Origin of the sequence: Streptomyces sp. NPDC048197 (genome assembly GCF_043202395.1) — a bacterium.
GTDB classification, from domain to species: domain Bacteria; phylum Actinomycetota; class Actinomycetes; order Streptomycetales; family Streptomycetaceae; genus Streptomyces; species Streptomyces siderophoricus.
Genome location: NZ_JBIDAJ010000031.1, coordinates 1 through 55,588 on the forward strand (window position 1 = coordinate 1; position 55,588 = coordinate 55,588).

The following is a 55,588-nucleotide window of genomic DNA, read 5'->3' on the forward strand; positions in this document are numbered from 1 at the left end:
ACTCCCTCTCGGGCTTCCTCCGGGCGCTTCCCTTCGGTCTTGCGTTTCCGACTCTATCAGATCCTTGCGGCTCCGATTTTCGCCGGTGCGTTTCGGCCTTTCGGCTTCTTCGCGGTTCCAACCTTACCAGATCCGTTTCCGTCTCCGGCGCCCTGTTGGAGCGGGCTCGGCCGTTCGGCTTTCGCTTTTCGGCCTTTCCGACTCTATCAGATCTTGTTCGTTCCGTTTACCGGTCCGAATTCGTTTCCGATTCCCCGTCGGAGGGGGGTGCCTTTTGGCTTTTCCGACTTTATCAGAAGCGTTTCGGGCGAAATAAATCGACCCGGAGCTTCCGGTAAGTGGTCGGTTGCGCTTCGTCGAATTCAGGATTCTGGGCGAAGCGGAGAAGAGACTAGCCGTCGCTGATGAACTTGTCCAGTTCGTTGCAACCGTTCGAATCTACCTCCCCCGGCTGCTCGTGTCAACGGTTGCCGGGGCGAAGAGGAGATTAGCAGGTCAGCGGGGCTGTGCGCACATCAGGCGGCGGTGGGGAGGGTGGCGTCGCGGTCGGCGGAGTCGACGTCTCCGGTGGCGCCGGCACGTACCGCGCGGCCGCCCAGCACCTGCACGTAGAGCAGGAATGCCAGCTCCGTGGCGGTGCCGATGCCGATGCGTGCCCAGGTGGGCAGGCCGGAGGGGGTGACGAAGGCTTCGAGTGCGCCGGAGACGAAGAGGACGGCGGCGAGTCCTATGGCCACGCCGAGGGCCGAGCGGCCTTCCTGGGCGAGGGCGGTACGGCGGGTGCGGGGGCCTGGATCGATGAGGGTCCAGCCGAGGCGGAGACCGATGCCGGCGGCGATGAAGACGGCGGTCAGCTCCAGGAGGCCGTGCGGAAGGATCAGGCCCAGGAAGGTGTCGAGGCGGCCCGCCGAGGACATCAGGCCGATGCCGACGCCGAGGTTGAGCATGTTCTGGAAGAGGATCCAGAGGACGGGGAGCCCGAAAAACGCGCCGAGTACCAGGCACATGGCCACGGCCTGGGCGTTGTTCGTCCATACCTGCGCGGCGAAAGAGGCGGCGGGGTGGCTGGAGTAGTACGTCTCGTACTCACCGCCGGGGCGGGTCATGGCGCGGAGGTCGTCGGGGGCGCCGATGGCCGCCTGGACCTCGGGGTGGGCGGCTATCCACCAGCCCAGGAGGGCGGCCACCACGGTGGAGAGGACCGCGGTGGGGATCCACCAGTGGCGCAGACGGTAGACCGCGGCCGGAAAAGCAGTGGTGAAGAAGCGCGCGGTGTCCCGCCAGGAGGCTTTGCGGGCGCCGGTGACCGTACTGCGGGCGCGGGCCACCAGGGAGGTCAGGCGGGTGGTCAGCGCGGGGTCGGGGGCGCTGGAGAGGAGGAGGGAGAGATGGGTGGTGGTGCGCTGATAGAGGGCGACCAGTTCGTCGGCCTCGGCACCGGTGAGGCGGCGCTTGCGGTGCAGGAGTGCGTCGAGGCGGTCCCATTCGGCGCGGTGTGCCGCGACGAAGACATCGAGGTCCATATGGGGTTCGCTCCTCGTAGCGCCGGGGTGGGTGAGTGCGGAGTCAGCTTGGCAGACTGGCCGGGCCCGGCGTGGTGCGGGCGGGGTTTCGGGGAGCGAGAGGGAGTGGGCGCGGCGTGAGTGAGCTCGTCACGGGTGAAGCGGTGGTGCTGGGGCTGCGGCCGGCAAGGCTGCCGAGCCGGGGGCTGGCGATCGCGGTCGATGTGGCCGTGGGCTGGAGCGTCTACATCGCGGTGACGATGCTGCTGGTCAGCGCGACGTCGTCGATGGACAGTGCGGCGGTGGCTGCCGTGTCGGTGGCGACGTTCCTGTTGGTGCAGGTCGGGATTCCGATCGTGATCGAGACGCTGAGCCACGGGCGCTCGCTGGGCAAGGTGATCTGCGGGCTGCGGGTCGTACGGGAGGACGGCGGGCCGATCCGGTTCCGGCACGCGCTGGTGCGGGGTGCCATGGGGGCCATCGAGATCGTGCTGACCATGGGGGTGGTGGCGGCGATCGCCTCACTGGTGTCCGCGCGGGGACGCCGGGTGGGGGACGTGTTCGCCGGGACGCTGGTCATACGGGAGCGGATGCCGGCGGCCGAGGTGGGGACGGCGCTGCCGCCGCCTCCTGCGTGGCTGGTGGCGGAGCTCGGGGCGCTGGATCTGTCGCGGGTGCCGGACGCGTGGTGGCTGACCGTGCGGCAGTACCTGGCGCGGATGGGACAGCTGGACGCGCAGGTCGGGGCGGCGATGGCGGGGCGGCTGGCGGAGGATCTGCGGGGGTTCACCGGGGTACCGGTGCCGGCCGGGGCGCATCCGGCGGCGTACCTGGCGGCGGTGGTCGGGGAGCGGCAGGGGCGGGAGTCGCGGCGGGCGTTCGGAACGGCGGCAGCGAGTCATGGGGCGGTCGGTACGAACGGTGAGGGTGCGGCGGCGTACGCGGCGGGGGCGGGGGCCTCGGTGTCGTATGCCTCCCCGTCCTCGGCGTTGGATGCCTCGCCGTATGTCGCGTCCCAGGGGGCGTCGTACGCCTCGCCGTATGCGCCGTCGGCGGCTCCGGGTCGGGCTTCGGCGGGGGCTTCTTGGTCGTTGCCGTCCTCGCCGTCGTCTCCCCCTCCCTCTTCGGCGCCCTCTTCCGCTCCTTCTTCTCCCTCTTCCGCTCCTTCTTCGCCGGCGCCTTCGGGGGCGGCTCCTTCGGCGGCCGGGGGGTCGGCTTCCTCGGCCGAGTCGCGGCCGCCGCGTACGGGGTTCGCGCCGCCGGTGTGAGAGGCGGGGGCGGCGGCCGGCTCAGGTGAAGGTGGACGGCGGGGAGTCGAGGGATTCGAGTTCGATGCCGGGGGCGGAGAGGACCACGTCGCCGGTGAGGTGAACGGAGTGCTGTTCGCCGGTCTCCAGGTCGTTGACCTGGTACTCGTCCGCGATGAGGGGGGCGTTGTCAGTGGCGTGTGGTGTGCTGTTGAGCAGGGCCCAGGACTGATCGAGGGTGCGGGGGGCGAGGACGGGGGGTGTGAAGGCGACGAGGCGGGCGCGGACGGCACCGGCGCCGAGGGCCGGGCGCAGCAGCCGGGCGGTCGCGATGAGGAATGCGGGGGACGCGCCGGTGAAGGCGTGGGCGCGGACGTTGCCTTCGGTGGCGTGGGTGCCGGTCGGGTCGGTGCGTACCCAGGTGACGCCGTCCAGGGCGGCGCCTCGGACCTGCCAGGCGGAGGCGTGGAGTTCGAGTCGGATAGGGCGGCCGAGGTCGTCGAGGGTGAGGTCGACGGAGCCGATGTGGTCGCCGGAGGGGTTGGTGATCTGGGAGACGTAACGCCAGCCGGAGGGGCCGGTGGCGCAGTGGAAGTGTTCTTCGCCGAGGGGGGTGTGATCGTGCGGGTCGTGGAGGGAGTAGTGGCCGCGGGGCATGAGGGGTGCAGTCCTTCGAGCGGCGACGGTTCGGTGCGTCGGGGGCGGTGCGGTACGGGGCCGGTACGGGCCAGGCCCCCGCCGTGAGTGGCGAGGGCCTGGATCAACCGGCTGCTGGAGCGTGGTGCTCGGTATCAGTAGCGGTAGTGGTCGGACTTGTACGGGCCCTCGACCGGGACGCCGATGTAGGCGGCCTGCTCCGGACGGAGCTCGGTGAGCTTGACGCCCAGCGAGTCGAGGTGGAGACGGGCGACCTTCTCGTCCAGGTGCTTGGGCAGGACGTAGACGTCGGTCGGGTACTGCTCCGGCTTGGTGAACAGCTCGATCTGGGCCAGCGTCTGGTCCGCGAAGGAGTTGGACATCACGAAGGACGGGTGACCGGTGGCGTTGCCCAGGTTCAGCAGGCGGCCCTCGGACAGCACGATCAGGACCTTGCCGTCGGGGTGGGTCCAGGTGTGGACCTGCGGCTTGACCTCGTCCTTGACGATGCCGGGGAGCTCCGCCAGGCCGGCCATGTCGATCTCGTTGTCGAAGTGGCCGATGTTGCCGACGATCGCCTGGTGCTTCATCCGCGCCATGTCGGACGCCAGGATGATGTCCTTGTTGCCGGTCGTGGTGACGAAGATGTCGGCCGTCTCGACGACCTCGTCGAGGGTGGTGACCTGGTAGCCGTCCATGGCGGCCTGCAGGGCGCAGATCGGGTCGATCTCTGTGATGATCACGCGGGCGCCCTGGCCGCGCAGGGACTCGGCGCAGCCCTTGCCGACGTCGCCGTAACCGCAGACCACGGCGGTCTTGCCGCCGATGAGGACGTCGGTGGCGCGGTTGATGCCGTCGATGAGGGAGTGCCGGCAGCCGTACTTGTTGTCGAACTTCGACTTGGTGACGGCGTCGTTCACGTTGATCGCGGGGAAGAGGAGCTCGCCGTCGCGCTGCATCTCGTAGAGACGGTGCACGCCGGTGGTGGTCTCCTCGGTGACGCCGCGGATCTCCGAGGCCAGCTTGGTCCACTTCTGCGGGTTCTCGGCGAGGGTGCGGGTGAGCAGCTCCAGGATGGCGCGGTGCTCGTCGCTCTCGGCGGTCTCGACGGCGGGGACCTTGCCGGCCTTCTCGTACTCGACGCCCTTGTGGACGAGGAGGGTGGCGTCGCCGCCGTCGTCCAGGATCATGTTCGGGCCGCCGGTGGGCGAGTTCGGCCAGGTCAGCGCCTGCTCCGTGCACCACCAGTACTCGTCGAGGGTCTCGCCCTTCCAGGCGAAGACCGGGACGCCCTGGGGGTTGTCCGGGGTGCCGTCGGGGCCGACCGCGATGGCGGCCGCGGCGTGGTCCTGGGTGGAGAAGATGTTGCAGGACGCCCAGCGGACCTCGGCGCCGAGGGCGACCAGGGTCTCGATCAGGACGGCGGTCTGCACGGTCATGTGCAGCGAGCCGGTGACCCGGGCGCCGGCCAGCGGCTGCGCGGCGGCGTACTCCTTGCGGATCGCCATCAGACCGGGCATCTCGTGCTCGGCGAGGGTGATTTCCTTACGGCCGAAGGCGGCGAGGGACAGGTCGGCGACCTTGAAGTCCTGGCCGGTGGCTGCTGTCGTCATGCGGGCTGCTCCTAGAAGCGTCGCGTGGTTTCGGGCTGGGCAGTCTGCGGCGCGGGCTGGGGTTCGTCAGCGGTGGCTGACAGAAGGAGCGTACGCAGAGGCCGACTCGCCTCTCCGGACACACCTGTCCCCTGGCCGCAGCGCAGTCCGTCGGAGGCCCTCTCTCCCTCGGCCGGTCCGCGGGGCGGGCCGACCGACCGCCATCAGCAGCGACGTCTGGCACTGGTCACGAATCTACACCGATCGGCCCAGTGAACCCCAGCCCGGAGGGGAGCCGGGAGGGCTGGTTCCGTGCGGTACCGGCCAGGAGGGGGGCGGGTGACCGGTGGGTGGGGCGGGGGCTGCGGGTGGGCGTGGGGGCGCTGGGGGCCGGGGGCCAAGGGGGGACTCAGGGTTGCGGGGGGCCGGCGGTGGGCTGGTGGCGGTCCGGCGGGGTGGGGCGGCTGGGCGGGGCGGCAGAGGTCGAGGGGAGGTGGAGGTTGAGGGGAGGTGGAGGTTCACGGGAGGCGGAGGGAGAGGGGGTGCGAGCGGGTGCGTAGGCGTGTGCAGGAGGCTCGCGACGGGGTGCGTAGGCGTGTGCAAGAAGGGTTGTGAGGGGGGTGGGGAGGCGTCTGCAAGCAGGGTTGTGAGGAGTGTGGAGGGGGCTGCGGGAAGGTGCGTGACGGGGGACGGAAGGTGGGGCGGGAGGGGTTTGCGGCGGCGGGGTCGTCGTGCAGGATGCCTGGAGCGCGCGCCCCAGAACGTCTGGATGACCGCGCATGTTCGTGAGGAGAACCACGTGACCACGAGTCCAGCTGATCCCCCCGAGGGTGCGGGGACGGACGGGCAGGGGCTGAAGCTGCTCGCAGTGACGGCCTGCCCTACCGGGATCGCCCACACGTATATGGCCGCCGAGAAACTGACCCAGGCGGCCCGGTCGCTCGGTCATCAGATCAAGGTGGAGACCCAAGGTTCCATCGGGGCTGAGAACGTACTGTCTGACAACGATGTCAGAGACGCGGACGGGATCATCATCGCGGCGGACAAGGACGTCGACCGCAGCCGGTTCGCCGGCAAGAGGGTGCTGGCGGTCGGGGTGGCCGAGGGGATCCATCACCCCGAGCAGCTGATCGAGCGGGTGCGGAGCGCGCCGGTGTACGGGGGCGGGGACGGCGATGGTGCCCGTACCGGTGCCGGTGCCGGGGACCGTGCGGCGGCACGTACGGCGACGGCGTCGGGGAGCGGCGGCAAGGAACGCAGCGTCGCGTACAAGGCGCTGATGAACGGGGTCAGCTACATGATCCCGTTCGTGGTGGTCGGCGGGCTGCTGATCGCGATATCGCTGGCGCTGGGCGGGCATCCGCAGGCGGACGGCGGTCTGGTGATCCCGGACGGCTCGTTCTGGAAGCACGTCAATGACGTCGGCGTCATCGGTTTCACGCTGATGGTGCCGATCCTGTCCGGCTACATCGCCTATGCGATCGGCGACCGGCCGGCGCTGGTGCCGGGCATGATCGGCGGCTGGATCGCCAATACGGGTGCGCTGTACGACTCCAAGGCGGGCGCGGGTTTCATCGGCGCGATCGTCACCGGTTTCCTGGCCGGCTATCTGGTGCAGTGGATCAAGAAGGTCAGGGTCCCGAAGTTCGTCCAGCCGATCATGCCGATCATCGTGATCCCGATCGTGGCAACCACGGCGCTCGGGCTGTTCTTCATCTACGTGATCGGCAAGCCCATCGCCTGGGTGTTCACGCACCTCACGGGGTGGCTCGGTGGGATGACCGGGTCGAGTGCGATCCTGCTCGGCACGATCCTCGGGCTGATGATCGCGTTCGACATGGGTGGTCCGGTCAACAAGACCGCGTTCCTGTTCGGCGCGGGACTGATCGCGTCCGGCAACCAGACGGTGATGGGCATGTGTGCGGCGGCCATTCCGGTCATGCCGTTGGGGCAGGGGCTGGCCACGCTGATCCGCCGTCGGCTGTACTCCGAGCAGGAGCGTGAGACCGGCATGGCGGCGCTGTTCATGGGGCTCTTCGGGATCTCGGAGGGTGCGATTCCGTTCGCCGCGGCCCGGCCCGCCCAGGTCATTCCGGCGAACATGCTCGGTGGCGCGGTGGCCGGTGCGGTCGCGGGGATGACCGGGGTGACGGATGCGGTGCCGCACGGCGGGCCGATCGTGGCGGTGCTGGGGGCGGTCGGCGGGGTCCCGGCGTTCTTCCTCGCCGTGGTGATCGGGGCGGTGGTCACGGCTCTGACGACGGTGACGCTGGTCGATCTTTCGGAACGGCGGAAGGGCGGGGCGGCCGTAACGGCGAGCCCCGCTTCGGAGAGGCACGCTTCAGAGGGCCGAGCTTCGGAGACTGGGGGCGGGTCGGGCGAGCCGGGCGTGGCGGAAGAGGCGGCCAGGGTGGACGAGGTGGCTGCGGTGGACGAGCTGGTCGCGGTCGGTGGGGCCGGGGTGGCTGAGGTGGCTGAGGTGACCAACGGGACTGGTGTGTCTGGCATGGCTGGCGGGACCGGTGAGACATCTGCTGCCGCGCCCGTCGGGGCTGCTGAGTCTCCTGTTGCGGGTGCTGCTGGGGGGTCGTCGGAGGCGGCGGGTCCGGCGGGTCCGGAGGTGCTTTCGGGGTATCTCACCGAGGAGACCGTCAAGACGGAACTCACCGCCGACAACAAGGAAGCGGCGATCCGTGAGATGGCGGAACTGGTGGCGGGCACCGGCCGTGTGACGGATGTGGCCGAGCTGGTGCGGGTGGCGCTGGTCCGGGAGGCGCAGGGCACCACCGGGCTCGGTGAGGAGATCGCCGTTCCGCACGCCAAGACGGACGCGGTGAGGGCGCCGGTCGTCGGGTTCGCGCGGTCCGCCGAGGGGATCGACTGGGGTTCGCTGGACGGCACGCCGGCCCGGCTGGTTTTCCTGATCGCGGTACCGGAGGCGGCGGCCGGGGACGAGCATCTGCGGATCCTGGCGCTGCTGTCGCGGAAGTTGATGGACGCGGACTTCCGGGCGCGGCTGCAGGAGGCGGCGGACACGGAGGCGCTGCTGGGCGTTCTCGGAGAGATCCAGTAAGGGATCGGGCGACCCAGCCCAGGGCTCGGGAGATCCCGTAAGGGTCCGGAGGGGCGGGGTGGGGAGATTCCCTGGGGCGGGGTCGAACAGATCCCGTAAGGGGTGCGCGGGCCCCCTCGAGGCCGTCAACGCGGCGGCGACCGGGCGGCATTCCCATGGGTGGGCCCCCGCACTCCGACGGAGTGCGGGGGCCCATGCGTTATGAAGTTTCCGGCGGCGCCTGGGGGTCAGTGGCCGCCCGGTGTCTTCGTCGGGTCGGGGCCCTTGGCGGCGGTGGCCTCGTGGTAGATGTCCGGTTCGAGGTAGATGACGCGGGCGATCGGGACGGCCTCGCGGATGCGGGCCTCGGCGGCGTTGATGGCGTCGGCGATCTGGACGGCGGTGTCGTCGTGCTGGACCGCGATCTTGGCGGCGACCAGCAGTTCCTCGGGGCCGAGGTGGAGCGTACGCATGTGGATCACGCGGGTGACGACGTCGCCGTCGACGACCGCGGCGCGGATCATGGCGACCTGCTCGGGACCGGCCGCCTCGCCGAGCAGCAGCGACTTGGTCTCGGCGGCCAGGACGAGCGCGATCAGCACCAGCAGCGTGCCGATGCACATGGTGCCGATGCCGTCCCAGATGCCGTTGCCGGTGAGGAGGGTGAGGCCGACGCCGCCCAGGGCGAGCACCAGGCCGACCAGGGCGCCGAAGTCCTCCAGCAGCACCACGGGCAGCTCGGGGGCCTTGGCGCGGCGGACGAACTGGGCCCAGGTCTGCTTGCCGCGCAGCTCGTTGGACTCCTTTATGGCCGTACGGAAGGAGAAGCCCTCGGCGATCACGGCGAAGACCAGGACGCCGATCGGCCAGTACCAGGCCTCCAGCGGGTGCGGTTCGTGGATCTTCTCGTAGCCCTCGTAGAGGGCGAAGACGCCGCCGATGGTGAACAGGACGATGGAGACCAGGAAGCCGTAGATGTAGCGCTCCCGGCCGTAGCCGAAGGGGTGTTCCTCGGTGGCCGCGCGCTTCGCCTTCTTGCCGCCGAGCAGCAGCAGGCCCTGGTTGCCGGAGTCCGCGATGGAGTGCACGCCTTCGGCCAGCATCGAGGACGAGCCGCTGAAGGCGAAGGCCACGAACTTCGCTGCGGCGATCGCCAGGTTGGCGCCCAGCGCCGCAACGATCGCCTTTGTCCCGCCTGATGCGCTCATAAGTGCCGCATGTCCCTTCCGTCGACGGGGCTCGCCGCTTTACCGCCCCTTTAATGCTGTGCGGCGGTCATTGTTGCAGCCCGGCGTCCGGCGGACGCGAGGAGGCCACCTGGCGGACGGCCTCCGCGTGCGGTTCCGGACGGACCCCGGGTTCGGTTCCGGGAGGTAGTCCGTGCGCCCCCGGGCGGACTCGCCGTACGGGCGCCGTCGCGCTGTGCCACCACCGGGACGCCGGGGGGACGGCCCGAGTCCGGGGCCACCGTTCCGGCCGCCGCCCACTACGGGCGCACGATCGCCCCCCGCGTCTGCTGCCCTACGCCACCACCGTCGCCCGGAAGAGCGTGCCCTCGCCGGTGAGGGTGAGGGGCTCGCCGGCCGGTACGAAGGCGGACTGGCCGGGGGCCAGGGTCAGTTCGGCCGGTCCGTCGGCCGGTGCGGCGGCCGGTTGGCCGGCCGGGTCGGCGTGGAGGTGGACGGTGCCCGCGGTGCACAGCAGGATCTGCGGCGTGGCGGAGGCGAGCGGGTGCGGGGCGGCGCCGGGGGCGAGGACGAAGCGGGAGAGCCGGAACTCGTCGACCGGGGTGTCGTAGACCTCTTCGCCGCCGATGTCCTCGGGGCGCAGGACGCCCGCGTCGCCGGCTTCGAAGCGGACCACCCGCAGGAGTTCGGGGACGTCGACGTGCTTGGGGGTCAGCCCGCAGCGCAGCACGTTGTCGGAGTTGGCCATCAGCTCGACGCCGAGGCCGCTGATGTAGGCGTGCGGGATGCCGGCGCCGAGGAAGAGGGCCTCGCCGGGCTGGAGCCGGACGTGGTTGAGGAGCATGGCGGCGAGCACGCCGGGGTCGCCGGGGTAGTGGTGGGCAAGGCCGGCGTAGGCGGCGTAGGCGTCGGCGTGCGGTCCGCCCTTGGCGGCGAGTTGGCCGGCGGCGACGGCGGTGCGTTCGACGGTGCCGGCGATGGCGTGGTGTTCGGCGCTGAGGACGGCGGTGAGGACCTCGCGCAGCGCGTCCGCCTCCGGGCTGGCGCGCAGGATGTCGACGTACGGCGTGAGGTCGTCGACGCCGAGGTCTTCGAGGAGGTCGGCGGTCCGGGCGGGGTGCCGGAAGCCGCACAGGCCCTCGAAGGGGGTGAGGGCGCAGATCAGCTCGGGCTTGTGGTTGGCGTCCTTGTAGTTGCGGTGGGGGGCGTCGAGCGGCACGCCGCGCCGCTCCTCCTCGGCGAAGCCCTCGCGGGCCTGGGCCAGGTCGGGGTGGACCTGGAGGGAGAGCGGTGAGCCGGCGGCGAGCAGCTTGAGCAGGAAGGGCAGCCGGGGGCCGAAGGCGCGGACGGCGCCGGGGCCGAGTTCGGCCTCGGGGTCGGCCTCGATGATCTCGGCGAGGGAGCGGGGGCCGGTGCCGCGGTCGAGGCGGGAGGGGGCGCCGGGGTGGGCGCCCATCCACATCTCGGCCTGGGGTTCGCCGGTGGGTGCGGTGCCGAGGAGCTCCGGGATGGCGGTGGTGGAGCCCCAGGCGTAGGGGCGCACGGTATTGGCGAGGCGGTCCATGGGTGCTGCTTCCTGAGGTCGTCCGGGGCGGCGGGCGGGCTCGCGGGGTGCGGCTCGCGGGCCCGCGGGTGCGGGCCGGCCGGTCCGTGCGTGCGGGCCGGCCGTCAAAGATCACTCGGTGCCGGCGAGCGCCAGGTAAACGGCGCCGAAATCTGCGATGGCGAGTAGTTCCGCGGCCATCTCCAGGTCGCTGCCGGGGCCGGGCTGGAGTTCGGTGAGGGCGGTGTCGCGTTCCTCGGCGAGGGACTGGGCGGCGCGGGTGGCGGACAGCGCGCCGGGCTCCTGGTCCCGCAGCAGCACGACGCGGGCGTGCAGGGTGGTCGCGGTGGGCTGTTCGACGCGGTCGCGGAAGAAGTCGTCCGGGTCGGTGCCGGGGGCGAGGGCGCCGGCGAGCAGGGTGCGGTGGGTGGTGAGCGCCTCGGGGAGTTCGGCGGCGAGGGCGGGGCGGCCGGCGAGGCCGGCGAGTTCGGTGGCGAAGTGCCGGCCGACGGCGTGCGCGAGGGTGCCCTCGGTCCAGATGAGCGGGAGCGCGTCGGCGAGGTGGGCGGCGAGGGCCTTGCCGGGGTTGGAGTAGGTGGGGATGGCCGGGCCGCAGCGTTCGGCGAGGTGGTCGAGGCGGTCGGCGAGCTTGCCGAGGGCGTCCTGCGGGGCGCTGATCAGGCCGATCCGGTCGGCGAGCGAGAGCAGCGGGATGAGGACGGACCAGAGGGTGCCGGGGGCGGCCGGCGGGGCGCCCTCGACGTCGAACTCGGCGTCGTAGGCGGTGGTGGCGAGCGGTACGGCGAGGCCGCGGGCCTGGATGACGGCTTCGGCGAGCGGGCCGCCGGCGGGGGTGACGGCGACGACGGCGCAGCCGCGGCGGTAGGCCTGTTCGACGAGTTCGGCGAGGCCGGGGTCGGCGGCGTCCGGGCCGGCGAGGAGCAGCAGGTCGAGCGGGCCGGCCCAGCCGGGCAAAGTCCAGCGCAGCGCCCCGGGCAGCGGGGCGACGCCGGTGGGCTGGATGAGGCTGACCGGGCAGCTGCCGCCGCTGAGGGCGCGCAGCAGGTCGGCGACGCCGGCCGCGGCGGGGCCGGGGCCGGCGACGAGGACGGCGCGCGGCCGGCCGTCGGGGGTCAGTTCGGGGATGCCGGATTCGGCGGCGCTGCGGGCGGCGGTGCGGGCCCGGGCGCCGGATTCGGCGACGCCGCGCAGCAGGCCGAAGCGGTCGGCGCCGGCCAGTGCGTCAGGGGTGTCGAGGAGGGACTCGTCGAGCATGGTGGGCGCGGCCTCCGATCGCCGGTACGGGCGGGTTGTGCCGGGCGGTGCCGGGCCCGCGGACCCGGCGGGCCCGGGTCAGGCGGGGCGGCGTGCTTCGTCGACGAGGAGTACGGGGATGCCGTCCCGGACGGGGTACGCGAGGCCGCAGTCGCCGGAGGTGCAGATCAGCTCGGCCGGTTCGGACGCGGTCCGGTCCTCCAGGGGGGCGTGGCACGCCGGGCAGGCGAGGATCTGGATCAAGCTGGCGTCGACCGGCATGGGCGCTGCTCCTTCGGGTGGTTGCGGCGTGGCCAGCGTACCGCCGGTGGGGCGGGGGCGGCCTGCTCGGCGGGGTGTGGCGGGACGGGCGGGGCGGGTGCCCCGCCCGTGGGAGGGTCAGCCTCGGATGATCGCCAGGGCCTCGTCGCGGACCCGGGCGACGGTGTCGGCGTCGCGGGCCTCGGCGTTCAGGCGCAGCAGCGGCTCGGTGTTGGAGGGCCGGACGTTGAACCACCAGTCGTCGGCGGTGACGGTCAGGCCGTCCAGTTCGTCGAGGGTGATGCCCTCGCGGCCCTCGTAGGCCGCCTTGATCGCGGCGAGCCGGCCGGTCTGGTCGTCGACGGTGCTGTTGATCTCGCCGGAGGCGGCGTAGCGGTCGTACTCGGCGACCAGCTGCGACAGCGGGCGGTCCTGGCCCCCGAGGGCGGCGAGGACGTGCAGGGCGGCGAGCATGCCGGTGTCGGCGTTCCAGAAGTCGCGGAAGTAGTAGTGCGCGGAGTGCTCGCCGCCGAAGACGGCGCCGGTCCTGGCCATCTCCTCCTTGATGAACGAGTGCCCGACGCGGGTGCGTACCGGGGCGCCGCCGTTCTCCTTGACGACCTCGGGGACGGACCAGGAGGTGATGCAGTTGTGGATGACGGTGGAGCCGGGGTGCTTGGCCAGCTCGCGGGCGGCGACCAGGGCGGTGATCGCGGACGGGGAGACCGGGTCGCCGTTCTCGTCGACGACGAAGCAGCGGTCGGCGTCGCCGTCGAAGGCGATACCGAGGTCGGCGCCGGTCTCGCGGACCCGGGCCTGGAGGTCAACGATGTTCTTCGGGTCGAGCGGGTTGGCCTCGTGGTTGGGGAAGGAGCCGTCCAACTCGAAGTACAGGGCGTCGAGTTCGAGCGGCAGGCCGGCGAAGACGGTGGGGACGGTGTGGCCGCCCATGCCGTTGCCGGCGTCCACGACGACCTTCAGGGGGCGGATCGCGGTGAGGTCGACCAGGCTGCGCAGGTGGGCTCCGTAGTCGGCGAGCACGTCGCGTTCGCCGATGGTGCCGGGGGTGGCGGCCGGCTCGGGGGCGCCTTCGCCGGACCAGCGCTCGACCAGGGCGCGGATGTCGGCGAGGCCGGTGTCCTGGCCGACGGGGGCGGCGCCGGCCCGGCACATCTTGATGCCGTTGTACCGGGCCGGGTTGTGCGAGGCGGTGAACATGGCGCCGGGCAGGCCGAGGGAGCCGCTGGCGAAGTACAGCTCGTCGGTGGAGCACAGGCCGATCAGGGTGACGTCCGCGCCGCGGGCCGCGGCCCCGCGCGCGAAGGCCGTGGCCAGGCCCGGCGAGGAGGGCCGCATGTCGTGCCCGATCACGATCGCGTCCGCGCCGGTGACCTCGACGAAGGCCGCGCCGAACAGCTCGGAGAGCGGTTCGTTCCACTGGGTGGGGACGACACCGCGTACGTCGTACGCCTTGACGATGTGCGACAGGTCAGTCACGAGCGGGTCCTCCTGGGGTGTGTTCGGGACACCCCAAACCTACCGGGGGCCGCTTTGCGGTGCCTCCGCACGTACCCGTCTCTCCCGCCGCGGGGCTCGCTCGCCGTTGTGCTTTGCGGCGCCCCGTACGTAGCTGTCTGCGGCGCCGCGGGGCTTGCTCGCCGTTGCGCGCTTTGCGGCGCCCCGCACGTACCCGTCTGCTGCGCCGCGGGTGTTGTTCGCCGTTGCGCCTGCGGCGGGCTGGGTTGGTGTCGGGTGCGGTGACGGGCCTCCGGGGCCGGTGTTTGGGACTGCTGCGCCTTACGTCCCAAACACCGGCCCCTCCGGCCCGTCCCCTCCCGTTGGGGGTGGGGATTGGGGTGGGTGGGGGTGGGCGTTGGGGCTGCAAGGGGTTTTGGGGACCCGTAGGGGACGGTCGAACAGAACCCGTAAGGGTCGCGAGGGCCCCCTGCGGGGCCACAACTCGACGCGCCGGGCCAGGTATTCCCGAGACCTCACTACGCCAGGTGCGTCCTCCACGACGCACGCCCCCACGCACCCGCACACTCCCCCAACGGGAGGGGACGGGCCGGAGGTGCCTTGTTCGTGGACGTAAAGCGACAGCAGTCCACGAACAAGGCCCCGGAGGCCCGTCACCGCACCCACAACGAACCTAGCCCGCCGCAGGCGCAACGGCGAGACGACCCGCGCCGCCGCAGACAGCTACGTGCGGGGCGCCGCAAAGCGCAACGGCGAGCAAGCCCCGCGGCGCAAGAGACGGGTACGTGGGAGGCGCCGCAAAGCGCAACGACGAGCAACCCCGACGGCGGGACAGCCAAGTACGTGGGCGGAAAACCAAGCGCAGCGACCCGCGGCTACGTGGGCGTGGGCCGCGCAGCGGAACCCCGTTCGGCAAGGCGCGGGGCGCACAGGATGCGCTTTCGGCGGACGCGGCGGCCCTCTATCGCCGCGACCGCCAGACGGGCGGCCTCCTTGGCGATTTCGCCGAGGCCCCAGTCGACGGTGGTCAGCGGTGGGGTGAGGACGCGGGAGACCGGGTGGTCGTCGAAGCCGACGACGGACAGGTCCCGGCCGACGGTCAGTCCGGCCTCGGCGGCGGCCGCGTAGACGCCGTAGGCGATGGAGTCGGAGAAGCAGAAGACCGCGGCGGGCGGCGGGAGCGCGCCGGCCGGGCGGCGGCCGTCGGGGGTGTTGGTGAGCACCCGCCGGGCCACCGCGGTCGCCTCGCCCAGCTCCTGGGGGCAGGGCAGGACCTGGACGTCGATGCCGAGGCGGTCGGCGGCCTCGCGGACGTAGACGTCGGCGGGGCGATCGGGGGTGGAGGGGCCGGTGGGGGTGAGGACGGTGACCTGGCGGTGGCCCAGGCCGCGGAGGTAGTCCAGGACCGCGTCGATGCCGGCGCGGTTGTCGAAGAGCACCTCGCCCGCCGTACGGGCCCGGCTCAGCGCGTCGCCGATGGAGACCACCGGCACCCCCTCGGCGATCGCCGCCCAGCCCTCGGCCGAGGGGTCGACCGGCGAGACCAGCAGACCGTCCACCCGCTGGTCGCGCAATTGCTTGGCGAGGACCAGTTCCCGCTCGGGGTCGCCGCCGGCGTCGAGGATCAGCGCATAGCGGTCGCCGGCCAGCAGTTCGCGCCCTATGGCGGCCATCAGCTGCTGCTGCCAGAGGTCCTGGAGGTCGCCGGCGAGCACCCCGACGGTGCTTGTGCGGCCGCTGGCGAGGGCGCGGGCGATCGGGTCGGCCTCGTAACCGAGTTCGGCGGCGGCCTTGCGCACCCGCTCCTCGGTCTCCTTGGAGACGTGCTTGCCGCGCAGTGCGTAGGAGACGGCTGCGGTGGAGAGTCCGGTGGCCTCGGCCACCTCGCGGAGGGTGGTGCGTTTGTTGGGCCTGGCCATGCCGGAAGCCTACCCAAGGCGGGCGGGTCGGCCGGGCCCCAACGCCGCACGCCCGGACGGGCCCGCAGCCCCACGCCCGGACGAGCCTGCGGCCCGGGGCTCCACGCCCGGACCAGCCTGCGGCCCGGGGCTCCACGCCCGGACCAGCCTGTGGCCCGGGGGCCCACGCCCGGACGGGCCCCGCCGCCCCACGCTCCGACCGCGCCCACGCCCACGCCCGACGGCAACCACGCCCCGACGGCAGCCACGCCCTGACCGCAACCACGCCCTGACGGCGCCCGCTGCCCGCTCGTGGAGCGGTGGGGACCCGCAGTGCTCCGGTCTCCCGTCTCCGGTCTCCCGTCTCCCGTCTCCGGTCTCCCGTCTCCCGTCTCCGGTCTCCCGGCTCCCGGCCTCCGTGCTCCCGGCCTCCATGCTCCGGCTCCCCACTCCCGGCTCCCGGCCTCCGTGGCTCCCGGCTCCGGGCTGCGGCTCCCGGCTGCCCCGGCCCCGGGCTCCGGCCCCGGGCTCCAAGGCGACGCCCTTGACACCCCCGGCGGTTAAGCGCTTCACTTAACCGCATCAGTTAACCGGTTAAGTGAAGCGGTTGAGGAGGCTCCGGCCACCGTGCCCACCGATGTCCATCAGCATCTCTGGCCGCCCGCGTTCGTGGCGCTGCTGCGGGAGCGCGGTGTGCCGCCGCGGCTGGACGGCTGGACGCTGGAGCTGCCCGGTGAGCCGCCTTATCCCGTCGATCCGGCCGATCACGACATCGCGGCCCGGGTCCGGCTCGCCCGGGCGGACGGGCTGGACCGGGCGCTGGTCTCGCTCTCGAGTCCGCTCGGCATCGAATACCTGCCGCCCGAGGAGGCCGCACCGCTGCTCGCCGCGTTCCACGACGGGGCGCTGGCGCTGCCCGCCCCCTTCGGCGTCTGGGCCTCGGTCCGCCTCGCCGTGCCCGAACCGGACACCGAGGGGCTCCGCCGCGAGCTGCGGCGCGGCTGTGTGGGCCTCCAGCTGCCCGCCACCGCCCTGCTCGACGCCGCCGGCTGGGCCCGCTGCGCGCCGCTGCTGGACGTCCTCGTCGCGCTGGACAAGCCGCTGTTCGTGCATCCCGGCGCGGCCCCGCCCGCCGAGGGTGCGGCGCCCGCCTGGTGGCCCGCGCTGGTCCCGTACGTCCAGCAGATGCACGCCTCCTGGTTCGCGTTCCGGGCCTTCGGCCGGCCGCGCCACCCGGGGCTGCGGGTCTGCTTCGCGGCGCTGGCGGGTCTGGCGCCGCTGCACGGGGAGCGGCTGGTGGCCCGGGGCGGTGGCGGAGAGCGGGGCCGGGTGGATCCCGGCGCGTTCTACGAGACGTCCTCGTACGGGACCCGGGCGGTGGACGCGCTGGTACGGGCCGTCGGCATCGACGTCGTCGTCAGCGGCAGCGACCGCCCCTACGCCCAACCCGTCGCCCGCCACCACCCTCCAGGGGAAGCGCTGCGCGCTGCACCCCTCGAGGCAACCCCCGACCTCGGTGCCGAGGCCGCCGTGCATGCCCTGCGCACCGTCAATCCGGCCCGTCTGCTGGGCCCGTCGAAAGGAGTCCGACCATGACGCACGCCGCCTCCCGGACCGAGGCCGCCGTCGCTGCCGCCGGTCCGGCCGTGGATGCCGGGCAGCCGTTCGCCGCGCTGCCCGGGCGTAACCTCGGCAAGCGTGAACTGCGGACGCTGGTCGATGAGTTGGCGGACCGTCCGGACCTGTGGCGCGGGCAGGTCGCGTTCTCCGACACCGAGCGGCACTACGCGTCGCTGTATCGCGACGAGTTCGTCGACGTCTGGCTGTTGTGCTGGACCCGGCAGAACGACACCGGCTGGCACGACCATGACCTCTCCTCCGGTGCCGTCCGGGTCGTGCAGGGGGTGCTGACCGAGTCCAATCCGCGGATCGGCGGGGAGCATGTGGCCACCGCCGTCGGCGCCGGGTCGTCGTTCTGCTTCGGCCCGGACCACATCCACCGGCTCACCGGGGCGACCGATGACGCGGTGTCGGTGCACGCCTATTCGCCGCCGTTGTGGCGGCTGGGCCAGTACGACATCACCGAGGACGGGTTGATGCGCCGGGTCTCGGTGTCGTACGCGGACGAGCTGCGGCCGATGGGCGACCCGGCATCGTCGTCCGACCCGGCGTCGCCGGCCGACCCGGGGTCGCCGGCCGACCCGGGGGCGCCGGCCGCGTAAGCCGTCGGCCGGCCCGACCGTTCCCACCAGTTCCGTCACCGCGAGTTCAGCGTTTTCCGCTCCCGCCTATTGACCTTCCATTCATCGACCCGGATCCTGCATGAATCCATACAGGCAACGACCCGGGGCGGATGCATGGCAGGTGTGGTGGAGCGGCACTCGATCGACGTGGTCCCCGACGACGAACGGCACGGCAGCCCGGTCAGTCAGTTCACGCTCTGGCTGGGCGCGAACCTCCAGATCACCGCCGTGGTCACCGGCGCGCTGGCGGTCGTCTTCGGGGCGAACGCCTTCTGGGCGGTGATCGGGCTGCTGCTCGGCAACCTCCTCGGCGGGGCGGTGATGGCGCTGCACTCCGCCCAGGGCCCGCGGCTGGGCCTGCCACAGATGATCACCTCACGGGCCCAGTTCGGGGTGCGCGGGGCGGTGGTCCCGCTGGCGCTGGTCATCGTGATGTACATCGGGTTCTTCGCCAGCGGCAGCGTGCTGGCCGGGCAGGCGGTCGGTGAGTTGACGCACCTGGGCGAGACGCCGGGGATCGTGCTGTTCGCGGCGGTCACCGCGCTCGCCGCGGCCGTCGGCTACCGCCTCGTCCACGCCCTGGGGCGGATCGCCGGCCTGGTGTGCGCGCTGGCCTTCGTCTATCTGGGCGTCCGGCTCCTGCAGCGCGCCGACCTGGGCACGCTGCTGCACGACCACCGCTTCGGGCTGCCGGTGTTCCTGCTCGCCGTCTCGCTCTCGGCCTCCTGGCAGCTGGCGTTCGGCCCGTACGTCGCCGACTACTCGCGCTATCTGCCCCGGCACACCTCGGCCCGCGCCACGTTCTGGTGGACGCTGTCCGGTTCGGTGCTCGGCGCGCAGTGGTCGATGACCTTCGGTGCGCTGGCCGCCGCCGCGGCGCCGGACGCGTTCGTCGGACACGAGGTGGGTTATGTCGTCGGCCTGGGCGGCGCCGGACTGATCGCCTCGTTCCTGTACTTCGTCATCGCGCTCGGCAAGCTGACCATCAACGTCCTCAACACCTATGGGGGCTTCATGTCGCTGGTCACCAGCGTCAGCGGGTTCCGGGGGCAGCGGGTGCTGTCGCCGCGCGGCCGGGCCGGGTACATCGCCGGGATCATGCTGGCCGGGACGGCCGTCGCCCTGCTGGGCAAGGACTCGTTCCTGACGTCCTTCAAGGACTTCCTGCTGTTCCTGCTGACCTTCTTCACGCCCTGGTCGGCGATCAACCTGACCGACTACTACCTGATCTCCAAGGAGCGCTACGACATCGCCGCGCTCAGCGACCCGGCCGGCCGTTACGGCGCCTGGAACGCCCGGGCGCTGACCGTCTACGTCCTCGGCGTCCTCTCCCAACTCCCCTTCCTCGCCACGCACTTCTACACCGGCCCGCTGGTCGCCCCGCTCGGTGGCGCCGACGTCTCCTGGCTCGTCGGCCTCGCCGTACCGGCCGTCCTGTACGGGCTGGTCGCCCGCCGCGGCGCCGCAGCCGTTCCGCACCCCGAAGCGGCACCGGGCGGGCAGGGGCGGCAGAGCCCGGCCGGATCCGGGGGTTAGCCCTACCGTGCCGCCATCCAGCGGTCCGTACGCTCGCACCATGGCGACACACGACCCCGATCTGCGCAAGGAACTCGACGCGACGCTCCAGACGCGCAAGGAGCTCGGGCCCGAGTACGAGGCGGAGCTGGTGGAGTCCTTCCTGGAGAAGCTGGACCACACCGTCGACCGCAGGGTGCGGCGGCAGCTCGCCGAGCAGCAGGTCCAGGTGGCGCGCGGCGGCCGCCCGCCGCGCCCCGAGGGCGTCGGACGCGGCTTCTGGGAGCGGTTCGGGGTAGCCGCCCTCTCCCTGGTGCTGGCCGTCCCGCTGACCGCGATCGGCGTGGTCAACGCCGGGATCCCGGGCCTGATCGTGTGCTGGGCCGGCATCGTCGGCGTCAACGCCGTGCACAGCGTCGGCGTGCGGAAGCTGCTTCTGGGCGAGCGCGGGGAGCAGCGTGACGGGGAGTGGGACCGAGCCCGGTGAGGGAGTTGTGGCGGGGACCGCCGCACCCCGGACGGGCCGGGGGCGGGACGACGGCGGTCCCCGCCAGGGACGCGATCCGGGTCAGGGCCGGCCGTCGCGTCCGGGTGGCGATCTGGGAGGTCCGGGAGCCGCTCCGGAGGTCCGTATCGCCGTGCACATCAATGTGCCGGACGAGTGTTAAGCGCGTGCTGCCAGCACATGACGCATACGTACACCTTGCGCCGACGGAGCGTTTCCTGACGGCGACTTGACGCCGCGACGGGTACGGCGTGACGCGGCGGCCGCCCTCGGGGACGGCCGCCGCGGGCGGTGCTACTTGCCGGCCTCGCGGGCCAGGAAGGCCAGCAGGTCCTGCCGGCTGACCACGCCCTTCGGCTTGCCCTCGACGAGGACGATCGCCGCGTCGGCGCTCTCCAGGACGGCCATCAGGTCGGAGACCGACTCACCGGAGCCGACCTGCGGAAGCGGCGGGCACATGTGCTTCTCCAGCGGGTCGGTCAGCGACGCCCGCTGGGTGAACAGCGCGTCCAGCAGCTCCCGTTCGACGACGGAGCCGACGACCTCGGCGGCCATCACGTCCGGGTGGCCGGCGCCCGGCTTGACGATCGGCATCTGCGAGACGCCGTACTCGCGCAGCACGTCGATCGCCTCGCCGACGGTCTCCTCCGGGTGCATGTGGACCAGCGAGGGCAGCGCGCCCTCCTTGTGCTCCAGGACGTCGACGACCCGGGCGGCGGTGCCGCCCTCCTCCAGGAAGCCGTAGTCGGCCATCCACTCGTCGTTGAAGATCTTGGAGAGGTAGCCGCGGCCGCTGTCCGGCAGCAGGACGACGACCACGTCGTCCGGTCCGAGCCGGGAGGCGACCTCCAGCGCGGCGACCACGGCCATGCCGCAGGAGCCGCCGACCAGCAGGCCCTCCTCCTTGGCCAGCCGCCGGGTCATCTGGAAGGCGTCCTTGTCCGACACCGCGACGATCTCGTCGGCGACCGTGCGGTCGTACGCGGTCGGCCAGAAGTCCTCGCCGACGCCCTCGATCAGGTACGGGCGCCCGGAGCCGCCGCTGTACACCGAGCCCTCCGGGTCGGCACCGATGACCTTGACCCGGCCCTCGCTGGCGTCCTTGAGGTAGCGGCCGGTGCCGCTGATCGTGCCGCCGGTGCCGACGCCCGCCACGAAGTGCGTGAGCCGGCCGTCCGTCTGGGCCCACAGCTCCGGACCGGTGGTCTCGTAGTGGGAGCGCGGGTTGTTCGGGTTGCTGTACTGGTCGGGCTTCCAGGCGCCCGGCGTCTCGCGCACCAGCCGGTCCGAGACGTTGTAGTACGAGTCCGGGTGCTCGGGGTCCACCGCGGTCGGGCAGACCACGACCTCGGCGCCGTACGCCCGGAGCACGTTGATCTTGTCCGTGGACACCTTGTCCGGGCAGACGAAGATGCACTTGTAACCCTTTTGCTGGGCCACGATCGCCAGGCCCACCCCGGTGTTCCCGGAGGTCGGCTCGACGATCGTGCCGCCCGGCTGCAGCTCACCCGACTGCTCGGCGGCCTCGATCATCCGCACGGCGATCCGGTCCTTCACCGAACCGCCGGGGTTGAAGTACTCGACCTTCGCCAGGACGGTGGCCTGGATGCCCTTGGTCACGTTGTTGAGCCGCACGAGCGGGGTGTTGCCGACGAGCTCAATCATCGAATCGTAAAACTGCACGGTGGTCTCCGCGGTCGGGGGCACGCTCTCCTGCGCCCGTGCCGCCAGCCTATTGCCCGGGTGGCGCGGAGGGAGGACGCGTTGCGTTCCGTGCGGGAACGGGCAACACCCTGTTGTAGGAGTTCTTGTCGATTCAAGAGCGCGCCGGCCCCGGGTCCGGCGCGCCCCGCACTGCACGGGGAGGTGCCCGGCCCATGCCGATGACGATGTCCAGGGCGAGGGTGGCACGGCGGATCGCGACCGCCGCCGCGGTCGGCGGCGGCGGCGTCGGGCTGCTCGGCGTCGCCACCGTCGGTGTGCTGCTGACCGAGGTCCGGCTGGCCCGCCGCACGGTCGGCGGCTCCAGCGACATCCCGCCGTGCGCGGACGGCCGCTACGGCGCCGCCTTCGCCCACCGCACCGACCGCCCGCCGCTCCGCCTGGGCTTCCTCGGCGACTCCACCGCCGCCGGCCAGGGCGTGCACCGCGTCTCGCAGACCCCGGGCGCGCTGCTCGCCTCCGGCCTCGCCGCGGTCGCCGAACTCCCCGTGGACTTCCGCAACGTGGCGCTGCCCGGGGCGCAGTCGGACGATCTGGCGCGCCAGGTGGAGCTGATGCTCGCGGACGGCGCGCAGACCCCCGACGTCTGCGTGATCATGATCGGGGCGAACGACGTCACCCACCGGATGCCGCCCGCGCAGTCGGTCCGCCACCTTGCGGAGGCGGTCCGGCGGCTGCGTGCCGCGGGCTGCGAGGTGGTGGTGGGCACCTGCCCGGATCTGGGCACGATCGAGCCGGTCTACCAGCCGTTGCGGTGGGTGGCCCGGCGGCTCTCCCGGCAGCTCGCGGCCGCGCAGACGATCGGGGCGGTCGAGAGCGGCGGCCGTACGGTCTCGCTGGGCGACCTGCTGGGCCCCGAGTTCGAGGCGCATCCGCGGGAGCTGTTCGGGCCGGACAACTACCACCCGTCGGCGGAGGGGTACGCCACCGCCGCGATGGCCGTGCTGCCGACGCTGTGCGCCGCGCTGGGCCTGTGGCCGGACGAGGAGCGGCCGGAGCCCGCCCGGGGCGAGGGCATCCTGCCGGTCGAGCAGGCGGCCGCCGAGGCGGCTTCCGAGGGCGGTACGGAGGTCACCGCCTCCCGCGCGCCCTGGGCGCTGCTCAAGCACCGTCGGCGGCGCCAGCTGCCGGACGCGGAGGAGTCGGCGGACCGGCCGTCGGTGCCGCGCTGAGGGGCCCGCAGTTCGCCGAACGGGCAGGGGGCCGCGGGGAATACCCGGCGGCCCCTTGCCGTTCCATAAGCGCTCGCTTAGAAAAGAGGTCCGCATCACAACCCGCACCCCGTGACCTCAGCAGTACGTGCAGGTAACTTCCCTCACAGTCCAGCACCTTCTCCCGCCCGTCGCCCGACCACCGCCCCTCAACGAGGCGCAGGGCGCCACTTGATTTCCTGGAGCCGTGATGCCCGAAGCCGTGATCGTCTCAGCCGCCCGCTCCCCGATCGGCCGCGCCTTCAAGGGCTCGCTGAAGGACCTGCGCCCGGACGACCTGACCGCGAAGATCATCGAGACCGCCCTGGCCAAGGTCCCCGAGCTGGACCCCAAGGACATCGACGACCTGATGCTGGGCTGCGGCCTCCCCGGTGGCGAGCAGGGCCACAACCTCGGCCGCATCGTGGCCGTCCAGATGGGGATGGACCACCTCCCGGGCTGCACCGTCACCCGTTACTGTTCCTCGTCGCTCCAGACGACGCGGATGGCGCTGCACGCCATCAAGGCCGGCGAGGGCGACGTCTTCATCTCGGCCGGCGTGGAGACGGTCTCGCGCAGCGTGAAGGGCACCTCCGACGGCCTGCCCGACACCCACAACCCGCTCTTCGCCGACGCCGAGGCCCGTACGGCCGCGCGCGCCGAGCAGGAGGGCGCCGACTGGCACGACCCGCGCGAGGACGGCCTGGTCCCGGACGCGTACATCGCGATGGGCCAGACCGCGGAGAACCTCGCCCGCCTCAAGGGCGTCACCCGCCAGGACATGGACGAGTTCGGCGTCCGGTCGCAGAACCTCGCCGAGAAGGCGATCAAGGACGGCTTCTGGGAGCGGGAGATCACCCCGGTGACGCTGCCCGACGGCACGGTCGTCTCGCAGGACGACGGCCCGCGCGCCGGCGTCACGCTGGAGGGCGTGCAGGGCCTCAAGCCGGTCTTCCGCCCCGACGGCCTGGTGACGGCCGGCAACTGCTGCCCGCTCAACGACGGTGCCGCGGCGCTGGTCATCATGTCCGACACCAAGGCCCGCGAGCTGGGCCTGACTCCGCTCGCCCGGATCGTCTCCACCGGCGTCTCGGGCCTGTCCCCCGAGATCATGGGCTACGGCCCGGTCGAGGCCAGCAAGCAGGCGCTCCGCCGCGCCGGCCTCACGATCTCCGACATCGACCTGGTCGAGATCAACGAGGCGTTCGCCGCCCAGGTGATCCCGTCCTACCGCGACCTGGACATCCCGCTGGACAAGCTGAACGTCAACGGCGGCGCGATCGCCGTCGGCCACCCCTTCGGCATGACCGGCGCCCGCATCACCACCACGCTCATCAACTCCCTCCAGTGGCACGACAAGCAGTTCGGCCTGGAGACCATGTGCGTGGGCGGCGGCCAGGGCATGGCGATGGTCATCGAGCGGCTGAGCTGAGCTGCAGCGAAGCGGAAGCGAAGTTCAGCGCGACCATGAGCACGTGCGGCTGAGCTGAGCTGTAGCGAAGCGGAAGCGAAGTTCAGCGCGACCACGGGCACGTGCGGCTGAGCTGACGAGTTGACCTGAGGGTCTCCTCGGAAGTCCTTGAGGGTGTGTGCGAGGCGGAACGGACCAACTCCCGCCCCGCGCACACCCTTCGCTGTTGTACGGACACGGGCGGCGACGGCGCGTGACCTGCCTCACTCGTTAACAAGATCGCGACCCAATCTCCCCCAGGATTGTGATGAACGTCCTGGGGGAGAAGCGTCGTTGCAGGTCAGCATGGGTTCACCGCACCACAGGAGGCCCATGGGCCCTAGCATTTCGGGACATAGCGCCCTGTGAGCGGTCGCCGACCCCCGGCAGGCTGATGTAGGAAGTCGGAGAACATTCTGCTAACGGGAGTACGCCGGTGAGCGAGCCGCCACCATTGGTGACCTCCGTGAGCGGCGCATCAAGGGGGTCGCCCCGGCCGACGGCCGGGGGAAGTCCATGTACCGATGCACGGCCCGTGGGAAGTGGGCCGCCGAACGAAGTGGAGGTCGGCGCATGAGCGTCACCACCCTCGTCCTGCTCGGGGCCGCGGCCGTCGCCGTGGCGCTGGGCGCCGTCGCGCTGGGCACCGCCCGTGCGCTGCGCCGCCAGCTCTCCGAGCTGCACGGTGAGCTCGTCGCCGCCCGCCGGGACGCCGCGGCGCGCGCGGAGGCGGCCGAGGCTGCCGCCGCGACCATCCCCGCCGCCCGCACCGGCCCGGCCGAGGCGACCCCGCTCGCGGACATACGCGCCGCCGTCGCCGACGCGCTCGCCGAGGAGCGCGAGCGCGAACTGGCCGAGGCCCGGGCGTTCTGGGCCGCGCAGGAGGCCAGGGACGCCGCGGACGCCCCCTCCTTGCTCGGCCTCGGCGACGACGGCCCGCTGGACGGCCGCGAGGGCCGGCTGACCCGCGACGGGCGGCCGGACTCCGAGCGGTTCGACCTCCAGCCGTTCGTGCCCCGCCAGGCGGACCTGGCCGGCCTGGAGCCGCTGCTGGGACCGGACGCACTGGAGGCGATGGACACCCTGGAGTCCGTGGAGGCGCTGGAGGCCCTGGACGCGCCGGAGTTGGAGCCCGTCGAGGGCACCGAGTCCGCCGAACTGGCCGCCGCCCGCCGCCGGCACCCCTCGCACCCGGACTTCTCACCGTCCCCGGTGATCAGCGACTACGAGCGCACCGTGGCACGGCTGGAGGAGCTGGCGCGGGAGGCCACCGCGGTCGCGGACGTCCGCCCGGGCCCGCTGGGCACCCTGGACGTGTACGTCTTCGCCGACGGCACCACGCTCTGTCTGACCCCCGGCCAGCGCGAGGCCGCGGACCGGGTCGCGGACGCGCTGCACGCCGGGCGCACCCCGGTGCTGCTGGGCGGCTCCGGCATCTCCGGCGCGTACGCCCTGACCTTCTCCTGGGGCGAGACCCGCGAGGACAGCGTCTACATCCTCGCCGACCGCGTCATCGCCTCGCTCTGACGGCCGTTCTCCCCCGGAGGCGCCGACCGCCGTTCCGCGCGAGGTTCCGAGCGTGGTTCCGCCCGGACCTCTGCTCACAGTTCCGCCCGGACCTCTGCTCACAGTTCCGCCCGGACCTCTGCTCACCGTTCCGCCCGAGCCGGTGGCCGCCGTTCCGCCGCGGTCGTGGCCGAAATTCTGACCGGAATGCCGCCCGCGCCATCACGTCCGGAATACGCCCCGCCCCCGCCACGTTGTGGCCCCGCAGGGGGCCCACGCACCCCCTAGGGAATCCGTTCGACCACCCCCTAGGGGCCGCCCCCGTCCCGGGCCCCAAGGTCCACCCACCGGACTCCTCGCCGGCAAGCAGCCGCTCCTAGCAGCGTTCCGCTGTCGCCCGTACGCATCGCACGGCCTTCGCCAGTTCTTCGGCGGGGGCCACTTTCGCGTCAGGGTCGGGTCCGGTGCCGGCCGGGCCGGCGGCCGCGGACCGTAGTGCCTCGACGAGGTCGTGCCCGGCCACCGCGAGCTGGTCGCCGACCGCGAACATCCCGGCGTCCGGGAACGGGCGGGGCGGCTCCGTGGGCCGTTCGATCAGCTGCGCACGGGTCGCCAACTCCCGTGCCAGCGCGAGCCCCTCGGCCGCCGCGCCCTGGCTGAGCCGGCTCTGCGGCAGCGCTCGGAGGCGGTCGGCGAGGGCGTCCACCGCGGTCTGCAAAGGGGTCACGTCAAGCACGTCGTGAGCCTATGCGCCACTCCCGGGTGGTTGCCAACGGCGGAAGCCTCAGGCACGGTGTGCTGAAGAACCAGCATCGACCGCGTCCGGAGGCGCCGATGTCTCAGCTCTTCTCCGAAGAGACCCACCGGAACATGCTCTCCCGCATCCCCGAGTGCACGGGCCGGGAAATCTCCGAATGGCTCCGCACCGTTGACGAAGGCCCCGCTCTCTTCCGCTTCGACGAAAAGGTCAGCTGGCTCCGTGGCGAGCACAACCTCGCCCACGGGCACGCCAAGGCGATCGTTCACGAACACGACCTCAGGCGCGCCGCGCGGAAGTTCTGATCCGCGATGAGGCGCCGTCCTCAACCCCGAAGGGCCCGCAGGCTGCTGCCTGCGGGCCCTTCGTCACGGTGCCGCTCACGCAGCTCACGGAGCTGCTTATGCGGCGGGGTCCGGTCAGTCGCCCCGGAGGATGGAGATCAGCCGGAGCATCTCCATGTAGATCCAGACCAGCGTCAGGGTCAGGCCGAACGCCGCCAGCCAGGACTCCTCGCGCGGCGCGCCGTAGGCGATGCCGTCCTCGACCTGCTTGAAGTCCAGGGCGAGGAAGAGCGCGCCGAGCACCACGCCGACGATGCCGAAGAGGATGCCCAGGCCGCCGCTGCGGAAGCCGAGGCCGTCCCCGCCGCCGAAGACCATGAAGAGCACGTTGACCAGCGACAGCAGGACGAAGCCCATCGCCGCGATCAGTACGAAGCGGGTGAAGCGGGCGGTGACCCGGACGATCCGCGTCTTGTAGGCGATCAGCATGGTGACGAACACCGCCATCGTGCCCAGCACCGCCTGCATGGGGGCGCCGGCCATCTTCGGCAGGCCGTTGAGGAAGCCGCTGAGCGCGCCGAGGAAGACGCCCTCCAGGGCCGCGTACGCGAGGATCAGCGCGGGCGACGGCCTGCGCTTGAAGGACTGGACGAAGCCCAGCACCATCGCGACCAGACCCGCGCCGACGGCGAAGCCGAGGTTCTGGGTCAGGAACAGCCAGCCGACGGTGGCACCGGCGATGACCGTGCCGAGCGTCAGGCCCGTGCGCGTGACGACGTCGTCCATCGTCATCGGCCGGGTCTGCGGCGCGTACTGCGGCGGTGCCTGGGTGACGGGCTGACCCTGGGCGTACGGGTCGGTGGGGACCTGCGCGTAGGGGTTGCCGCCCTGTGCGTAGGGGTTGGTGCCGGCGTACGGGTTCGCGGTGGGGCCCCCGGCCTGCGCGTTGAAGCCCGCGTAGCCGGTGTCGCGGCTGAACCCCCGTCGCGAGAAGACCGGGTTGCTGCTCCTCATCTCACTCCTCCATGGCCGCCCTGCGCGGCCTTGACGGCAAGCGTAATGGCTTGGCAAAGACACGTCGCTCGTTCTTGGGCAGGATCTTTCCCCGTACCCGGCGCTTCACGTCCTCCAGGAGGAGGACGTGCGGGAGGCCGTGGAGGTGCCCGGAAGCCGCCACCGATCCATGAACCCGGGCGCAACGGACGTCACATCCGAGCAGGCAACCGATTCACCGGAGCGGCCGTCTTTCCTTCCGGCCGGAAGTGCCCTGCCGGGCGGATCGGCGGAGATGACACCTGGTCATGATCCGTACGCCGGAACGCCCCTTCCCCACGCCCCGGCTGCTCACTGTGTGTAGTGCCATGGGCGCGATTGGTGGTAATCGGGGGGACAGACGGGGCTATTCTGGCGGCAAACAGCAGCGAAAGAGGTTGAGGTCCCTGTGCCTGACGTCTCCGTAGTCGTCATCGTCTACAACGACGCCGACCGGTTGCCGACCGCGGTCCAGTCCGTACTGGACCAAACGCTCCGGGATGTCGAGGTGGTGATCGTCGACGACTGCAGCACCGACCGTTCCTTCGAAGTGGCGCAGCAGCTCGCCGCCACGCACCCGGAGCGGGTCAGAGCCTTCCAGCTGCCGGAGAACAGCGGGGCGGGCGGCGAGCCGCGCAATGCCGGCATTCAGCACACCCGCGGCCGTTACGTCATGTTCCTGGACAGCGACGACGTCCTGGAGGTCAATGCCTGCCGGAACATGCTGGAGGCCGCCGAGGAAACCGGCTCGGACATCGTTTCCGGTCTGTGCGTCCGGCTGCACAAGGACACCCGCAATCAGAAGCGGGACGAATGGTATTCCTGGCTGTATGCCACGACCCGGACGCTGGAGTCGGTCACGGAATTGCCGGACCTTTTCGTCTGGGACACCCTCTCCACCAACAAGTGCTATCGCCGCGATTTCCTCATCGAACATGACCTGCGATTCCCGAAGGGCATGTTCTACGAGGACCTGATGTTCATCGCCGATGCCTATCTCGCGGCGAAGCGCATCACACTGATTCCCAATCAGGTGTATTACTGGCACGTATTCGAGCGGGCCGCCGTGAAATCGGTGACGAACCGGCGGCACGAAATGACGAACTATGCGCACCGGCTGGAGATCCACCGGCGCATCGACGCATTGCTGGCCGAGCGCGGGCTGACCGAGATGAAGCTCGCCAAGGACGTCAAATTCCTCAAGCACGACCTGGTGCTGCATCTGCGTGATCTGCCGTTCCGGGACGAGTCGTACCGCCGCGAGTTCGCCGAGCTCTCCCGGGAATACCTCGCCGGCATCGCCCCTGAGGCGTACGAGCGGGTTCCGGCCATCCAGGCGATCTGCGCGTACCTGCTCCAGCGGGGTGACTGGGACAACCTGATCCCGGCCGTGGACACGCTGATCAACCGCGACAAGGTCTCCTCGCCGCTGGCCGAGCACGACGGCCGGATCTACTGGTGCGGGGGCCACTTCGACGACGCCTTCGGCCGCTCCGTACTGGACGTCACCGACATCGGCTACCACGAGAAGCCGGTCAACCAGCTGTTCCTGCGCAACCAGCTCACCCGTTACCGGGACTCCGGCCGGACCGTCTCCCTGGCGGGGCGGATCACCAACCCGCTGGGGGTCGTCCCGCCCGGTGCGCGGCTGACCGGCGAGCTGGAGTTCAGCGCCCGGCGGCGCAGCCTGCAGTCCTTCCGCTTCCCGGTCGGGGAGCTGCGCCACGAGGGTGACGCGATCCACTGGGCGGCCACCGTGGACCTCACCGCCGGGCTGCGTCCACTGGGGATCGTCGATTCCATCTGGGACGTACGGCTGCGGCTGGACGTGGACGGGGTGCGGACCACGACCCGGCTGACCGTCGCCGACACCGAGCTGACCGGGTCGCTGCCGGTCCGGCCGCGGCTGACGCGGATGGTCGCGGACCGTCTGCAGCCGCATGCCTCGGCCAAGGGGCATCTGGCGTTCCGGCTGGTCAGCGAGGGTGCGAGCGCCGAGCGGATGCAGGAGCTGATCACCCGCGGGGTGCACGGGAAGCCGGGCACGCTCGCCAAGACCGGCTACCGCAAGGCGAAGGCGCTGCGCAAGAAGGTCGTCTCCGGCGACAACAAGCTGCGCGTGTACCACGAGGTGTTCTGCCGGCTGCCCGTCAAGAAGCGCACGGTGGTCTTCGAGAGCCACCTGGGCAAGCAGTACAGCGACAGTCCGCGGGCGATCTACGAGGAGATGCGCCGGCAGGGCCTGGAGTTCGAGGCGATCTGGTCGTACGCCGGCTCGCCGAAGGACTTCCCGAAGGGCGTCACGCTGGTCAAGCGCTGGTCGCTGCCGTACCTCAAGGCGCTGGCGCAGGCGGAGTTCTGGGTGGACAACCAGAGCTACCCGCTCAAGCTCACCAAGCGCCCGGAGACCACGTACCTCCAGACCTGGCACGGCTCGGCGCTGAAGAAGATGGGCTTCGACCAGCCCGCCCTCAAGGCGCAGACCAGGCAGCAGCAGGAGGAGCAGCAGGGTTCGCTGGACCGCTTCGACCGCTTCCTGGTCCGTTCCGAGCACGATGTGCACACCCTGGCCAGGGCGTTCCGGCTCAAGGAGAAGACGCTGCTGCGGGTCGGGTACCCGCGCAACGACGCGCTGGTGCGCGCCCGGCAGCGCGAGGAGGAGCTGGGGCGGCGGGAACGCGGGCCGCTGGCCGCGGAGTTGGGGATTCCCGAGGACAAGACCGTGCTGCTGTACGCGCCGACGTTCCGCAAGGCGGGCGGCCGGCACGGGCGCTTCGAATTGCCCTTCGACGTCGAGCGGTTCGCGGAGCAGTTCGGCGACCGCTACGTCCTGCTGGTGCGCTCGCACTATCTCAATCACGTGGTGCTGCCCCCGACGGTGCAGGGCCGGGTCATCGACGTGTCGGCGCGTCATGACGTGACGCCGCTGCTGGCGCTGGCCGACGGGCTGATCACCGACTATTCGTCGGTGATGTTCGACTACGCGCTGCTGGACCGGCCGTTGGTGTTCTTCACCTACGACTACGACGAATACGTCCACGAGGGCCGGGGCACCTACTTCGATCTGCTGGCGCATGCGCCGGGCCCGGTGGTCCGTACCGAGGACGATTTCCACGAGACGGTCAAGTCGTTCGAGACGCAGTCGCTGGAATACGCCCGCAAGCGCGCGGAATTCGTCGCCAAGTTCGGGGAATACGACCGGGGCGACGCCGCCCGGAGCATTGTCGATCAGTTCTTTGCGCAGTGGAGCCGTTGATGACCAAGTCGTACGCAGCCGGGCCGCGGGACATCTTCTTCGTCTCCAACAGCGTCAACGAGATGGGCGGCATCACGAGTTGGTCGCACCAGATGGCGCGCCTGTTCAGCGAGCGGGGCCACCGGGTGCACCTCATCGGTATCGTGCCGGCGCCCGAGGGACGCGCCCATGAGCTGGCCGACGACGTGCCGTTCAAGGCCACCACGCTGTACCGCGACCACCCGCCGACGGTCCGTCCGGTGCGCGGGCTGAAGGACCGGCTGAACGTCGCCGAGCAGCGCCGCCGGGCCGCCCGGGAGGCCGGGATGCGGGAGCAGGCGGCGAAGATGAGCGCGCTGTTCCGGGCGGCGAAGCCGGGCGGGGTGGTGATCGTCACCCAGGTGTGGGCGATGGAGTGGGTCGCGCTGGCCGACACCGCCGGACTGACGGTGGTCGGAATGAGCCATGAGTCGTTCGAGACCTGCCGCAAGTCCTCCCGCTTCGGCCGGGTCAAGCGGTTTTACGCGGACGTCGACCGGATGCTGACGCTCACCCGCGAGGACGCCGACCGCTGGATCCGTCAGCGGATGGACAACGTCGGCTTCATGCCCAACCCCTTGCCGTTCTTCCCCGACGTCCCGTCGGACCGCTCCCGCAAGTGCGTGGTCAGCATCGGCCGGCTGCACGAGGAGAAGGGCGTCGACCTTCTGCTGGAGGCGTGGGCGCAGGTCGCCCCGGAGCATCCGGACTGGACGCTGCGGATCTATGGGACCGGTGAGGAGGCCGAGGCGCTGCGCAAGCTGGCGGCGGAGTTGGGGGTGACCTCGTCCGTCGAGTGGATGGGGCGTACCTCCGACGTTCCGGGGGCGTTGCGGGAGAGTGCGGTGTTCGCGCTCAGCTCGCGGGGTGAGGGCTTTCCGCTGGCGCCGATGGAGGCGATGGCGACGGCCGTGCCGTGTGTGGCGTTCGATGTGGCGCCGGGCGTCCACGAGATCATCACGGACGGCGAGGACGGTTTCCTCGCTCCGCCGGGCAATATCACCGAATTCGCCCGGCATCTCGACACCCTGATGTCCGACCAGGAGCTCCGGGACGCGATGGGCGAAGCCGCCCGGGAGAACATCCAGCGGTTCTCCACCGACGAGATTGTCGGGCGCTGGGAGAACCTCTTCGCTCTCCTGGAGCGCTGAGCCCGCCGAACAAAGCACGAGGGCCGCCGGCTTGCCCCGGCGGCCCTTCTCGTTGAAAATTCAGGTAAGCACCCGACTTCGAACCCCGCCTTGGTCACGTGCGGAGTGCCCGGAGCCGGACTTGAACCGGCACGGCCCGTAGGCCAGCGAGGTTTAAGCTCGCCGTGTCTGCATTCCACCATCCGGGCTTGGGGATCCCCCATGCCACCCCAAAGAGGGCAGCACGAGCGTAGCCCGCAGCGCACGACGCAGATCGGCCGCTCATCCCGAGGTTGTCTTATTTTATTGGCAACTGAGGGTGCATCAGCGCTGGGTACAGGCCGTGGGCACATGCCTGGCACCTCCCATTGCCACGCCCCGCCGCGGCGCAAATCAGTACCCGAATTGACGGAAACTCGACGCCTGCCCGCCACCCCCGTCACCCGGCCGGGGACGCCCCTCGCGCCGCCCGGTACGCCGCCCCCGCCTCAGGGTTCGTCTCCTCCTCTGGGATGACCGGACGGCGGGCGGGTACTGCCCAGGGGTGGTCAAGGACGGTCACAGGGGTTGACGTCCTCCCCCCTTGCGCTGACCCACGATGGAAAGCGTCCGCATGACGTCCGCGGTGCGTGCCTCCCGGCCGCGCGCGGCCCAGATGGTCCCCGTCCCGACAGGAGCTCGTTCCCGTGACCACCACCCACTCCGGTGTCCCGACCGCCGGCCGCACCACCGCGGTGGCCGCCCGCGCCACGGATCTGACCAAGGTCTACGGCCAGGGCGAGACCCAGGTGGTCGCCCTGGACGCGGTCTCCGTCGACTTCCGGCAGGCGCAGTTCACCGCGATCATGGGCCCCTCGGGGTCCGGCAAATCCACCCTGATGCACTGCATGGCCGGGCTGGACTCGATCTCCGGCGGCTCCGCCCGGATAGGCGACGTCGAACTGACCGGCCTCAAGGACAAGAAGCTCACCCAGCTGCGCCGCGACAAGATCGGCTTCGTGTTCCAGGCGTTCAACCTGCTGCCGACCCTGAACGCACTGGAGAACATCACCCTGCCCATGGACATCGCGGGCCGTAAGCCGGACCGCGCCTGGCTGGACCGCGTGGTGGAGACCGTCGGCCTGGCCGGCCGCCTCAAGCACCGCCCCAGCCAGCTCTCCGGCGGCCAGCAGCAACGGGTCGCGGTCGCCCGCGCGCTCGCCTCCCGGCCCGAGATCATCTTCGCCGACGAGCCCACCGGGAACCTCGACTCGCGCTCCGGCGCCGAGGTGCTGGGCTTCCTGCGCAACTCCGTGCGCGAGCTGGGCCAGACCGTGGTGATGGTCACCCACGACCCGGTCGCCGCCTCCTACGCGGACCGCGTGGTCTTCCTCGCCGACGGCCGGATCGTCGACGACATGCCGAACCCGACCGCCGACCTGGTCCTCGAACGAATGCTGCGTTTTTCCGGGGGTGCCCCCCAGACCCCCGGCTTCGACGCCAAGGGCCGCACGAGTTGATCCGCAGCAGCCGCCACCCGCACCCCGGACCTCCCGGACCTCTCCTCCAGGACTGACCCACTCATGTTCCGTACCGCCTTGCGCAACGTGCTTGCGCACAAGGCCCGGCTGCTGATGACCGTCCTCGCCGTGATGCTCGGCGTGGCCTTCGTCTCCGGCACCCTGGTCTTCACCTCGACCATCTCCGACGCGTTCCAGGCCAGCTCCCAGAAGGGCTTCGACCGCGTCGACGTCGCCGTCCACCCGCGGTCCGCGGGCGACCACCAGGGCGCGCCCGGCCGGACCCCGCGGCTCGACCGGAAGCTGCTCGACGCGGCCGCCCGGGTGCCCGGCGCGGCCTCCGCCACCGGCACCGTCTCCGGCTTCACCGCCATCGCCGACAAGAAGGGCGAGCTGCTCGGGGACGGCTTCTCCACCCTCGGCGGCAACTACTTCCCCGGCAAGGACGGCACCGACGCCCGCTACCCGCTGCGCGACGGCACCGCCCCCAAGGGCCCGCACGAGTTCGCCCTGGACGCGCGCACCGCGGACAAGGCCGGCTACAAGGTCGGCGACACCGTCCGGATCTCCGTCGACGGGCCGGTCCGTGAGCAGAAGCTGACCGGCGTCTTCACCACCGACGACGGGACCGTGGCGGCCGGCGGCAGCCTGGCGCTGTTCGACACCCCGACCGCCCAGAAGCTGTTCGCCGCCCCCGGCACGTTCAGCGAGATCGACGTCACCGCCGCACCGGGCACCTCCCAGACGGCCCTGAAGGCCGCGGTCGACAAGGTGCTGCCCAAGGACGGCGCGGAGGCCACCACCGGCCGTCAACTCGCCGACGAGCAGGCCAAGTCGATCGCCCAGCGCATGGACGGCATGAAGACCGGCCTGCTGGTGTTCGCCGGTATCGCGCTCTTCGTCGGCGTCTTCATCATCGCCAACACCTTCACCATGCTGGTCGCCCAGCGCACCAAGGAACTGGCCCTGCTGCGGGCGGTCGGCGCCAGCCGCCGCCAGGTCACCCGCTCGGTGCTGATCGAGGCGTTCGTGGTCGGCGCGGTCGCCGCGGTCACCGGTCTGGCCGCCGGTGTCGGCATCGGCGCCGGCCTGCGCGCCCTGATGAGCAGCACCGGCGCCACCGTCCCCGACGGGCCCCTGGTGGTCTCGCCGACGACGGTCGGAACCTCGCTGCTGGTCGGCATCGTCATCACCGTCCTGGCCGCCTGGCTGCCCGGCCGGCGGGCCGCGAAGATCCCGCCGGTCGCCGCGATGAACAGCGTGCACGCCACCGCCACCACCAAGTCGCTGGTGGTCCGCAACATCCTCGGTGCGCTGTTCGCGGGCGCCGGTGCGGCCGGGGTACTGGTCGCCACCGGGATGTCCGACGGCAAGGCCGTCATGGCCAGCGGTGCGGTGCTGCTGCTGATCGGCGTGTTCATCCTGACGCCGCTGCTGTCCCGCCCGCTGATCGCGCTGGCCGCGCCCGTACTGCGCGCCTTCGGGATCTCCGGCTCCCTGGCCCGGCAGAACGCGGTCCGCAACCCGCGCCGTACGGCCGCCACGGCGTCCGCGCTGATGGTCGGGCTGACCCTGATCACCGGGATGACGGTGATCGCGGGCAGCGTGCAGAAGGGCATCGACAAGATGGCCACCGACGCACTGAAGGCCGACTACGTCGTCTCCATGGCCGGCCGCACACCGCTCTCCCCCGAGGTCGAGAAGAAGCTGAGCGGCCTGGACGAGGTCACCGCCATCAGTCCGCTGCGCAACTCCCCGGCCCGGGTCGGCGGCGGCATCGAGTACCTGACCGGCGTGCACGGCCCCGACTTCGGCAAGCTCACCCGGCTCGACTTCACCCAGGGCGCGCTGGGCGACCTGCGCGGCGACAAGGTGGTCGTGGACGACGCCACCGCCAAGGAGAAGGGCTGGAAGCCCGGCTCCCGTTTCCCGGTGACCTACGAGGACGGCAAGAAGGGCACGCTGACCGTCTCGGGCGTCTACCAGGGCAACGAGATGCTGGGCGGTGTTCTGTTGGACAACGCCACGCTGGCCCCGCACCAGAAGCAGATCACCGACATGCAGGTGATGGTCAAGACGGCGGACGGCGCCACCGACGCCACCAAGGACGCGCTGGTCGCGGCGCTCGGCAAGAACCCGGCGATCTCCGTCTCCGACAAGCAGGACGTCTCCGACGGCATCGCCAAGATGTTCAACCTGATGCTGAACATGCTCTACGGGCTGCTGGCCATGGCCGTGATCGTCGCGGTGCTCGGGGTCATCAACACCCTGGCGATGTCGGTCTTCGAACGCTCCCAGGAGATCGGCATGCTGCGGGCCATCGGCCTGGACCGCCGCGGCGTCAAGCGCATGGTGCGCCTGGAGTCGCTGGTGATCTCGCTCTTCGGCGGGGTGCTCGGCATCGGCCTGGGCGTCTTCTTCGGCTGGGCGGCCGGTGAGCTGATCTCCGGTTCGCTGGCCACGTACGAACTGGTCCTGCCCTGGGGCCGGATGGGGCTCTTCCTCGCGATGGCCGCCCTCGTCGGTGTCCTGGCCGCGCTCTGGCCGGCGCGGCGGGCGGCCCGGCTGAACATGCTGGCGTCGATCAAGGCGGAATAGCCGCGGAACAGCGCGTGTGCCGGGCCCCCGCGCGGGGACCCGGCACACGCGCTGTCGGCCCGGCGGGTCAGCCCCTCCAGGTCCGCGCCCGCAGCGGCACCCCGGAGGCGCCGGGCTCCGGGGTCCGTACGGCCAGCACCTGGTTGACTCCTATCCGGTTGCGCTCGAACGACAGCGCCGAGGCGGCCATGTAGAGCCGCCACACCCTCGCCCGGCCGGGTGAGGTGAGCCGCACCGCCGCGTCCCAGTGCCGCTCCAGGTTGGCGACCCACGAACGCAGCGTCAGCGCGTAGTGCTCGCGGATCGCCTCCACGTCCCGCACCTCGAACCCGGCCTCCTCCAGCTGGGCCACGGTCCGGCCGACCGGCGCCAGCTCGCCGTCCGGGAAGACGTACCGGTCGATGAACTCGTCGACGCGGTAGGCCTCCTCGTTCGCCATCGGCCGCCGGGCGATCTGGTGGTTGAGCAGCCGCCCGCCGGGCCGCAGCAGGGCGAACAGCGCGTCCGCGTACTCCGCGTACCGGGCGCGGCCGACGTGCTCGGCCATCCCGACCGAGGAGATCGCGTCGAACGGCTCGTCCTTGATCTCGCGGTAGTCCTGCACCCGGATCTCGACCCGGTCGGCGAGCCCGGCCTCGGCGATCCGCTTGCGCGCGTAGGTGGCCTGCTCCTCGGAGAGGGTGATGCCGACCGCCCGTACGCCGTACTCGCGGGCCGCGTGCAGCACCATCGAGCCCCAGCCGCAGCCCACGTCCAGCAGCCGCTGGTCCTCCTTCAGGGCCAGCTTGCGGCAGATCAGGTCGAGCTTGTCCCGCTGGGCGTCCTCCAGCGTCGCGTCCGGTGCCGCCCAGTAGGCGCAGGAGTAGACCATGGACGGGCCGAGCACCAGCTCGTAGAAGTCGTTGCCGACGTCGTAGTGGTGGCTGATGGCTTCCTTGTCGCGCAGCAGGGTGTGCAGCGGTCCGCGGCGCCGCCGGGCCTCCTCGACGGGCGGTGCGGGCGGGACCGGCGCGCCGGCCAGGGCCAGCACTTGGCGGGCGGCGTGACGGATCTCCGGGCGGGCCAGGGCGCGCAGGACGGCGGCCCGCTGCGGCGTGGGGGCGTCGGTGCCGCGCTCCCAGAGCAGTCCGGCGAGGAGGTCGAGTGCGTCGTAGAGGTCGCCGTCGACGTCGATGTCGCCGGCCACCCAGGCCCGGGCCAGGCCGAGTTCGCCGGGTTTGAACAGCAGCCGGCGCAGGGCACGGCGGTTGCGGAAGACGAGCGTGGGGGCCCCCGGCGGGCCGGACTCGCTGCGGTCCCAGGCGCGGATGCGCACCGGGAGCGGGGCTCCCAGCACCTCCTCGGCGAGCTTGGTGAGCCGTCCAGCGGCGTCGGCCATGTCGCACACCTCCGTGTTGACGAGTCGGGCAAAGAAGTTTCACCCACCACGTAAACGCCAACGGGGCGTCCCGTTAGTCCCGTTCGCTGGTAAGAGAACCTCACCCGGGACGGTTTTCGCCAGAGCGGACACGTTTGCGGACATGCCGAAGGGCGTCCGCCCCACGGATGGCGGACGCCCTTCGGGCTGGTCGGAGTACTCCCGTACCCGACCGGTGAATCAGCTTGCCTTGGCCTTCGGCTTGTCGCCGGAGCCGGCCGCGGCCGGTGCGGGGGCCGGCTTGGCCGCCTCGTAGAACTCCTCGCGGGGGTTCTCCATGGCGCCGAGCGAGACCACCTCGCGCTTGAGGAACATCGCCAGCGTCCAGTCGGCGAAGACCCGGATCTTGCGGTTGAACGTCGGCATCGCCATGCCGTGGTACGCGCGGTGCATGTACCAGGCGAGACGGCCCTTGAGCTTGATCTTCATCTTGCCCATGACGATCATCGCGACGCCCTTGTGCAGGCCGAGACCGGCGACCGCACCCTTGTTGGCGTGGCTGTAGTCCTTCTGCGGGAAGCCCCGCATGCCGGAGACCACGTTGTCGCCGAGGACCTTGGCCTGCCGCAGCGCGTGCTGCGCGTTCGGCGGGCACCAGGCGTTCTCGTTGCCGTTCTTGCGGCCGACCAGGTCCGGGACCTGGGCGTTGTCGCCGGCGGCCCAGATGTGGTCGGTGCCCTGCACCTGGAGGGTCGGGGCGGTGTCGACGTGACCGCGCGGGCCGAGCGGCAGGCCGAAGCGGGCCAGCGCCGGGTTGGGCTTGACGCCCGCGGTCCACACGATGGTGTTGGAGTCGACCTCGAGGCCGTTGTTGAGCTTCACGTGGCCGTCGACGCAGGAGTCCATGCCGGTCTTGAGGTAGACCTCGACACCGCGGGACTCCAGGTGCTCCTTGCCGTACGCACCGAGCTTGGGGCCGACCTCGGGGAGGATCTTGTCGGCGACGTCGACCAGCAGGAAGCGCATGTCCTCGCGCTTCACGTTGTTGTAGTACTTCGCGGCGTCGCGGGCCATGTCCTCGACCTCACCGACGGTCTCCGCACCGGCGAAACCACCGCCGACGAAGACGAAGGTCAGCGCCTTGCGGCGGACCTCTTCGTCGGTCGTGGAGTCGGCCTTGTCCAGCTGCTCCAGGACGTGGTTGCGCAGCCCGATGGCCTCCTCGATGCCCTTCATGCCGATGCCGTTCTCGGCGAGGCCGGGGATCGGGAAGGTGCGGGAGACCGCGCCGAGCGCGATCACCAGGTAGTCGAAGGGCAGCTCGTACGCCTCGCCGACCAGCGGGGCGATCGTGGCGACCTTGCGGTCCTGATCGATGGTGGTGACCCGGCCGGTGAGGACCTCCGCCTTCGGCAGCACGCGTCGCAGCGGGACGACGACGTGCCGGGGGGAGATGCTGCCGGCGGCGGCTTCGGGGAGGAAGGGCTGATAGGTCATGTACGACCGCGGGTCGACGACCGTGACGGTCGCCTCGCCGTAGCGCATCTTCTTGAGAATGCGCCGAGCTGCGTACAGGCCTACGTACCCACCGCCTACTACGAGGATCCTGGGACGCTCCGTGGTGCTCATGCAATCGAGTATCCACCCCCAGATGGGGGGTCGCTCGTGAGCCCCTTCACAAGGACCCGAGGGGCATCTGCTACACTCCGCCGGCTTCGTGACGGACGCCATAGCGCGGGCCGGAACCACCGTAGTACGTGAGGCGTTGGAGACCCCCGTTGATCAGGCCTTGTAGGCCATCCGGGTGACCCACCACACCCTGCGGGAGCGCACGACCGAGCCGCCGGAACCCGCGCATTCTCCGGGTCGAAGGGCCCTGGAGCCTTCGAATGAGCGTCGCAGCGTCAGATTGTTCGCCCGTCAGGAGGTTTTTTCATGTGAAGGATTTCACGAACTTTCTTTCACGGGGCGCCCACGAACCCCGCCGAACGCCCCCGAATCCCGCCCGGAAGGCGAGCCGCCCGCCCAAAACACCTCCCGGCAGAGGCCGTTGCCCGAACCTCTGCCACCCTGAGCCGCTCCCCTTCCCCAGGGTCACCGACCCATAAGCCCCTGCCATGTGTACACAGTGCCGCGTACACTAACTCCATGGCTGAGAGCACTGTGACCGTACGGGAAGCCCGTGCGCACCTCGCGGACCACATCAATCGCGCCGAGCAGGGCACACCTACGGTGATCACCCGCAATGGGGTTCCGGTGGCGGCCGTGGTGCCGATCGCGGACCTCAACGCCCTGGAAGAGGCGGCCGACATGCTGCTGGCCCGGGAAGCGGAAGCGGTCCTGACCGAGGGCGGCCCGACCGTGACGATGGCCGAGCTGCTGGCAGACCTCTTCGCCGAACGCACCGAAGACGCGGCGTGAAGTACGCGTTCCGGTTCACCGCGGCAGCCCAGCGGCAACTTCGGGCCATCGACCGGCCTGCCGGCATGCGCATCGTCGCCGCGCTGACCGCGCTCGGCGACGATCCGTACCGCGAGGACGCCGACGTCAAGAAGCTCGCCGGCCCGTCCGGGCTCTATCGGCTGAGGGTCGGCAATTACCGGGTCGCCTACCAGGTCGAGGACGGCGAACTCATCATCCTCGTCGTCAAGGTGGGCGACCGGCGCGACGTCTACCGCGGCACCTGAGGAGCGGCCTGCCCGGGCCCCGGCCCGGACGGTCCGTTCCTTCCAGAGCCTCAGTCCGCGATGCTCCAGGCGATGCCGTCGGGCATGTCTTCCAAAGTGGCACTCGGTTCATGGGCTAGCGTCCCCCCTGGTTGCACGGGGTCACCCTCCCTAACGGCGGGTGTCCACATTGTCTCTTCCCGCTCGAAGATGGGGACGACGCGGGCCAGCGTTTCATACCGCGACGGCCGCGGGGACACGAGGATGTGCCGCATGAGCTGCTGCAAGATCCCGTTGCGGTGCTTCGGCGAGAACGTCGCCCACTCGGGGAGGACGCCGACGACCATGGGGCGGAAGTCCTCTTGCATGGGCAAGGCTTCCTCGGGTTCCGCTTCCTCTTCGAGCTCGGCGAGCTGCGCGAGTACCTTGTCGCGATCTTCCGTCAGCTCTCCGCGGGCTTCGTCGTACGACTCGTCGGGGTACCGATCAGGGTGCAAGGCGTAGTCCTTGACGAGTCGCTTAAGCGCCGCCTTGATGCTGTCGAGCTCGGCGGAGAGCTCGGCGCGCATCTTGGCGGGATCGGGCGCGGCCGGCTGGGGCAGCGCGGGCGCCTCTGTCGGTGGTGCGGTGTCGATGCCGTTCGCGACCTTGACGAGGAACTTTTGCACGAGCTCTAGCAGGTCACCGTAGGTTGCGGAGACTCCGGTGCAGTCGCCGCCGGCGTCCGCCTTTGCGCACCGCCAGTAGACGGCACCGTTCCCGTTCGGGTGGCCCGTCATTGCTCCCCTACATAGGGCGCAGCGCACAAGGCCGGTGGTGTCGTAGGTGGCTGTCCGCGCACGCGGGGGCATCTTGGCCACCTTTGCACGCTTCTCTCGGTATTCGGCCCAGAGCTCTTCGGCGTCGCGTTCGATCTCCCAGTTGATCACTGGGTCGTGTGCTCCGCGGAAGTGGCGCCAGTGCCGGCAAGAGCTCTTCTTGTTCTTGGGGCAGTCGCAGGAGTCGCGGACCTGGAGCAGGCCGGCGGGGAATCCGCTGTCCATGTAGCGCAGCAGGCTGTCTTGCCGCCATGGGTTGCCGCGGGTGGTGCGGTGCCCGAGATCGTTGAGGTACCGGGCGAGGTCGATGAACCCGGTTCCGTCGATGTACCCGAGGTAGAGCTCGGGGAAGAGCGGGGCGAGCTTTGTGTTTGGTTCGTACCACTCCTTTTGTACGCGCCAGCCTCCGGGCTCCTCGGGGTCGGGGACGCGGCGCGGGTGCCAGATGTAGCCGAAGCGGGGACGCCCGGCAGAGGGGAGCAGCAGGCCGAGGCGGTGCGCGTGGACTTCCGTCCACTGCTCGCCGGCGCGGTCGGACTCGAACGCGGAGAGCTCAAGGATCATGCCGCGTTGAAATCGGCCGATCGCTGTACCGGCGTCGACAGGTTCCGTAGCGGACTCCAGCCGGCCCCCGACATCTTCGAGCCTGGCTAGGTTGATGGCGTTGCCGGTCCTGTTGCGGCCGAAGCGGCTGTATCGCCACACGCCGATGCCGGCGGCGATCCTCGCCTCGACGGCCTCAATGCCCTTCATGATCTTGCGCCGGAAGTTCCTTCCGGTGGCGTCAAGATCGCTGATCCAACCGATGACGCGCTTTCGGTTGGTTCGGGCCCAGTCGCGGATGGCGGTCTTTTGTAGCTCGGGTGAGATCTTCTCTTCGTTCCAGCTGCTCACCCGTATGTAGCCGATGAAGGGTTCGAGCTCGTCTGGGTCGATGCCGCGGAATGCGGCCGGCACTTCTCGGCCGCGCGGTTCGATCTCATCCAGGAAGCGCAAGAGCTGCGCCCTGGAGGGTGTTGCGTAGTGCAAGGTGCGTTCCTCCATTCCGGGGAGCGCCGGGCGCTACCCCCCGCGGTAGCGCCCGGTTAGCGTCGGGAAGGGGGTTTCAAGTGGTCACGTCTTTCGGTGGGTTGGTGTGGATGGTCATGCGGAGCCCCCGCGCCGCACATGACGTTCGATGTGCCCGCTTGGCTTGGTTAGCGGTAGAGGGTTCCTTGTCGGGCGTGAGCTGCGGCTATGCGGTATCCGGCCCACTTTGCGGCGTGTGTTGCTTTTTCGAGTCGCCTCCGTTCGGCGGCGAGGATAACGGCGGGTGTGGCAACGGCAGTTGCGATGAGCGCAGCTCTGGCGAGCCGGCTGTATTTGCCCTTGGTGGTGGCTCTGGCCCCCATGACAGCCGCAGAGATTTGCGCTCCTGCGATTGCTGCTGCTGTCCCGATGGTGTGCGGTTGAAGCACGCCGCTTACTCCCGTTTCTGTGCTGTGTTCCTTTGTCGCTGTGTGGGACGTGTTGCCGGTTGCGACACAGAGGGGAGCTACGCGGTTTGGCGCAGGTCTGACCATCGGCGGAACGGCGACGCGTCCGGCCCCGGGGGCGAACCAGGGGCCTGGTTCAAGTATTCCGGGGGTGTCGGACAGCTGGTGAGCTGACTTTCCCGACTCCCGTTTCGCCGTTCTTGCCTGCCGTTTGCTAGTTGCCCCGTTCCTGCTTGATCTGTGCCTGTTGCGCTCGTAGCCCTGCAACGAACGTCACGAAATGTTGTACGAGCTGCGGGTCGTGAATGCCCGCCATTTCTGCCAACTGTTCGGGCGTTGGCGGCGCGCCCCCTTCGGCGGCCCCCTGTCTCGTGGGTAGCTCTTCCTCGGTGAGGATGCCGGCGCGCACGAGTAGCTCGGGGAGCGGTACGCGGAGTACGGGCGCCATCGCGGCGAGCACTTCCGGGCTGGGGATCCTCTTCCCGGCGAGCGTGTGCGAGACGATCGTGTGAGAGATGTCGACGTCGGCGGCGAACTTGCCGATGCCGCCGCCGCGGGGGGCCGAGAGGTCGTAACCGAGCTCGATAAGCCTCGGTCGGAACCAGGCCGCAAATGACTCGCGGCGGGCTTCCGTGCGTTCGCGTTCAGTCCTTCGCATGGATGCAAGATACCCGCTTGACGCGCCTCGGTGTACTGATTCGCACACGTGCGCACGACGCTGCCCGCCACCGCCATCCCCCTAACTCCTAGGCGTGACCTGGACTCTACACGCCGCAATCGAACCCGCAGGCGAATATGCCACGGCGCGTTTTGCGTCACGTGAGAAAGATCCAGCCAGTCGGTTTAACGTGCTTGCCAGCACGCACAAATGCCCTTAAGTTCGTGCCGTCACGAACGAACTACGGGGCACAGGAGGTCACGCCGTGCACTTCGACCACGCGCGTCTACTCGCAGCCTGGAGAGCTGCGGGTGACACCACCGACGCAGCCGTCGCCCGCCGGCTGGAGATCAACCCGGCGACTGCGTGGCGCCTGCGCAATGGCGTATCGCGCCCGAGCTCGACGACGCTCGCCCGAATCGAGCGCGCCTACGGCGTCACCGCCGGCGAGCTGTTCGGGGGCGCGCGATGAGGAATGCCGGCGCACCGATCAGCCCCGAAGAGGCGTTCCGCAACGCGCGGGCAGCCGTTGACGCTGCCCGCCGGGCTCGCGACTCCCTGCCCATCAAAGAGGCAGCGCGCGCCGCCGCGGCCGGCAGCAACCGCACCCCCGACGAGATCGAGATGCAGATACGCCGCCTGCGCAAGCAGGCGCAGACCTCGCCGGCCTCGGCGGGGCCGCGAGCTGCCGCTGCCTGACACGAAGTTGGGCCGCCCGGATGGTCCCCGAGCGGCCCGGCGACGACCCATCACCCAACGAAGAGAGGACAGGTCGTGCTGAACAACCGTACCTCGGAGGTCACCGCATGAACCTCCGTCGTTCCCGCTCCCAGCGCGCCGCCCGCGTGCTCGACCGGATCGCCCCCGGTGTCGCCGCGGTGCTGATCACGCCCGTCTACATGGAAGACCTTCCGCGCGGCCCGCGCATTGCCACGCACGTCTTTCTCGTCGACGCCGCGGGCTTGCCGTTGCAGGCGAGCGCGGACGTGCACCGCGGCGCCTACCGGCTGCTGCGGCGCATCTTCCCGGCCGCGGATTGGACGCGCGAGCACCGCTACGACGTGAGGGCCTGCACGCTGCGCCGGCAGAACGCGCCGCAGCTGCCGCCCGGGTTGGGGGGTGCGCAGTGGTGAGCGTCGAGGCCGTGCTCGACGCGGTCGCCGCCGCCTTTGCCGACGAGCCGGCCGAGGTCGAGCAGCTGTTGCTCGACCTCGCCGAGGCCACCGGCCGCGCCGCCTACATGCGCGCCTACCCCTTCGCCACGGACTACGGCCGCGAGTGTGCCGGCGCCGCGGCGGACGCCGCCCGCGACGAGCTGCTCGCCGCCCTTGATCTGCCCCTCGGACCGAACGGAGTCGCCGCATGACGCTCGCTCCCGAACGCCCCACCACCGCCACCCCGACAGCCGTTGTCGTTGCCCCGCCCGGTCTTGAGCGCGAGCAGTGGCTCGACGTGCGCCGCGCCGGCGTCGGTGGCTCGGACGTCGCCGCGGTGCTCGGCATGAACAAGCACCGCGGTCCGCTTGAGGTCTACCTCGACAAGGTCGGCGAGCTGCCCGACGATCTGCCGCGGTCGCCCGAGCTCGACGAGGCTGCTTTCTGGGGCACGGCCCTTGAACCGATCGTCGCCGAGGTGTTCGCCGCGCGCACCGGGCTGCACGTCGCCGACGGCCCCGGGACGCTCGCGCACGTCGACCGCCCGTGGATGCTCGCCAACCTCGACCGAGTCGTGCTCGACCCCAACGAGCCGAGCGTGCCCGGCCTGCTGGAGATCAAGACGCGATCGGCGTACCAGCTCGACGAGTGGGCCGAGGGCGTGCCCGATGGGCCGGCGTTGCAGACGCATTGGTATCTCGCCGTCACCGGCTACCGCCGCGCGCACGTCGCCGCCCTGGTCGGCGGTAACCGGCTGATGGTGCACCGCGTCGAGCGCGACGAGCAGCTCGTCGAGCACCTCGTGCAGCTCGTCGGCGATTTCTGGCAGCACGTGCTCGACCGCACGCCGCCGCCGGTCGACGGCTCGGCCGCTACCGCCGAGCTGCTCGCCCACCTCTACGACGTGCAGCCGGACGCCGTGACCCTCGCCGACCCCGACGAGGTGCTGCCGCTGCTCGACCAGCTCGCCGAGATCAAGCAGCGCGAGCAGCAGCTCGCCGACGAACGGCGCGTCATCGAGAACCAGCTCAAGGCGATTGCCGGCGAGGCCGAGATCGTGCGGTGCCGCGACGAGGTCGCGTTCACGTGGAAGCAGAACGGCACCTTCGCCGCAAAGCGATTCGCCGCGGCGCACCCCGAGCTCGCCGCCCGATACGCGCATCTGACGCCGGCGCTGGACACCAAGAGCCTTGCCACCGACCGCCCCGACCTCTACCGCGCGCACCGTGCGCGCCGCCTGCTCGTGCCCACCGCCAAGAAGGGGAACAAGTGACCAGCAACCTTACGCAGCGCGTCGCCAAGAAGGCCGCGGCCGGTAAGCAGGTCGCCCAGCGTCCGGACAACGCCGCCGCGCCGACGCTCGCGCAGTTCGTCGACTCCATGCGCGGGGAGATCGCCCGCGCGCTGCCCGACCACGTCAGCCCGGACCGTATCGCCCGTATCGCGCTTACCGAGTTGCGCCGGGTGCGGCACCTGCCCGAGTGCACACAAGCCTCGTTCGGCGGGGCGCTGATGACCTGCGCGCAGCTCGGTCTCGAACCGGGCGGCGCGACGGGTGAGGCGTACCTCGTCCCGTTCTTCAACAAGAAGCTTCGGGCGTACGAAGTGCAGTTGATCATCGGCTATCAGGGCATGATCAAGCTGTTTTGGCAGCACCCGCTCGCCGCCGGCCTTGACGCTCAGACCGTGTACGAGGGCGACGAGTTCGAGTTCGCCTACGGTCTCGACCCCGTGCTGCGGCACGTCCCGTCGCTGGCCACCGACCGCGGCCGGCCCGTGGCGTACTACGCGGTTGCGCGGCTGAAGAACGGCGGCTCGGCGTTCGTCGTGCTCTCCCCCGGCGACGTCGAGCGTGTGCGCCGGCGGTCCAAGGCTGCCGATGACGGCCCCTGGTGCACCGACTACGACGCCATGGCCAAGAAGACCGGCGTTCGGCAGCTGTTCAAACTGCTGCCGAAGAGCACCGAGCTCGCGCACGCGGTCGCCCATGACGGAACCGTGCGGCGCGATGTTTCGGCGGACGGGATCGACGCCGCCCCGGACTACATCGAGGGCGAGACCGTCGAGGCCGACGACGAGGGCGCAGACGCCGACGAGAGCGACGCGCAGTGACCGACCACGCCCCCGGCACCGCCGCGTGAAGTGCGGGCACTGGGACAGCTCGGGGCGCCGCTACTGCGGCGCCCCGGGCGCCCGCCGCTACGTCATCGGGTGGCGCTGCCCCCGCCATACGCCGGCCGCCCTCGCCGGCCGCCGTGAACCCCCCTCCAACCGGCCCGTAAGGAAAGCGCGTTGACCCTGGATGCCTCGGATTGGGTCTGGGACCACTCCGAATCTCGCGGACTGGCCCGCACGGTCCTGCTCGCCATCGCCGATTGGTGCCCCGATGCGAGCTGCACCGCCTACGCCGGTACCGCCCTGCTCATCAAGCGCACTCGCGCCGCCCGCTCGTCGGTGCGGGCCGCGGTCGACAAGCTGCTCGACTCCGGCGAGCTGGAAGTCGTCGAGGGCCGGCTCGGGCCGAACGGCGAGACCGTCTACAGACTGCCGCACGCCGTCGGGCACGTACGCGAGCAGCCCAACATGCCCGCCTTTGAGGGGGCCGGTAACCGGCCCGGACCGGATTCCGACCCGGGCCGGTATCCGGCCCCCGGGGGACCGGTAACCGGCCCCGGGGGGAGCGGTAACCGGCCCGGGGGTGGGCCGGTAACCGGCCCGGAGGGGGACCGGATACCGGCCCCGGGGGGAGCGGATACCGGCCCCCTAAACAACAGCAGCTCTCTACAACAACAGCAGCAGCCGTACGCGTCCGCGCGCACGAGCGGCTCGGCGGTCGTCGAGCAGCTGCGCCCCTTGGCCGATGCACTCGACGCCGCGGGCGTGGCGGTGCACTGGTCGCTCGGCCTCGGCGAGCAACGCGACGCGCACCGGCTCGTCGAGGCGCACGGCGTCGCCGCCCTGGTCGAGCTCGCCGCGCGCCGCACCGCCCCCGGGGATGCGCCCAAGTCGGCCCGGTACTGGCTCAAGGTCTGGTCCGACCTCGACCGCGCCCCCGCTGCTCCGCCGCCGGGCCGGCCCGCCGGCAACGTGGTGCCGTTTCGCGGACGTTCGGCGCCCTCCCCCGTCCCGACCCGGCAGAACCTGCTCGCCGCCCTCGACAACATCGAATCCCGGGAGAACGTCTGATGCAGCCCCGTGAAATCGCCGCCCTACTCGACCGCGTCGGAACCCTCGACGGCCGCATCGACCGGCAGCTCGTCGACGAGCACCTCGCCGAGCGCGCCATCACCCGATGGACCGAGGCCCTCGCAGAAGTCCCCGCCACCCTGCCCGACGGCTCGTGGGACGTCGGCCGCGCCGTCCGCGGGTACTACGAGCAGCGCGGCGGCGACAACAGCGCACGGTTTCGGGCTATCGAGCCGCACGACGTCCTCGCCGCATGGGCACCGCACCGCACGGCCCTTATGCAGCGCCACACCGACCCCGCCCCGCCCGTCGACCCCGACAACGTCGCCGGCTACCTCGCCGAGCTGCGCCGCTCCCGGGCCGCCGTCGCCACGGGACGAGCCGCGCCCGTCGAGCAGCACCGCGAGCTCACCGGCGGCGCCGTGCGCCCCGATCTGGCCGAACGGTTGGACCTGGTCGGCTCGCCTATCCCGCCGGCCGTACGGCAGCAGCTCGTCGCCTACCGGCCGATACGGGCGCAGCGCGAGGCCGCGGTCGCCGCCGGCCGGCCCGACCCGCTCGCCGTCGCCTGCACCTGGTGCGGCGCACCGGTCGGTCAGCCGTGCCGATCCCGCCGGATGAACCCCGCCGGCGAGGCCCGCGCCAACCGCCGCCGCTCCCCGCACCCGTCCCGCCTGGACGCTGCCGCACAGGAGGTCGCCGCATGACCCGCCGAGCCCGCACCGATCGCACCGTGTGCGCCTTCCGCGCTGTGGCGACATGGCCCCACCGCCGGCGCCCGTCGGTATTCGACAACGCCGACCGCGCCCGCGTCCGCGCGCAGGCCCGCAAGTGGGCCGCGGCCGGCGCGACGGTGGAGTTTCAGCGCCACCTCAGCTACGGCCGGTGGAAGACTCTGCGCACCCTGGAGCCCACCGAGCAGCGCGAGGTCGTCGAGCAGGTCCCCGAGGCGCCCGTGCTGCCCGTCGCCGGCCTGGCCCTGGTCGAGGAGGCCGACCCGCTGTACGAGCGGCTGATGCAGCAGGCCCCCGGCGCGCCTGGACGTCATCGCGGGCGCACGGCGTGCCGGCATGTGGCCGGCGGGAAGGGCATACGGTGAGCGCCCCCTCGCCGGCCCTGGTGGGGATGCTCGCCGGCGTGCTGTACGAGTTGCGGCCGAGTCTGTACGACACCGCCCGCCATCCGGTCGACCCCGCCGCCCGCCGTGACGCCGAGCGGCTGCTCGCCGCCCTCGATGAGCAGGGCATGACCGTCGCCGAGCACAACGCACGCGCCAAGGTTCGCCCGCACACGCTAAGGTGCGTGACAGCACGAACAACGATTCGACGAGCACGAAAGGCCGCCCCGTGGCTGGAGAAACCGTCATCACCCTGACCGGCAACCTCGTCGACGACCCCGAACTGCGGTTCACCCCCGCCGGCGCCCCCGTCGCCCGCTTCCGCGTCGCCTCAACCCCCCGCGTCTACGACAAGCAGGCCGGCCAATGGTCGGACGGCGAAAGCCTGTTTCTCACCTGCTCGGCATGGCGCCAACTCGCCGAGAACGTCGCCGAATCCCTCACCAAAGGCGCCCGCGTCATCGTGACCGGCCGACTCAAGCAACGCAGCTACGACGACCGCGAAGGCATCAAGCGCACCGCCTACGAGCTCGACGTCGACGAGATCGGCCCGAGCCTCAAGAACGCAACCGCCCGCATCACCAAGGCACCCCGCACCAACACCCCGCAGCCGTCGCAGCAGCCCACCGCCGACCCGTGGAACAGCACCGGCCAGCCGCCCCAGTACGCCGACGAGCCGCCGTTCTAACCGGCACCGAGCGACCGGTCGATGCCGCCCCCATGCGCGCGAGGACGCGCCCAACTTCCCTCCCGGAGTGACGCCATGACTGCCCCCAGCTTCCGCCACGTGCACGAGACCCGAGCCGAGCACTTCCTGCCCCTGCCCGCATCCCTGCTCGCCGTCGCCGAGCTGCTCGCCGCCGCACGCTCGAAGCTGCACGACGCCGGCCGGACCCTGACCGAGGCAACCGTGCACCAGGACGAGAGCGAGCTCGTCATCTCCTACCCGGTCGACCCCGAGCTCGCCGACCTCGCCAAGGTGGTGAACCTGCGATGACCACCCGAAGCAACCGCCGCGCCCGCACCGCCGAGCGCGAGCAATCCCGCACCGCCCGCCGCGACTCCCTCGCCGTCCTGCTCTCCCGAGCCGAGCGCGGCGTGCTCTCCCCCGCCGAGGCCGCACTGCTACGCACCACCGTCGAGGCCGAGCTCGCCGAGGGCGACACCGCGCGCCGCTCCGCAGGCGGACAGCAGGCCGCGGTGCGCCGGATGCAGCAGCGCCTCGACGCCGCCGAGCAGGCCATCGTCGAGGCCGAGCAGCACGCAGCCCGCAGCGAGGCTGCCCTCGCCAGCATCCGCGCCGCCCGAACCTGGGCAGACGTCTGGACGCCCCTCGGCATGTTCTACGGCCTCGCGCCCGAGCAGGCCGGCCAGGAAGCGCGCGCCCGGCGCACCGAGGCCGAACGGCGCGCCGAGGAACGGTGCGCCGAGGAGGAAGCCGCCGCGACCCGGTACGCGAACTGGCTCGCCGCCGCTCAACGTGCGTGCGGCGCCCCCAACTGGTCCGCGCTCGCCGAGCACATAGCCGCACGGCTGCACACCTCGCAGCCGGCCCTCGCCACCGCCGCCGACGCGCAGCCCCGGAGCACCACACCATGACCCCGCCCCACCGCAGCAGCGCCCCGCCGGCGCACTCCGTCGGCGAGGTCGACCTCGACCAGTGGCGCGCAGCCTGCGAACGCTCCGAGGTACGGCGCCGCGCGCTGGTGCGAGCCATGGCCCGTATCCGGCGCGCCCGCCTCGTCGAGGCGCAGCTCGCGCGCCTGCTCGGCGAGACCCCCGGCCCACGTCTGGTCGACGACGTCGCCGAGCGCGTCCGCGAGATGTGCGAAGAGCTCGACCTCGCCCACGACAACGCCGACGAGTACGCCGTCATGTGGGCGAACGCCTCGGTGCGCTCCGAGCTGCGCCGCCGCGCACTGGCCCGCGCCGTCGCCCGCCTGCACCGCAGCCGGCGGCCGGCCCTCGACCAGACCGACGCATGACCCCTCGATGGGAGGAGACGCACCCCATGCCCACCGACGCAACTGCCCGCCGCGAGGGCGCCGCCGCGCTGCGCACCGTCCGCCAGCAGTGGGGCGAGCTGCTGCTCGCCATCGAGACCCCGCCGGCCGAGCCATGGCCGCCGCGGCAGCTCGCGCACCTGCTGCGCCCCGAGGCCGTCGACGAGCCGCTCGTCGAGCGCGCCCCGCTCGTGCTGCGCGAGCACCCCGCCCCGCTCAACCTGGGCGCGCTCGATGCCGGCCTCGCTGTCGAGCGGGCGCTGTTCGACCTCGCCGACACCCTCGCCGCCGCCGTGCAGCGCGCACCCCTCGACGACCCCGGGCGCTGGACGTTCCGCAGCCTGACCGATCCGGGCAGCCGGGCGCACGGGTTGCACTGGGCCGCGCTGTGGGTCGAGGGCCGGCTGCTGGATGAGGACACCGAGCCCGAGCTGCTGCTCGACGGCACCGCCGCGGCCCCCTACGCGCCGCTACCCGAGCACCTGCTGCACGAGGCGCACCGCGTCGCGCTCGTCGCCGAGGGGCGCGTGCTGCGCGCTGTTGGCCTCGACGCCCGTACGGTGCCCGTGCCCGAGCGTCCGTGCCCCTGGTGCACGGGCGAGCTCACGCTGCACACCGACCCCGACGCGCCGCCGCGCGTGACCTGCTCGACCGGCCCGAGCTGCACGGCCCCGGTGGACCGCGACGAGTTCGGCCGGCGCGTGTGGGAGTGGCACGCCCTGCCGGCCCTGGTCGTCGCGCTCGACGCCACGCAGCAGCGGGCCGGCGTACCGCAGGCGGCATGACCGGGGGTGGCGAGGCTGCGCGGCCGGCTGTTGCTAGCCCTTGCCTTTGGCGATCTGGTCGACGCGCGCGACCGACAAGCCGATCAGGTCGGAGACCTCGCGCAGCTTCAACCCCCTGCGTAGATCTTGGACGGCCTCGGACCGTACGGCCTTGACTCTCGTTCGCGCGTCGGGCAGCAGGTCGTCGGCGAGTATCCGCGCGGCGAGCTCGCGCTCGACGGGGTCGCCGATCTCGTCGAGGCAGGCGAGGGCGGCGTCGAGGTGCCCGGACATGCGGGCGCGTAGGGCGGCGCGTGCCTGCTCGGCGGGGTCGGTCGTCTCGGTCATGGATGCAGGGTACGCGGTGTCATAGATCGTTTTCTAGGGAGACTTGATTTCTCGTTCTAGGCACCCTATAAAGGAAGTGCGCCGCCGGTCTCCACCCGGCGGCACCAACAAGGAAAGGGAGCAACCCCCTATGCAGAACGTCGAGTTCTTCCCGGTGGTCGTCACCGACTACCCGACCGACACCGATCACGCCCCGCTGCTGGTAGACCCCGCCGCGGCCCGCTTTGCTCGCGCCGGCGACATCGTCGAGGGCGACCTCATCCTCGGCGGCGCCTACGGCCTCGGCCGGACGGTGGTCCTCGAAGAGGTCGAGTACCCCAACGAGCAGTACGAGGCGCACCCCACGCCGTCCGACCCGGCGTGCTGCTCCTTCTGCGAGCGCGCGGCCGAAGAGCCCGGCGAGCACGTGGTCGTCACCAGCGGCTACCCGTGGGAGGTCTGCGACGTGTGGCCGGTCGCCGCATTCGTGCTGATCATCCCCGCCGCCCTCCGGCACTGAGCACCACCCGGGGCCCGCACCGCGCGGGCCCCGGCCTCGCCGGTCTCCACCCGGCACCCACCGATCAAGGGAGCAACCCCCATGGAACACAAGAGCCTCGCCGAGCGCGCCAACGTCCAATACGCCACCGCCGGCCGCCGCGGTAAGCGCATCCACTACTCGCCCCTCAACGACGAGACCCTGTGCGGCAAGGTCATCGCCGAGTACCTCAACGTCGAGCACGTTGTCGAGCTGCTCGACGATCAGGGGTACGACTGGTGCACCCCGTGTGGTACCGCCGCCGAGAAGCGCGCCGAGGCTCGCCTCGCCGCTGAAGCCGAGCGCGACGAGCGCCTCGACGCCCTCGCCGCCAGCGTTGCGCAGCAGCACGCCGAGGTCGACGCCCACCTCGCCGAGATCCGCCAGATTGGCGCCGAGGTCGACGAGCTCGCCGCCGAGGTGACCGCGTGGGGCGCCGAGGTCGACGCCGTGTGCGCGCCTGCCGAGGACACACAGCAGGTTGCCGAGTCGGGCCAGCAGGCCGAGGTCGAGCAGCCGGTCGAGTTCAACGTCGCCGAGATCGTCGACGCCATCCGCAACAGCAAGCACCGCGACCAGCTGATCGCCCGTGCTCGCGAGGGCGCGCGTGGGTTCGGCGACGCGGTCGCCTACTACGCGTACGGGCTGCACGCGCACGAGATCGCCGCCGCCCCCTGGGAGCAGGTACGCGCCGCCCTGCTCGCGCAGCAGCCGGCCGTGCATCACTTCGGCAGCACCGGCGAGGCGTACGACGCGACGCAGTGCCGCGACGACATCCGCGACGGTGACGTGCTCGTGATCGAGCGCGAGAAGGTCGTCGGGTTCCTGCGTAGCGCATGGCCGGGCGCCATCACCGCGGCGCACGGAGAGCTGAGCACCTTCACGGCTGACCCGCGGAAGATCGACGACGGGAAGTACGCCGCATCCGTCGACCTCGCCGAGCAGATCGCACGCGAGCTCGGCGCCCCGCTGGCAGGCGAGCAGCACGTCGTCGAGGGGGTCATCGTCGAGCACGCCGGCACAGCCGAGGGATGCGCGCCGCGCGACGTCACGCACCCGGACGTCGTTGCAGCCCGCGAGGCCCTCGCCGGTCTGGCCGCCGCCCCCCTCACCGACCATCACGACTTCAGCGAGCCCACCGACGACGAGCGCAACGTGCGCGGGTACGTGGTCAACCCCCGTGGGCAGGGGCGCGTCGCCTTGTATTGGCTGGAAGGCGGGATGAACGTCCGTCGCGACGTGATGCCGCACGGCCCCGCGCTCGGCTGCCTCGCCGACCGAATGACGCGCCGAGGGTGGGCCGTCGAGAAGATGGCGCGCAGCTCGCAATGCGTGTTCGCGCACCGCCCGGTCAAGGACACCCCGCCGGCCGAGGCGCAGCCGGCCGTGCCCGCCGAGCTGCCCGCCGCGGACGTCGACGAGGCGTGCCTGCACGGGCGGCGCCCGCGGCCGGACGTGAGTGGCGACCCGATCACCTGGTGCGCCCGCAAACAGCCCAACCAGAGCGCAGGCGTGTGGAACGACGAGGGGTGCGTGCTCGCCGCCGACTGCTGCGTCGAGGCCGCGAACGACTGCGCGCAGTACAACGTCGAGGCGGAAGCACCGGCCGGCGACCCCGAGTTCGAATGGGCGCTCATGTGCACCCAGCACGAAGAGCAGATGCTCGACGGCTGCGAGGAGTGCAACGCCGTGCCGGCCGAGGATCGGTGCAAGGAGTGCTCGGGTAAGGGCTGCCACTGGTGCCACTGGACCGGCGAGCAGCAGCCCGAGGCCGAGGTCGACGGGGACGAGCAGGCCACCGTCGAGACCGAGCTCGCCGAGACCGTCGAGCAGGCCGAGGCCGGCGACGGGACGTGGCGCGGGGGCTGGATCGCCTCGACGCCGCCGGCGACCGGCGACGTGCTGTTCGACGTGTGCGAGGGCGAGCAGGGCGCGCTCTTCGACTGACTGAGCCTGGCGCGCCCGCCCCGGCATGCGGTCGGGGCGGGCGTGTCAGCGGCGCAAGCAACACTGAACCATCAGATTAGGAGAGCAGGAGCCATGAGCCTCAACGACAAGCAGCCCGAGGCCGGCCGCTATACCCGCGTGGGGGAAACTCCGCCGGGGACGCAGGCACAGCAGGTCGCGCGCTGTGTCCGGGGAGCCACGCCCACGGAACGTCTTGTGCTGGAGATGGTCACGGTGGTGGCCGAGCACGAGCTCGATACGACCCGCGAGCGCATCGGCTGCGTGGGCGAGGAAGCGCGCCGCGGGGCAGACGTCCGCACGTTCGGTGAAGAGATCTACGAGGCCATTGCCCACGAGCTGAACCATGGCGACGGCGAGCTGCGCGAGATCGCGCGTACGTACGACGAGGACGCGTCACGCTGAGCCGCCCGCGCCGGCCTCAGCCTGAGCGGTCGAGGTCGGCGCCCGGTCCCTGAAAACGCAAGCGGCCCGCCTCGGTGTCTCCACCACCGTTGACGGGCCTAACCACGAACGGGAGCAACCCCCGCCATGGCTACGCCTTACCCTACCGCCGCGCGCCCCGCGGCCCCGCCGGCGCCGGCGTCCGTCCGATGGGCGCCGCTGCTCGCCCCGGGCAGCATGACCGCCGCCTTTGCTTACTGCGCCTTCCGGTTGTCGTTCGCCGCGCTCACCGATCTTGCCGTCGCGCACGGCGTCGCCGCCGACATTGTGTGGATGTTCGCCGTACTGGTCGACGGGGGCGCGGTCGTCGGCACGGTCGGCGTGGTCGTCGCCAAGCGCACCGGGCGGCCGACGCGCGCCTACTGGGCGACGGTCGTCGGGTTCGCGGCAACGTCGCTCGGGTTCAACGTCGCCCACTCCGACGGCACCGCCGCCGGCATCGCTATTGCGGTGACGCCGCCGGCGGCGCAGCTGGTCGCCACCGAGCTATTCGTGCGGATGCTGCCGGCGCCGGATGCCGCTACGGCGACGGTCGCCGGCGTCGCACCGTCGGTCGCCGCCGCCGAGGACGCCGCCGGCCGTGCCGAGAATGCCGCCCGGACCGTCGTCGATGTGGTGCGTGCCGCCGTCGAGGATGCCACCGCCGGCGCCCGCGCCGCCGCGGTCGAGGCGAACGCCGCTGCAGAACGGTTTTCGCAGGTCAGCGGGGGCGACACTGTCGGCGGCGTTCCGGTCGAGCGCCTCGACCTTGCCGCCCTGGTCG

At 71.4% G+C, this 55,588-nt stretch carries 52 protein-coding genes and 1 tRNA gene (1 of these 53 cut by a window edge); 35 read left to right on the plus strand and 18 right to left on the minus strand.

Annotated features, from left to right (window positions below):
• Positions 1-515: 515 nt before the first annotated feature.
• Positions 516-1,523, minus strand: coding sequence for a stage II sporulation protein M (locus ACGF4C_RS30230; protein ID WP_393570388.1), 1,008 nt, complete (start codon positions 1,521-1,523; stop codon positions 516-518).
• 116 nt (positions 1,524-1,639) lie between these two features.
• Between ACGF4C_RS30230 and ACGF4C_RS30235 the strand changes: the two genes are divergently transcribed.
• Positions 1,640-2,770: an RDD family protein gene (locus tag ACGF4C_RS30235; RefSeq protein ID WP_393570390.1), complete on the plus strand. Its 1,131-nt coding sequence runs from the start codon at positions 1,640-1,642 to the stop codon at positions 2,768-2,770.
• A gap of 21 nt (positions 2,771-2,791) precedes the next feature.
• Here ACGF4C_RS30235 and ACGF4C_RS30240 read toward each other — a convergent pair whose 3' ends face one another.
• Both ACGF4C_RS30240 and ahcY read right to left on the minus strand, forming a co-directional pair.
• Complete coding sequence (locus ACGF4C_RS30240; RefSeq protein WP_362149418.1) at positions 2,792-3,406, minus strand: hypothetical protein; 615 nt, start codon at positions 3,404-3,406, stop codon at positions 2,792-2,794.
• Between the two features lie 134 nt (positions 3,407-3,540).
• Complete coding sequence (gene ahcY / locus ACGF4C_RS30245; protein ID WP_362149415.1) at positions 3,541-4,998, minus strand: adenosylhomocysteinase; 1,458 nt, start codon at positions 4,996-4,998, stop codon at positions 3,541-3,543.
• Positions 4,999-5,845: 847 nt separating this feature from the next.
• On the opposite strand from ahcY, the gene ACGF4C_RS30250 reads away from it, so the two are divergent.
• Positions 5,846-8,050 carry a fructose-specific PTS transporter subunit EIIC gene (locus tag ACGF4C_RS30250; protein ID WP_393570574.1) on the plus strand — a complete coding sequence of 735 codons (2,205 nt, stop codon included), beginning with the start codon at positions 5,846-5,848 and terminating at the stop codon, positions 8,048-8,050.
• Positions 8,051-8,277: 227 nt separating this feature from the next.
• On the opposite strand, the gene ACGF4C_RS30255 is transcribed toward ACGF4C_RS30250, so the two are convergent.
• From ACGF4C_RS30255 to ACGF4C_RS30280, 6 genes are all read right to left on the minus strand, one after another.
• Complete coding sequence (locus tag ACGF4C_RS30255) at positions 8,278-9,237, minus strand: cation diffusion facilitator family transporter (protein WP_030416040.1); 960 nt, start codon at positions 9,235-9,237, stop codon at positions 8,278-8,280.
• Positions 9,238-9,550: 313 nt separating this feature from the next.
• Positions 9,551-10,780, minus strand: a complete 1,230-nt coding sequence (gene manA / locus ACGF4C_RS30260) for a mannose-6-phosphate isomerase, class I (protein WP_393570393.1) — start codon at positions 10,778-10,780, stop codon at positions 9,551-9,553.
• 111 nt (positions 10,781-10,891) lie between these two features.
• The gene (locus ACGF4C_RS30265; RefSeq protein ID WP_393570395.1) at positions 10,892-12,034 is read right to left on the minus strand and encodes an SIS domain-containing protein; all 1,143 of its coding nucleotides are present in this window, start codon (positions 12,032-12,034) and stop codon (positions 10,892-10,894) included.
• A 78-nt stretch (positions 12,035-12,112) separates the two neighbouring features.
• Positions 12,113-12,295 carry a Trm112 family protein gene (locus ACGF4C_RS30270; RefSeq protein WP_393570397.1) on the minus strand — a complete coding sequence of 61 codons (183 nt, stop codon included), beginning with the start codon at positions 12,293-12,295 and terminating at the stop codon, positions 12,113-12,115.
• A 117-nt stretch (positions 12,296-12,412) separates the two neighbouring features.
• Positions 12,413-13,771 (minus strand): phosphomannomutase/phosphoglucomutase, encoded by a 1,359-nt coding sequence (locus ACGF4C_RS30275; RefSeq protein ID WP_393570399.1) that lies wholly within the window; start codon positions 13,769-13,771, stop codon positions 12,413-12,415.
• An 854-nt stretch (positions 13,772-14,625) separates the two neighbouring features.
• Entirely contained in the window at positions 14,626-15,669 is a 1,044-nt protein-coding gene (locus ACGF4C_RS30280; RefSeq protein ID WP_393570401.1) for a LacI family DNA-binding transcriptional regulator, read from the minus strand.
• A gap of 606 nt (positions 15,670-16,275) precedes the next feature.
• Here ACGF4C_RS30280 and ACGF4C_RS30285 point away from each other — a divergent pair.
• From ACGF4C_RS30285 to ACGF4C_RS30300, 4 genes are all read left to right on the plus strand, one after another.
• Positions 16,276-17,244 carry an amidohydrolase gene (locus ACGF4C_RS30285; protein WP_393570403.1) on the plus strand — a complete coding sequence of 323 codons (969 nt, stop codon included), beginning with the start codon at positions 16,276-16,278 and terminating at the stop codon, positions 17,242-17,244.
• A complete protein-coding gene (locus ACGF4C_RS30290) occupies positions 17,241-17,870 on the plus strand; it encodes a cysteine dioxygenase (protein WP_393570405.1) in 630 nt (209 codons plus the stop codon). The genes ACGF4C_RS30285 and ACGF4C_RS30290 overlap by 4 nt, the downstream gene beginning before the upstream one ends.
• Positions 17,871-18,005: 135 nt before the next feature.
• Positions 18,006-19,427, plus strand: coding sequence for a purine-cytosine permease family protein (locus tag ACGF4C_RS30295; RefSeq protein ID WP_393570407.1), 1,422 nt, complete (start codon positions 18,006-18,008; stop codon positions 19,425-19,427).
• 40 nt (positions 19,428-19,467) lie between these two features.
• A complete protein-coding gene (locus tag ACGF4C_RS30300) occupies positions 19,468-19,893 on the plus strand; it encodes a hypothetical protein (RefSeq protein WP_393570409.1) in 426 nt (141 codons plus the stop codon).
• A 312-nt stretch (positions 19,894-20,205) separates the two neighbouring features.
• Here the strand turns inward: ACGF4C_RS30300 and ACGF4C_RS30305 are convergent, their stop codons facing one another.
• Positions 20,206-21,594 carry a cystathionine beta-synthase gene (locus ACGF4C_RS30305; protein WP_351534816.1) on the minus strand — a complete coding sequence of 463 codons (1,389 nt, stop codon included), beginning with the start codon at positions 21,592-21,594 and terminating at the stop codon, positions 20,206-20,208.
• Between the two features lie 194 nt (positions 21,595-21,788).
• Between ACGF4C_RS30305 and ACGF4C_RS30310 the strand changes: the two genes are divergently transcribed.
• The 3 genes from ACGF4C_RS30310 (at position 21,789) to ACGF4C_RS30320 (ending at position 25,800) form a co-directional block, all read left to right on the plus strand.
• Positions 21,789-22,805 carry an SGNH/GDSL hydrolase family protein gene (locus ACGF4C_RS30310; RefSeq protein WP_393570411.1) on the plus strand — a complete coding sequence of 339 codons (1,017 nt, stop codon included), beginning with the start codon at positions 21,789-21,791 and terminating at the stop codon, positions 22,803-22,805.
• Positions 22,806-23,034: 229 nt separating this feature from the next.
• Complete coding sequence (locus ACGF4C_RS30315; RefSeq protein ID WP_030414339.1) at positions 23,035-24,255, plus strand: acetyl-CoA C-acetyltransferase; 1,221 nt, start codon at positions 23,035-23,037, stop codon at positions 24,253-24,255.
• 591 nt (positions 24,256-24,846) lie between these two features.
• On the plus strand, positions 24,847-25,800 hold the full coding sequence (locus ACGF4C_RS30320; RefSeq protein WP_393570414.1) for a hypothetical protein: 954 nt from the start codon (positions 24,847-24,849) through the stop codon (positions 25,798-25,800).
• A 355-nt stretch (positions 25,801-26,155) separates the two neighbouring features.
• On the opposite strand, the gene ACGF4C_RS30325 is transcribed toward ACGF4C_RS30320, so the two are convergent.
• On the minus strand, positions 26,156-26,515 hold the full coding sequence (locus ACGF4C_RS30325) for a hypothetical protein (RefSeq protein ID WP_393570416.1): 360 nt from the start codon (positions 26,513-26,515) through the stop codon (positions 26,156-26,158).
• A 98-nt stretch (positions 26,516-26,613) separates the two neighbouring features.
• Between ACGF4C_RS30325 and ACGF4C_RS30330 the strand changes: the two genes are divergently transcribed.
• Positions 26,614-26,841: a DUF4287 domain-containing protein gene (locus ACGF4C_RS30330; RefSeq protein WP_030414336.1), complete on the plus strand. Its 228-nt coding sequence runs from the start codon at positions 26,614-26,616 to the stop codon at positions 26,839-26,841.
• 114 nt (positions 26,842-26,955) lie between these two features.
• Here ACGF4C_RS30330 and ACGF4C_RS30335 read toward each other — a convergent pair whose 3' ends face one another.
• Positions 26,956-27,834, minus strand: coding sequence for a Bax inhibitor-1/YccA family protein (locus ACGF4C_RS30335; protein ID WP_393570418.1), 879 nt, complete (start codon positions 27,832-27,834; stop codon positions 26,956-26,958).
• 427 nt (positions 27,835-28,261) lie between these two features.
• Here ACGF4C_RS30335 and ACGF4C_RS30340 point away from each other — a divergent pair, with 427 nt between their 5' ends.
• Together ACGF4C_RS30340 and ACGF4C_RS30345 are read left to right on the plus strand one after the other, a co-directional pair.
• Positions 28,262-31,108 (plus strand): CDP-glycerol glycerophosphotransferase family protein, encoded by a 2,847-nt coding sequence (locus ACGF4C_RS30340; RefSeq protein WP_393570420.1) that lies wholly within the window; start codon positions 28,262-28,264, stop codon positions 31,106-31,108.
• Positions 31,108-32,277 (plus strand): glycosyltransferase, encoded by a 1,170-nt coding sequence (locus ACGF4C_RS30345; RefSeq protein ID WP_393570422.1) that lies wholly within the window; start codon positions 31,108-31,110, stop codon positions 32,275-32,277. Before ACGF4C_RS30340 ends, ACGF4C_RS30345 begins: the two co-directional genes overlap by 1 nt.
• 106 nt (positions 32,278-32,383) lie before the next feature.
• Here ACGF4C_RS30345 and ACGF4C_RS30350 read toward each other — a convergent pair.
• Positions 32,384-32,465: transfer RNA gene (locus ACGF4C_RS30350), tRNA-Leu, on the minus strand.
• Positions 32,466-32,942: 477 nt separating this feature from the next.
• Between ACGF4C_RS30350 and ACGF4C_RS30355 the strand changes: the two genes are divergently transcribed.
• Entirely contained in the window at positions 32,943-33,755 is an 813-nt protein-coding gene (locus tag ACGF4C_RS30355; RefSeq protein WP_393570424.1) for an ABC transporter ATP-binding protein, read from the plus strand.
• A gap of 63 nt (positions 33,756-33,818) precedes the next feature.
• Positions 33,819-36,353: an ABC transporter permease gene (locus ACGF4C_RS30360; protein WP_393570426.1), complete on the plus strand. Its 2,535-nt coding sequence runs from the start codon at positions 33,819-33,821 to the stop codon at positions 36,351-36,353.
• 67 nt (positions 36,354-36,420) lie between these two features.
• On the opposite strand, the gene ACGF4C_RS30365 is transcribed toward ACGF4C_RS30360, so the two are convergent.
• The gene (locus ACGF4C_RS30365; RefSeq protein ID WP_393570428.1) at positions 36,421-37,731 is read right to left on the minus strand and encodes a class I SAM-dependent methyltransferase; all 1,311 of its coding nucleotides are present in this window, start codon (positions 37,729-37,731) and stop codon (positions 36,421-36,423) included.
• Positions 37,732-37,950: 219 nt separating this feature from the next.
• On the minus strand, positions 37,951-39,339 hold the full coding sequence (locus ACGF4C_RS30370) for an NAD(P)/FAD-dependent oxidoreductase (protein WP_201803753.1): 1,389 nt from the start codon (positions 39,337-39,339) through the stop codon (positions 37,951-37,953).
• A 519-nt stretch (positions 39,340-39,858) separates the two neighbouring features.
• On the opposite strand from ACGF4C_RS30370, the gene ACGF4C_RS30375 reads away from it, so the two are divergent.
• The gene (locus ACGF4C_RS30375; RefSeq protein WP_393570431.1) at positions 39,859-40,131 is read left to right on the plus strand and encodes a type II toxin-antitoxin system Phd/YefM family antitoxin; all 273 of its coding nucleotides are present in this window, start codon (positions 39,859-39,861) and stop codon (positions 40,129-40,131) included.
• Positions 40,128-40,397 carry a type II toxin-antitoxin system RelE/ParE family toxin gene (locus ACGF4C_RS30380; protein WP_393570433.1) on the plus strand — a complete coding sequence of 90 codons (270 nt, stop codon included), beginning with the start codon at positions 40,128-40,130 and terminating at the stop codon, positions 40,395-40,397. Before ACGF4C_RS30375 ends, ACGF4C_RS30380 begins: the two co-directional genes overlap by 4 nt.
• A gap of 50 nt (positions 40,398-40,447) precedes the next feature.
• Here the strand turns inward: ACGF4C_RS30380 and ACGF4C_RS30385 are convergent, their stop codons facing one another.
• Positions 40,448-42,238 carry a recombinase family protein gene (locus tag ACGF4C_RS30385; RefSeq protein WP_393570435.1) on the minus strand — a complete coding sequence of 597 codons (1,791 nt, stop codon included), beginning with the start codon at positions 42,236-42,238 and terminating at the stop codon, positions 40,448-40,450.
• 645 nt (positions 42,239-42,883) lie between these two features.
• Positions 42,884-43,327 carry an XRE family transcriptional regulator gene (locus ACGF4C_RS30390; RefSeq protein WP_393570437.1) on the minus strand — a complete coding sequence of 148 codons (444 nt, stop codon included), beginning with the start codon at positions 43,325-43,327 and terminating at the stop codon, positions 42,884-42,886.
• 265 nt (positions 43,328-43,592) lie between these two features.
• On the opposite strand from ACGF4C_RS30390, the gene ACGF4C_RS30395 reads away from it, so the two are divergent.
• From ACGF4C_RS30395 to ACGF4C_RS30465, 15 genes are all read left to right on the plus strand, one after another.
• Complete coding sequence (locus tag ACGF4C_RS30395; protein WP_393570439.1) at positions 43,593-43,799, plus strand: helix-turn-helix domain-containing protein; 207 nt, start codon at positions 43,593-43,595, stop codon at positions 43,797-43,799.
• Entirely contained in the window at positions 43,796-44,026 is a 231-nt protein-coding gene (locus ACGF4C_RS30400) for a hypothetical protein (RefSeq protein WP_393570441.1), read from the plus strand. The genes ACGF4C_RS30395 and ACGF4C_RS30400 overlap by 4 nt, the downstream gene beginning before the upstream one ends.
• 107 nt (positions 44,027-44,133) lie before the next feature.
• On the plus strand, positions 44,134-44,460 hold the full coding sequence (locus ACGF4C_RS30405) for a hypothetical protein (protein ID WP_393570443.1): 327 nt from the start codon (positions 44,134-44,136) through the stop codon (positions 44,458-44,460).
• Positions 44,457-44,693, plus strand: a complete 237-nt coding sequence (locus ACGF4C_RS30410) for a hypothetical protein (RefSeq protein ID WP_393570445.1) — start codon at positions 44,457-44,459, stop codon at positions 44,691-44,693. Before ACGF4C_RS30405 ends, ACGF4C_RS30410 begins: the two co-directional genes overlap by 4 nt.
• Positions 44,690-45,754 (plus strand): YqaJ viral recombinase family protein, encoded by a 1,065-nt coding sequence (locus ACGF4C_RS30415; RefSeq protein WP_393570447.1) that lies wholly within the window; start codon positions 44,690-44,692, stop codon positions 45,752-45,754. The genes ACGF4C_RS30410 and ACGF4C_RS30415 overlap by 4 nt, the downstream gene beginning before the upstream one ends.
• Complete coding sequence (locus ACGF4C_RS30420) at positions 45,751-46,593, plus strand: recombinase RecT (protein ID WP_393570449.1); 843 nt, start codon at positions 45,751-45,753, stop codon at positions 46,591-46,593. The genes ACGF4C_RS30415 and ACGF4C_RS30420 overlap by 4 nt, the downstream gene beginning before the upstream one ends.
• 180 nt (positions 46,594-46,773) lie before the next feature.
• Positions 46,774-47,667, plus strand: coding sequence for a hypothetical protein (locus tag ACGF4C_RS30425; protein WP_393570451.1), 894 nt, complete (start codon positions 46,774-46,776; stop codon positions 47,665-47,667).
• Positions 47,667-48,374, plus strand: coding sequence for a hypothetical protein (locus ACGF4C_RS30430; protein WP_393570453.1), 708 nt, complete (start codon positions 47,667-47,669; stop codon positions 48,372-48,374). Before ACGF4C_RS30425 ends, ACGF4C_RS30430 begins: the two co-directional genes overlap by 1 nt.
• Entirely contained in the window at positions 48,371-48,766 is a 396-nt protein-coding gene (locus ACGF4C_RS30435) for a hypothetical protein (RefSeq protein WP_393570455.1), read from the plus strand. Before ACGF4C_RS30430 ends, ACGF4C_RS30435 begins: the two co-directional genes overlap by 4 nt.
• Complete coding sequence (locus tag ACGF4C_RS30440; RefSeq protein ID WP_393570457.1) at positions 48,763-49,041, plus strand: hypothetical protein; 279 nt, start codon at positions 48,763-48,765, stop codon at positions 49,039-49,041. Before ACGF4C_RS30435 ends, ACGF4C_RS30440 begins: the two co-directional genes overlap by 4 nt.
• The gene (locus tag ACGF4C_RS30445) at positions 49,014-49,472 is read left to right on the plus strand and encodes a single-stranded DNA-binding protein (protein ID WP_393570459.1); all 459 of its coding nucleotides are present in this window, start codon (positions 49,014-49,016) and stop codon (positions 49,470-49,472) included. The genes ACGF4C_RS30440 and ACGF4C_RS30445 overlap by 28 nt, the downstream gene beginning before the upstream one ends.
• A 75-nt stretch (positions 49,473-49,547) precedes the next feature.
• Positions 49,548-49,781: a hypothetical protein gene (locus ACGF4C_RS30450; protein ID WP_393570461.1), complete on the plus strand. Its 234-nt coding sequence runs from the start codon at positions 49,548-49,550 to the stop codon at positions 49,779-49,781.
• A complete protein-coding gene (locus ACGF4C_RS30455) occupies positions 49,778-50,383 on the plus strand; it encodes a hypothetical protein (RefSeq protein WP_393570463.1) in 606 nt (201 codons plus the stop codon). The genes ACGF4C_RS30450 and ACGF4C_RS30455 overlap by 4 nt, the downstream gene beginning before the upstream one ends.
• Positions 50,380-50,769, plus strand: a complete 390-nt coding sequence (locus tag ACGF4C_RS30460) for a hypothetical protein (RefSeq protein WP_393570465.1) — start codon at positions 50,380-50,382, stop codon at positions 50,767-50,769. The genes ACGF4C_RS30455 and ACGF4C_RS30460 overlap by 4 nt, the downstream gene beginning before the upstream one ends.
• Before the next feature lie 26 nt (positions 50,770-50,795).
• Positions 50,796-51,572: a hypothetical protein gene (locus ACGF4C_RS30465; RefSeq protein ID WP_393570467.1), complete on the plus strand. Its 777-nt coding sequence runs from the start codon at positions 50,796-50,798 to the stop codon at positions 51,570-51,572.
• 33 nt (positions 51,573-51,605) lie between these two features.
• On the opposite strand, the gene ACGF4C_RS30470 is transcribed toward ACGF4C_RS30465, so the two are convergent.
• Positions 51,606-51,899: a hypothetical protein gene (locus tag ACGF4C_RS30470; protein WP_393570469.1), complete on the minus strand. Its 294-nt coding sequence runs from the start codon at positions 51,897-51,899 to the stop codon at positions 51,606-51,608.
• Between the two features lie 130 nt (positions 51,900-52,029).
• On the opposite strand from ACGF4C_RS30470, the gene ACGF4C_RS30475 reads away from it, so the two are divergent.
• From ACGF4C_RS30475 to ACGF4C_RS30490, 4 genes are all read left to right on the plus strand, one after another.
• Positions 52,030-52,398: a hypothetical protein gene (locus ACGF4C_RS30475; RefSeq protein ID WP_393570471.1), complete on the plus strand. Its 369-nt coding sequence runs from the start codon at positions 52,030-52,032 to the stop codon at positions 52,396-52,398.
• 81 nt (positions 52,399-52,479) lie between these two features.
• The gene (locus ACGF4C_RS30480; RefSeq protein ID WP_393570473.1) at positions 52,480-54,363 is read left to right on the plus strand and encodes a hypothetical protein; all 1,884 of its coding nucleotides are present in this window, start codon (positions 52,480-52,482) and stop codon (positions 54,361-54,363) included.
• A 93-nt stretch (positions 54,364-54,456) separates the two neighbouring features.
• Positions 54,457-54,786: a hypothetical protein gene (locus ACGF4C_RS30485; RefSeq protein WP_393570475.1), complete on the plus strand. Its 330-nt coding sequence runs from the start codon at positions 54,457-54,459 to the stop codon at positions 54,784-54,786.
• Between the two features lie 216 nt (positions 54,787-55,002).
• On the plus strand, positions 55,003-55,588 hold the 5' portion of the coding sequence (locus tag ACGF4C_RS30490) for a DUF2637 domain-containing protein (RefSeq protein ID WP_393570477.1). It continues 317 nt past the right edge of the window; the window shows 586 of its 903 coding nt (coding positions 1-586); its start codon is at positions 55,003-55,005; the stop codon falls past the right edge of the window.

Bases quoted from the DNA above. Each gene is read 5' to 3' on its own strand.
- ACGF4C_RS30230 (WP_393570388.1), bottom strand. From the start codon at position 1,523: ATGGACCTCGATGTCTTCGTCGCGGCACACCGCGCCGAATGGGACCGC.
- ACGF4C_RS30240 (WP_362149418.1), bottom strand. From the start codon at position 3,406: ATGCCCCGCGGCCACTACTCCCTCCACGACCCGCACGATCACACCCCC.
- ahcY (WP_362149415.1), bottom strand. From the start codon at position 4,998: ATGACGACAGCAGCCACCGGCCAGGACTTCAAGGTCGCCGACCTGTCC.
- ACGF4C_RS30255 (WP_030416040.1), bottom strand. From the start codon at position 9,237: ATGAGCGCATCAGGCGGGACAAAGGCGATCGTTGCGGCGCTGGGCGCC.
- manA (WP_393570393.1), bottom strand. From the start codon at position 10,780: ATGGACCGCCTCGCCAATACCGTGCGCCCCTACGCCTGGGGCTCCACC.
- ACGF4C_RS30265 (WP_393570395.1), bottom strand. From the start codon at position 12,034: ATGCTCGACGAGTCCCTCCTCGACACCCCTGACGCACTGGCCGGCGCC.
- ACGF4C_RS30270 (WP_393570397.1), bottom strand. From the start codon at position 12,295: ATGCCGGTCGACGCCAGCTTGATCCAGATCCTCGCCTGCCCGGCGTGC.
- ACGF4C_RS30280 (WP_393570401.1), bottom strand. From the start codon at position 15,669: ATGGCCAGGCCCAACAAACGCACCACCCTCCGCGAGGTGGCCGAGGCC.
- ACGF4C_RS30290 (WP_393570405.1), top strand. From the start codon at position 17,241: ATGACGCACGCCGCCTCCCGGACCGAGGCCGCCGTCGCTGCCGCCGGT.
- ACGF4C_RS30295 (WP_393570407.1), top strand. From the start codon at position 18,006: ATGGCAGGTGTGGTGGAGCGGCACTCGATCGACGTGGTCCCCGACGAC.
- ACGF4C_RS30300 (WP_393570409.1), top strand. From the start codon at position 19,468: ATGGCGACACACGACCCCGATCTGCGCAAGGAACTCGACGCGACGCTC.
- ACGF4C_RS30310 (WP_393570411.1), top strand. From the start codon at position 21,789: ATGCCGATGACGATGTCCAGGGCGAGGGTGGCACGGCGGATCGCGACC.
- ACGF4C_RS30315 (WP_030414339.1), top strand. From the start codon at position 23,035: ATGCCCGAAGCCGTGATCGTCTCAGCCGCCCGCTCCCCGATCGGCCGC.
- ACGF4C_RS30320 (WP_393570414.1), top strand. From the start codon at position 24,847: ATGAGCGTCACCACCCTCGTCCTGCTCGGGGCCGCGGCCGTCGCCGTG.
- ACGF4C_RS30330 (WP_030414336.1), top strand. From the start codon at position 26,614: ATGTCTCAGCTCTTCTCCGAAGAGACCCACCGGAACATGCTCTCCCGC.
- ACGF4C_RS30335 (WP_393570418.1), bottom strand. From the start codon at position 27,834: ATGAGGAGCAGCAACCCGGTCTTCTCGCGACGGGGGTTCAGCCGCGAC.
- ACGF4C_RS30345 (WP_393570422.1), top strand. From the start codon at position 31,108: ATGACCAAGTCGTACGCAGCCGGGCCGCGGGACATCTTCTTCGTCTCC.
- ACGF4C_RS30360 (WP_393570426.1), top strand. From the start codon at position 33,819: ATGTTCCGTACCGCCTTGCGCAACGTGCTTGCGCACAAGGCCCGGCTG.
- ACGF4C_RS30365 (WP_393570428.1), bottom strand. From the start codon at position 37,731: ATGGCCGACGCCGCTGGACGGCTCACCAAGCTCGCCGAGGAGGTGCTG.
- ACGF4C_RS30370 (WP_201803753.1), bottom strand. From the start codon at position 39,339: ATGAGCACCACGGAGCGTCCCAGGATCCTCGTAGTAGGCGGTGGGTAC.
- ACGF4C_RS30375 (WP_393570431.1), top strand. From the start codon at position 39,859: ATGGCTGAGAGCACTGTGACCGTACGGGAAGCCCGTGCGCACCTCGCG.
- ACGF4C_RS30385 (WP_393570435.1), bottom strand. From the start codon at position 42,238: ATGGAGGAACGCACCTTGCACTACGCAACACCCTCCAGGGCGCAGCTC.
- ACGF4C_RS30390 (WP_393570437.1), bottom strand. From the start codon at position 43,327: ATGCGAAGGACTGAACGCGAACGCACGGAAGCCCGCCGCGAGTCATTT.
- ACGF4C_RS30400 (WP_393570441.1), top strand. From the start codon at position 43,796: ATGAGGAATGCCGGCGCACCGATCAGCCCCGAAGAGGCGTTCCGCAAC.
- ACGF4C_RS30405 (WP_393570443.1), top strand. From the start codon at position 44,134: ATGAACCTCCGTCGTTCCCGCTCCCAGCGCGCCGCCCGCGTGCTCGAC.
- ACGF4C_RS30415 (WP_393570447.1), top strand. From the start codon at position 44,690: ATGACGCTCGCTCCCGAACGCCCCACCACCGCCACCCCGACAGCCGTT.
- ACGF4C_RS30430 (WP_393570453.1), top strand. From the start codon at position 47,667: ATGCAGCCCCGTGAAATCGCCGCCCTACTCGACCGCGTCGGAACCCTC.
- ACGF4C_RS30435 (WP_393570455.1), top strand. From the start codon at position 48,371: ATGACCCGCCGAGCCCGCACCGATCGCACCGTGTGCGCCTTCCGCGCT.
- ACGF4C_RS30450 (WP_393570461.1), top strand. From the start codon at position 49,548: ATGACTGCCCCCAGCTTCCGCCACGTGCACGAGACCCGAGCCGAGCAC.
- ACGF4C_RS30455 (WP_393570463.1), top strand. From the start codon at position 49,778: ATGACCACCCGAAGCAACCGCCGCGCCCGCACCGCCGAGCGCGAGCAA.
- ACGF4C_RS30460 (WP_393570465.1), top strand. From the start codon at position 50,380: ATGACCCCGCCCCACCGCAGCAGCGCCCCGCCGGCGCACTCCGTCGGC.
- ACGF4C_RS30465 (WP_393570467.1), top strand. From the start codon at position 50,796: ATGCCCACCGACGCAACTGCCCGCCGCGAGGGCGCCGCCGCGCTGCGC.
- ACGF4C_RS30470 (WP_393570469.1), bottom strand. From the start codon at position 51,899: ATGACCGAGACGACCGACCCCGCCGAGCAGGCACGCGCCGCCCTACGC.
- ACGF4C_RS30475 (WP_393570471.1), top strand. From the start codon at position 52,030: ATGCAGAACGTCGAGTTCTTCCCGGTGGTCGTCACCGACTACCCGACC.
- ACGF4C_RS30480 (WP_393570473.1), top strand. From the start codon at position 52,480: ATGGAACACAAGAGCCTCGCCGAGCGCGCCAACGTCCAATACGCCACC.
- ACGF4C_RS30485 (WP_393570475.1), top strand. From the start codon at position 54,457: ATGAGCCTCAACGACAAGCAGCCCGAGGCCGGCCGCTATACCCGCGTG.